This is a genomic window from Segeticoccus rhizosphaerae, assembly GCF_005222685.1.
In the GTDB taxonomy this organism is placed as follows: Bacteria; Actinomycetota; Actinomycetes; order Actinomycetales; family Dermatophilaceae; genus Segeticoccus; species Segeticoccus rhizosphaerae.
In genome coordinates, this window is sequence record NZ_SWMA01000005.1 from 1 (window position 1) to 54,326 (window position 54,326).

General features: G+C 69.0%; 66 protein-coding genes (1 of these 66 running past the window's edge). 17 read left to right on the forward strand and 49 right to left on the reverse strand.

Features of this window, described 5'->3' with window-relative positions:
- The coding region (locus FCN22_RS22115) for a hypothetical protein (protein ID WP_238384543.1) at window positions 1–282 on the forward strand (282 nt) is incomplete at its 5' end.
- Window position 283: 1 nt separating this feature from the next.
- On the opposite strand, the gene FCN22_RS05385 is transcribed toward FCN22_RS22115, so the two are convergent.
- From FCN22_RS05385 to FCN22_RS05400, 4 genes are all read right to left on the reverse strand, one after another.
- Window positions 284–1,072 (reverse strand): GNAT family N-acetyltransferase, encoded by a 789-nt coding sequence (locus FCN22_RS05385; RefSeq protein ID WP_137120530.1) that lies wholly within the window; start codon window positions 1,070–1,072, stop codon window positions 284–286.
- Window positions 1,073–1,117: 45 nt separating this feature from the next.
- On the reverse strand, window positions 1,118–1,504 hold the full coding sequence (locus FCN22_RS05390; protein WP_137120531.1) for a VOC family protein: 387 nt from the start codon (window positions 1,502–1,504) through the stop codon (window positions 1,118–1,120).
- A 419-nt stretch (window positions 1,505–1,923) separates the two neighbouring features.
- The gene (locus FCN22_RS05395) at window positions 1,924–2,619 is read right to left on the reverse strand and encodes a nucleotidyl transferase AbiEii/AbiGii toxin family protein (protein ID WP_202911423.1); all 696 of its coding nucleotides are present in this window, start codon (window positions 2,617–2,619) and stop codon (window positions 1,924–1,926) included.
- 19 nt (window positions 2,620–2,638) lie between these two features.
- Window positions 2,639–3,100 carry a helix-turn-helix domain-containing protein gene (locus tag FCN22_RS05400; RefSeq protein ID WP_202911424.1) on the reverse strand — a complete coding sequence of 154 codons (462 nt, stop codon included), beginning with the start codon at window positions 3,098–3,100 and terminating at the stop codon, window positions 2,639–2,641.
- Window positions 3,101–3,406: 306 nt separating this feature from the next.
- Here FCN22_RS05400 and FCN22_RS05405 point away from each other — a divergent pair, with 306 nt between their 5' ends.
- The 5 genes from FCN22_RS05405 to FCN22_RS05425 all read left to right on the forward strand — a co-directional run bounded on the left by FCN22_RS05405 (window position 3,407) and on the right by FCN22_RS05425 (window position 8,631).
- The gene (locus FCN22_RS05405; RefSeq protein ID WP_202911425.1) at window positions 3,407–4,048 is read left to right on the forward strand and encodes a site-specific integrase; all 642 of its coding nucleotides are present in this window, start codon (window positions 3,407–3,409) and stop codon (window positions 4,046–4,048) included.
- Between the two features lie 577 nt (window positions 4,049–4,625).
- On the forward strand, window positions 4,626–5,627 hold the full coding sequence (locus FCN22_RS05410) for a CBASS oligonucleotide cyclase (RefSeq protein WP_137120533.1): 1,002 nt from the start codon (window positions 4,626–4,628) through the stop codon (window positions 5,625–5,627).
- Between the two features lies 1 nt (window position 5,628).
- On the forward strand, window positions 5,629–6,132 hold the full coding sequence (locus tag FCN22_RS05415) for an HORMA-1 domain-containing protein (protein ID WP_137120534.1): 504 nt from the start codon (window positions 5,629–5,631) through the stop codon (window positions 6,130–6,132).
- Between the two features lie 53 nt (window positions 6,133–6,185).
- Window positions 6,186–7,124 carry an AAA family ATPase gene (locus tag FCN22_RS05420; RefSeq protein ID WP_137120535.1) on the forward strand — a complete coding sequence of 313 codons (939 nt, stop codon included), beginning with the start codon at window positions 6,186–6,188 and terminating at the stop codon, window positions 7,122–7,124.
- A 16-nt stretch (window positions 7,125–7,140) separates the two neighbouring features.
- Window positions 7,141–8,631 carry an SAVED domain-containing protein gene (locus FCN22_RS05425; protein ID WP_137120536.1) on the forward strand — a complete coding sequence of 497 codons (1,491 nt, stop codon included), beginning with the start codon at window positions 7,141–7,143 and terminating at the stop codon, window positions 8,629–8,631.
- 150 nt (window positions 8,632–8,781) lie between these two features.
- On the opposite strand, the gene ychF is transcribed toward FCN22_RS05425, so the two are convergent.
- Window positions 8,782–9,867, reverse strand: a complete 1,086-nt coding sequence (ychF, locus tag FCN22_RS05430) for a redox-regulated ATPase YchF (protein ID WP_137120537.1) — start codon at window positions 9,865–9,867, stop codon at window positions 8,782–8,784.
- Window positions 9,868–10,270: 403 nt separating this feature from the next.
- On the opposite strand from ychF, the gene aspS reads away from it, so the two are divergent.
- Both aspS and FCN22_RS05440 read left to right on the forward strand, forming a co-directional pair.
- Window positions 10,271–11,575 (forward strand): aspartate--tRNA(Asn) ligase, encoded by a 1,305-nt coding sequence (aspS, locus tag FCN22_RS05435; RefSeq protein ID WP_137120538.1) that lies wholly within the window; start codon window positions 10,271–10,273, stop codon window positions 11,573–11,575.
- A 311-nt stretch (window positions 11,576–11,886) separates the two neighbouring features.
- Window positions 11,887–13,749, forward strand: a complete 1,863-nt coding sequence (locus FCN22_RS05440; protein WP_137120539.1) for a peptidoglycan-binding protein — start codon at window positions 11,887–11,889, stop codon at window positions 13,747–13,749.
- 45 nt (window positions 13,750–13,794) lie between these two features.
- Here FCN22_RS05440 and FCN22_RS05445 read toward each other — a convergent pair whose 3' ends face one another.
- Entirely contained in the window at window positions 13,795–14,676 is an 882-nt protein-coding gene (locus FCN22_RS05445) for a thioesterase family protein (RefSeq protein WP_137120540.1), read from the reverse strand.
- Window positions 14,677–14,745: 69 nt separating this feature from the next.
- Here FCN22_RS05445 and FCN22_RS05450 point away from each other — a divergent pair, with 69 nt between their 5' ends.
- Entirely contained in the window at window positions 14,746–15,954 is a 1,209-nt protein-coding gene (locus FCN22_RS05450) for a DNA recombination protein RmuC (protein ID WP_137120541.1), read from the forward strand.
- A 76-nt stretch (window positions 15,955–16,030) separates the two neighbouring features.
- On the opposite strand, the gene FCN22_RS05455 is transcribed toward FCN22_RS05450, so the two are convergent.
- Complete coding sequence (locus tag FCN22_RS05455; RefSeq protein ID WP_137120542.1) at window positions 16,031–17,728, reverse strand: FAD-binding oxidoreductase; 1,698 nt, start codon at window positions 17,726–17,728, stop codon at window positions 16,031–16,033.
- Window positions 17,729–17,812: 84 nt separating this feature from the next.
- The gene (locus FCN22_RS05460) at window positions 17,813–18,817 is read right to left on the reverse strand and encodes a 4-hydroxy-3-methylbut-2-enyl diphosphate reductase (RefSeq protein WP_137120543.1); all 1,005 of its coding nucleotides are present in this window, start codon (window positions 18,815–18,817) and stop codon (window positions 17,813–17,815) included.
- Between the two features lie 99 nt (window positions 18,818–18,916).
- On the opposite strand from FCN22_RS05460, the gene xseA reads away from it, so the two are divergent.
- Entirely contained in the window at window positions 18,917–20,161 is a 1,245-nt protein-coding gene (xseA, locus tag FCN22_RS05465; protein ID WP_137120544.1) for an exodeoxyribonuclease VII large subunit, read from the forward strand.
- A gap of 10 nt (window positions 20,162–20,171) precedes the next feature.
- Window positions 20,172–20,444, forward strand: coding sequence for an exodeoxyribonuclease VII small subunit (locus FCN22_RS05470; RefSeq protein WP_137120545.1), 273 nt, complete (start codon window positions 20,172–20,174; stop codon window positions 20,442–20,444).
- A gap of 71 nt (window positions 20,445–20,515) precedes the next feature.
- Here FCN22_RS05470 and FCN22_RS05475 read toward each other — a convergent pair whose 3' ends face one another.
- Window positions 20,516–21,118: a DUF4245 domain-containing protein gene (locus FCN22_RS05475; protein WP_137120546.1), complete on the reverse strand. Its 603-nt coding sequence runs from the start codon at window positions 21,116–21,118 to the stop codon at window positions 20,516–20,518.
- 131 nt (window positions 21,119–21,249) lie between these two features.
- On the opposite strand from FCN22_RS05475, the gene glpX reads away from it, so the two are divergent.
- Together glpX and FCN22_RS05485 are read left to right on the forward strand one after the other, a co-directional pair.
- Window positions 21,250–22,287, forward strand: a complete 1,038-nt coding sequence (gene glpX / locus FCN22_RS05480) for a class II fructose-bisphosphatase (protein WP_137120547.1) — start codon at window positions 21,250–21,252, stop codon at window positions 22,285–22,287.
- A gap of 6 nt (window positions 22,288–22,293) precedes the next feature.
- Window positions 22,294–23,208, forward strand: coding sequence for a PfkB family carbohydrate kinase (locus FCN22_RS05485; protein WP_137120548.1), 915 nt, complete (start codon window positions 22,294–22,296; stop codon window positions 23,206–23,208).
- A 3-nt stretch (window positions 23,209–23,211) separates the two neighbouring features.
- Here the strand turns inward: FCN22_RS05485 and FCN22_RS05490 are convergent, their stop codons facing one another.
- From FCN22_RS05490 to FCN22_RS05505, 4 genes are read right to left on the reverse strand one after another with little or no spacing between them, the layout of a single operon-like run.
- Window positions 23,212–24,495 carry an ABC transporter ATP-binding protein gene (locus FCN22_RS05490; protein WP_137120549.1) on the reverse strand — a complete coding sequence of 428 codons (1,284 nt, stop codon included), beginning with the start codon at window positions 24,493–24,495 and terminating at the stop codon, window positions 23,212–23,214.
- A gap of 36 nt (window positions 24,496–24,531) precedes the next feature.
- Window positions 24,532–25,392 (reverse strand): carbohydrate ABC transporter permease, encoded by an 861-nt coding sequence (locus FCN22_RS05495; protein WP_137120550.1) that lies wholly within the window; start codon window positions 25,390–25,392, stop codon window positions 24,532–24,534.
- Window positions 25,393–25,394: 2 nt separating this feature from the next.
- Window positions 25,395–26,351: a carbohydrate ABC transporter permease gene (locus FCN22_RS05500; RefSeq protein ID WP_137120551.1), complete on the reverse strand. Its 957-nt coding sequence runs from the start codon at window positions 26,349–26,351 to the stop codon at window positions 25,395–25,397.
- Window positions 26,348–27,667, reverse strand: a complete 1,320-nt coding sequence (locus FCN22_RS05505) for an extracellular solute-binding protein (protein ID WP_137120552.1) — start codon at window positions 27,665–27,667, stop codon at window positions 26,348–26,350. Before FCN22_RS05505 ends, FCN22_RS05500 begins: the two co-directional genes overlap by 4 nt.
- A 154-nt stretch (window positions 27,668–27,821) precedes the next feature.
- On the opposite strand from FCN22_RS05505, the gene FCN22_RS05510 reads away from it, so the two are divergent.
- Window positions 27,822–29,540: a fumarate hydratase gene (locus FCN22_RS05510; protein ID WP_137120553.1), complete on the forward strand. Its 1,719-nt coding sequence runs from the start codon at window positions 27,822–27,824 to the stop codon at window positions 29,538–29,540.
- Complete coding sequence (locus FCN22_RS05515; protein WP_238384544.1) at window positions 29,537–30,052, forward strand: beta-class carbonic anhydrase; 516 nt, start codon at window positions 29,537–29,539, stop codon at window positions 30,050–30,052. The genes FCN22_RS05510 and FCN22_RS05515 overlap by 4 nt, the downstream gene beginning before the upstream one ends.
- A 73-nt stretch (window positions 30,053–30,125) precedes the next feature.
- Here FCN22_RS05515 and glmM read toward each other — a convergent pair whose 3' ends face one another.
- The 3 genes from glmM to rplM form a co-directional block, all read right to left on the reverse strand.
- Entirely contained in the window at window positions 30,126–31,472 is a 1,347-nt protein-coding gene (gene glmM, locus FCN22_RS05520; protein ID WP_137120554.1) for a phosphoglucosamine mutase, read from the reverse strand.
- Between the two features lie 310 nt (window positions 31,473–31,782).
- Window positions 31,783–32,283 (reverse strand): 30S ribosomal protein S9, encoded by a 501-nt coding sequence (gene rpsI, locus FCN22_RS05525; RefSeq protein ID WP_137120555.1) that lies wholly within the window; start codon window positions 32,281–32,283, stop codon window positions 31,783–31,785.
- Window positions 32,284–32,340: 57 nt separating this feature from the next.
- Window positions 32,341–32,787, reverse strand: coding sequence for a 50S ribosomal protein L13 (gene rplM / locus FCN22_RS05530; RefSeq protein WP_137120556.1), 447 nt, complete (start codon window positions 32,785–32,787; stop codon window positions 32,341–32,343).
- Between the two features lie 242 nt (window positions 32,788–33,029).
- Between rplM and FCN22_RS05535 the strand changes: the two genes are divergently transcribed.
- Both FCN22_RS05535 and FCN22_RS05540 read left to right on the forward strand, forming a co-directional pair.
- Window positions 33,030–33,680: a winged helix-turn-helix domain-containing protein gene (locus FCN22_RS05535; protein WP_137120557.1), complete on the forward strand. Its 651-nt coding sequence runs from the start codon at window positions 33,030–33,032 to the stop codon at window positions 33,678–33,680.
- A 94-nt stretch (window positions 33,681–33,774) separates the two neighbouring features.
- Window positions 33,775–34,011, forward strand: a complete 237-nt coding sequence (locus tag FCN22_RS05540; RefSeq protein ID WP_137120558.1) for a hypothetical protein — start codon at window positions 33,775–33,777, stop codon at window positions 34,009–34,011.
- Between the two features lie 21 nt (window positions 34,012–34,032).
- On the opposite strand, the gene FCN22_RS05545 is transcribed toward FCN22_RS05540, so the two are convergent.
- The 33 genes from FCN22_RS05545 to rplC all read right to left on the reverse strand — a co-directional run.
- On the reverse strand, window positions 34,033–35,763 hold the full coding sequence (locus tag FCN22_RS05545) for an ABC-F family ATP-binding cassette domain-containing protein (protein ID WP_137120724.1): 1,731 nt from the start codon (window positions 35,761–35,763) through the stop codon (window positions 34,033–34,035).
- 92 nt (window positions 35,764–35,855) lie between these two features.
- A complete protein-coding gene (gene truA / locus FCN22_RS05550; RefSeq protein ID WP_202911435.1) occupies window positions 35,856–36,737 on the reverse strand; it encodes a tRNA pseudouridine(38-40) synthase TruA in 882 nt (293 codons plus the stop codon).
- A gap of 113 nt (window positions 36,738–36,850) precedes the next feature.
- Entirely contained in the window at window positions 36,851–37,459 is a 609-nt protein-coding gene (gene rpsD, locus FCN22_RS05555) for a 30S ribosomal protein S4 (RefSeq protein ID WP_137120560.1), read from the reverse strand.
- Window positions 37,460–37,792: 333 nt separating this feature from the next.
- Complete coding sequence (rplQ, locus tag FCN22_RS05560) at window positions 37,793–38,569, reverse strand: 50S ribosomal protein L17, sunset domain variant (protein WP_137120561.1); 777 nt, start codon at window positions 38,567–38,569, stop codon at window positions 37,793–37,795.
- A gap of 62 nt (window positions 38,570–38,631) precedes the next feature.
- A complete protein-coding gene (locus tag FCN22_RS05565; protein WP_137120562.1) occupies window positions 38,632–39,657 on the reverse strand; it encodes a DNA-directed RNA polymerase subunit alpha in 1,026 nt (341 codons plus the stop codon).
- A gap of 153 nt (window positions 39,658–39,810) precedes the next feature.
- Complete coding sequence (gene rpsD, locus FCN22_RS05570) at window positions 39,811–40,440, reverse strand: 30S ribosomal protein S4 (protein WP_137120563.1); 630 nt, start codon at window positions 40,438–40,440, stop codon at window positions 39,811–39,813.
- A gap of 29 nt (window positions 40,441–40,469) precedes the next feature.
- Window positions 40,470–40,877, reverse strand: coding sequence for a 30S ribosomal protein S11 (rpsK, locus tag FCN22_RS05575; RefSeq protein ID WP_137120564.1), 408 nt, complete (start codon window positions 40,875–40,877; stop codon window positions 40,470–40,472).
- A 115-nt stretch (window positions 40,878–40,992) separates the two neighbouring features.
- Window positions 40,993–41,370 (reverse strand): 30S ribosomal protein S13, encoded by a 378-nt coding sequence (rpsM, locus tag FCN22_RS05580; RefSeq protein WP_137120565.1) that lies wholly within the window; start codon window positions 41,368–41,370, stop codon window positions 40,993–40,995.
- Between the two features lie 210 nt (window positions 41,371–41,580).
- Window positions 41,581–41,694, reverse strand: coding sequence for a 50S ribosomal protein L36 (rpmJ, locus tag FCN22_RS05585; RefSeq protein ID WP_006592630.1), 114 nt, complete (start codon window positions 41,692–41,694; stop codon window positions 41,581–41,583).
- A gap of 126 nt (window positions 41,695–41,820) precedes the next feature.
- Window positions 41,821–42,042: a translation initiation factor IF-1 gene (infA, locus tag FCN22_RS05590; RefSeq protein WP_137120566.1), complete on the reverse strand. Its 222-nt coding sequence runs from the start codon at window positions 42,040–42,042 to the stop codon at window positions 41,821–41,823.
- A gap of 199 nt (window positions 42,043–42,241) precedes the next feature.
- Entirely contained in the window at window positions 42,242–43,072 is an 831-nt protein-coding gene (gene map, locus FCN22_RS05595) for a type I methionyl aminopeptidase (protein WP_137120567.1), read from the reverse strand.
- Between the two features lies 1 nt (window position 43,073).
- Window positions 43,074–43,655, reverse strand: coding sequence for an adenylate kinase (locus tag FCN22_RS05600; protein WP_137120568.1), 582 nt, complete (start codon window positions 43,653–43,655; stop codon window positions 43,074–43,076).
- Between the two features lie 45 nt (window positions 43,656–43,700).
- A complete protein-coding gene (secY, locus tag FCN22_RS05605; protein ID WP_137120569.1) occupies window positions 43,701–45,011 on the reverse strand; it encodes a preprotein translocase subunit SecY in 1,311 nt (436 codons plus the stop codon).
- Window positions 45,012–45,208: 197 nt separating this feature from the next.
- A complete protein-coding gene (gene rplO, locus FCN22_RS05610) occupies window positions 45,209–45,715 on the reverse strand; it encodes a 50S ribosomal protein L15 (protein WP_137120570.1) in 507 nt (168 codons plus the stop codon).
- Window position 45,716: 1 nt separating this feature from the next.
- Window positions 45,717–45,899 (reverse strand): 50S ribosomal protein L30, encoded by a 183-nt coding sequence (rpmD, locus tag FCN22_RS05615; protein WP_137120725.1) that lies wholly within the window; start codon window positions 45,897–45,899, stop codon window positions 45,717–45,719.
- Complete coding sequence (rpsE, locus tag FCN22_RS05620; protein ID WP_137120571.1) at window positions 45,899–46,531, reverse strand: 30S ribosomal protein S5; 633 nt, start codon at window positions 46,529–46,531, stop codon at window positions 45,899–45,901. Before rpsE ends, rpmD begins: the two co-directional genes overlap by 1 nt.
- 64 nt (window positions 46,532–46,595) lie before the next feature.
- The gene (rplR, locus tag FCN22_RS05625) at window positions 46,596–46,970 is read right to left on the reverse strand and encodes a 50S ribosomal protein L18 (RefSeq protein WP_137120572.1); all 375 of its coding nucleotides are present in this window, start codon (window positions 46,968–46,970) and stop codon (window positions 46,596–46,598) included.
- A gap of 2 nt (window positions 46,971–46,972) precedes the next feature.
- Window positions 46,973–47,512 carry a 50S ribosomal protein L6 gene (gene rplF, locus FCN22_RS05630; RefSeq protein WP_137120573.1) on the reverse strand — a complete coding sequence of 180 codons (540 nt, stop codon included), beginning with the start codon at window positions 47,510–47,512 and terminating at the stop codon, window positions 46,973–46,975.
- A gap of 24 nt (window positions 47,513–47,536) precedes the next feature.
- Window positions 47,537–47,935, reverse strand: a complete 399-nt coding sequence (gene rpsH / locus FCN22_RS05635; RefSeq protein ID WP_137120574.1) for a 30S ribosomal protein S8 — start codon at window positions 47,933–47,935, stop codon at window positions 47,537–47,539.
- A gap of 82 nt (window positions 47,936–48,017) precedes the next feature.
- Window positions 48,018–48,203, reverse strand: a complete 186-nt coding sequence (locus FCN22_RS05640) for a type Z 30S ribosomal protein S14 (protein ID WP_137120575.1) — start codon at window positions 48,201–48,203, stop codon at window positions 48,018–48,020.
- Between the two features lie 2 nt (window positions 48,204–48,205).
- On the reverse strand, window positions 48,206–48,778 hold the full coding sequence (gene rplE, locus FCN22_RS05645) for a 50S ribosomal protein L5 (RefSeq protein WP_137120576.1): 573 nt from the start codon (window positions 48,776–48,778) through the stop codon (window positions 48,206–48,208).
- Window positions 48,778–49,143, reverse strand: a complete 366-nt coding sequence (gene rplX / locus FCN22_RS05650; RefSeq protein WP_238384545.1) for a 50S ribosomal protein L24 — start codon at window positions 49,141–49,143, stop codon at window positions 48,778–48,780. Before rplX ends, rplE begins: the two co-directional genes overlap by 1 nt.
- Window positions 49,144–49,146: 3 nt before the next feature.
- Entirely contained in the window at window positions 49,147–49,515 is a 369-nt protein-coding gene (rplN, locus tag FCN22_RS05655) for a 50S ribosomal protein L14 (RefSeq protein WP_137120577.1), read from the reverse strand.
- Window positions 49,516–49,646: 131 nt separating this feature from the next.
- Window positions 49,647–49,973: a 30S ribosomal protein S17 gene (gene rpsQ, locus FCN22_RS22505; protein ID WP_137120578.1), complete on the reverse strand. Its 327-nt coding sequence runs from the start codon at window positions 49,971–49,973 to the stop codon at window positions 49,647–49,649.
- Entirely contained in the window at window positions 49,970–50,221 is a 252-nt protein-coding gene (gene rpmC, locus FCN22_RS05665) for a 50S ribosomal protein L29 (RefSeq protein ID WP_137120579.1), read from the reverse strand. Before rpmC ends, rpsQ begins: the two co-directional genes overlap by 4 nt.
- Window positions 50,221–50,640 carry a 50S ribosomal protein L16 gene (gene rplP / locus FCN22_RS05670; RefSeq protein ID WP_137120580.1) on the reverse strand — a complete coding sequence of 140 codons (420 nt, stop codon included), beginning with the start codon at window positions 50,638–50,640 and terminating at the stop codon, window positions 50,221–50,223. Before rplP ends, rpmC begins: the two co-directional genes overlap by 1 nt.
- Entirely contained in the window at window positions 50,640–51,491 is an 852-nt protein-coding gene (rpsC, locus tag FCN22_RS05675; RefSeq protein WP_137120581.1) for a 30S ribosomal protein S3, read from the reverse strand. Before rpsC ends, rplP begins: the two co-directional genes overlap by 1 nt.
- The gene (rplV, locus tag FCN22_RS05680) at window positions 51,491–51,880 is read right to left on the reverse strand and encodes a 50S ribosomal protein L22 (RefSeq protein ID WP_137120727.1); all 390 of its coding nucleotides are present in this window, start codon (window positions 51,878–51,880) and stop codon (window positions 51,491–51,493) included. Before rplV ends, rpsC begins: the two co-directional genes overlap by 1 nt.
- A gap of 53 nt (window positions 51,881–51,933) precedes the next feature.
- Window positions 51,934–52,215: a 30S ribosomal protein S19 gene (rpsS, locus tag FCN22_RS05685; RefSeq protein ID WP_137120582.1), complete on the reverse strand. Its 282-nt coding sequence runs from the start codon at window positions 52,213–52,215 to the stop codon at window positions 51,934–51,936.
- Window positions 52,216–52,294: 79 nt separating this feature from the next.
- Window positions 52,295–53,134, reverse strand: coding sequence for a 50S ribosomal protein L2 (gene rplB / locus FCN22_RS05690; RefSeq protein ID WP_137120583.1), 840 nt, complete (start codon window positions 53,132–53,134; stop codon window positions 52,295–52,297).
- A 61-nt stretch (window positions 53,135–53,195) separates the two neighbouring features.
- Complete coding sequence (gene rplW / locus FCN22_RS05695) at window positions 53,196–53,495, reverse strand: 50S ribosomal protein L23 (protein WP_137120584.1); 300 nt, start codon at window positions 53,493–53,495, stop codon at window positions 53,196–53,198.
- Window positions 53,492–54,151 (reverse strand): 50S ribosomal protein L4, encoded by a 660-nt coding sequence (rplD, locus tag FCN22_RS05700; RefSeq protein ID WP_137120585.1) that lies wholly within the window; start codon window positions 54,149–54,151, stop codon window positions 53,492–53,494. Before rplD ends, rplW begins: the two co-directional genes overlap by 4 nt.
- Before the next feature lie 4 nt (window positions 54,152–54,155).
- Window positions 54,156–54,326 carry the 3' portion of a 50S ribosomal protein L3 gene (gene rplC, locus FCN22_RS05705; RefSeq protein ID WP_202911426.1) on the reverse strand. 495 nt of this gene lie beyond the right edge of the window, so 171 of the gene's 666 nt are visible here — the last part of the coding sequence; its start codon lies off the right edge, out of view — the gene reads right to left on this strand; its stop codon occupies window positions 54,156–54,158.

The following is a 54,326-nucleotide window of genomic DNA, read 5'->3' on the forward strand; positions in this document are numbered from 1 at the left end:
AACATGCCGGTGAATTCCCAGTCTCACACAGTCGACACGCGGGACCAGCAAAAACTAAGTGCGGCTGTAGTACTAGGGGCGACCACCGACAGCCCCTCCGTTTCGCGACGCCTGCGCCGGTCCACCAGCGCCGCCGAACTGGTGCGATCGAACATGCACCTGGTGCGCGAACTCAACGAACGCTGCCGGCGACATCATGCGAGCCATGCGCTCAGCGGCCCACAGCGAACCGGAGCTGGCTGTGGTCGCCGAGGCGTGACCCGGCTGCTGTTGGTGCCGTGAGTCAGCGGCTCCACTGGTATGGGGTCGTGGTCGAGACCTTCGCCAGACCAGAGCGCTCGAGGATCGGCCGGGAGAACTCCGTCGAGTCGCTGTTGATGAAAGTCTTGCCGAGCCGAAGCGCCGATCTGGCCCGCGCCGCGGTGAGGGCGCGGTAGATCCCCCGACCCCGCCAGTGCCGCAAGGTGGCCCCGCCCCAGATCCCGGCGAAGTCCGTGTCAGGCACGGGATCCAGTCGTCCGGCACAGACGACGCGGCCCTCGGCCTCGGCGACCCACAGCTCCATCCCGTCACCACGCTCCAGCCTGCGGATCGCCGCATCGGACCGCTCGCGCCAGTGTGGGTCCTCGAAAACCTCGCCCTGCATGGCGCCCATCGCGAGCACGTCGCCCTCACTGGTGACCTGGCGCAACCGCACCCCGTCCGGCAGCGGCACGTCGACGGCGAGCATCCGGGCCTCGCCGATCATGATGGATTCCGGCTCCTCCGGGACGAATCGGTGGGCCAGGAGCGCCTCGTGCAGCCCCGGCGCGCGGTCGTGTCCGCGTGACTTCCACTCGACCCGGGTGATCAAGGGGTCGGCGGCAAAGTGGGCGAGCGCCTCGGCCACGAGCTGCCTGACCTGCTCGGCATGGGCTCCGCCCAGGTCGCGGTAGGTGATGAATCCCCTACCCCCGTCGAAGGTGACCAGCCACAACGGGCCGTGCCGGGTCACCGACAGGGCGCCGACGGTCTCTGCGTCGGTCCGGAGCTGCGCGTCATACGCGGCGAGCAGGGCGGTGTGGCCAGTCATGGCCGCCAGCGTGCCGGGCTGCCCGATGCGGCAGCAACAGGTTTGTCAGAGCTGGGCCATGCCGAAGACGTTGCCGTCGGGGTCCTTGAACCAGGCCATCCGGTCCTCGCCCAACTCGGCAATTCCCTTCTCATTCGTCTTGATCCGGTCACCGTCGACCTGCTCGAAGCTGACGCCGTTGGCGGTGAGCTCATCCACCGTCTTCTCGAGGTCCTCCACCTCCCATGCGGCGATCGTGCCGCCCGACTTCCCCGCGTTGGCGGGCGAGGGGTAGATGTGGATCTCACGGCCCGCGCCGCACGGGTACGTGATCCCGCCGTCGCCGATCTCCCTGCCTCCCGATAGGCCGAGCTTGTCCTCGTAGAACTCCCTGGCCCTCGCGAGGTCAGACACGGGTACCGCCGGCTCGACCTTGGCGTTAGAAAGACCCATCTCGCTTCTCCGCTCTGTTCGCGCCCAATGGCTGACCAGTGGGTCACCAAGAGTCTGTTTCCCGGCCGCGGTTCGGTCAACAACTCGCCCAGCTCGGCGGCGCGCGCCATCTTCGTCAAGCGGTGGCCGAGTGAAGATCCACCGTGGTGCCGCCCCCGGCGACCGAACTGGCCCTGAACTGCGCGACGAGCAGACTCACACGTTGAAGCGGAACGAAAACCGGGTGTTTCAGCTACCTTCGATCATCGTTGAAAACAGCCGGAGAAGGGTCTCTGACCTGGGCAAACGCCGTCCACGAGTCGTTGGCAGCCGTTGGTCAGAAATGGGCTCCGCGTGACTTCTTGCGGACTGTTTGCGGACCGCTGGACGGTCGGAGACCCTGAGGTCATTCGTCGCGGACTCACCGACATGACGTCAGGCTAGTTCGAGCCCCGACCTAGACCTTCGATCTTCGCGGATCTTGCGGACAGGTCGCGGATGCTCTGCCAGACAGCCGCTCGGGGCGCGTCGATTTTGAGTGCTCGGATGTATTCGTCGAGACGTTGCGGGCGATCTTGGAGGTAGGTGACTGCTTTGTTGAGGCTCTCGCCAACCGTCTTGCCGTATGCATCGACCGCCTTGCGCGCGCCGGCCTTCAGGGCGAACGTGTCGGGTTTCATCATGGCCAGGTCGATGAGGTCGCGGCTGAACGTCGACGTGTCTGCCCAGCGGTCGTCATTGGCGAGCAGCTTGCTTGCGACCTGGTCGGTTCGCGTCAGGATCCGTACGCCGCAGATTTCATCCTCTGGCGAGGGAGTGTCGAGGTCGAGCCGTCCTTCGTGGATGATCTCGAACTTGATCGCAACCCCTGCTACGAGCACCGACGTCCGGATCCCGTAGCCGTCGACAGAAGGTGTTCGACCCACGTCCAGTTCGCGTGTAGCCAGAGCGTCGAGCCCATGGTCCCTGACGATCTGGCGCAGCTGTCTGTACGACTGCTGGTCGGAGACCAGGAAGTCGATGTCGACCGATTCGCGGAACTCATCGTTGGCGAGGACGATCGCGGTGCCGCCTCCGAACCAGCAGTTGTGCTCGGCCAGGAGCGGTGCGTCGAGCATCGACAGCACCTCGGCCACCCGTTGGTGGTGCAGTCGCCTAAACAAGGAGCCTCCCGTTGCTGTAGGTGTCCGCGAGGTGCTGGATGAACGCCTTCTCGTGATCGGTGAGGGCTTCCTGGTTCAGGTGTCGCCAACCGCGTTCGTAGAGGTTGAGTGCCTCCGTCTCGGTGATGGTGGTGCCGGCGTCGGTCTGCCAGGCCAGCGTGCGCAGGCCGGGGTAGTCGCCGACCGTGATCGTCGCCGGTTCTGCTGCTGGAGCGTCGAGGATCGGGACGACGAGGTGGAGTCCGAGTGCGGCTGCAACGTTGATGTAGGCGCCGATCGTGACCGAGGGGTTGCCGGCCTCGATCCTGTGCAGGGTGACACGCGAAACGCCAGCAGCTTCGGCACAGGCAACTACCGTGACACCGAGGGCCTTTCGGCGTTCGCGCAGCCGGGCGCCTAGGCGTTCGAGGTCCGCCTGTTGCTCGGGGCTCGTGTACGGGCTAGGGGCTGGCATGTTTCTCATTTTAGTCATCCAACCTTTTAAGTCAATAATGAGAAACATCTGAATGCCCCTCTCGATCCGACGGACTAGCCCCAGCGCGAAACCAGCCGTGCGTCCAGTTCGTCCAGGTCAGACCGATCGACGGGTCCGCCTCCAACTCGGCCGCGCGCGACCGCCGCCCGGCTCGCCCCCGGCACCATCCAGACGCGGTACGTCAACGTCAGATCGGTATTCCGCGCCGCAGTGAAGGACCGGGTGATCGGCACAGACCCGACCGACGGCGTACGCCTCCCCCGCGGCCGTCGCGCGGACGTAGCCATGTCGATCCCCACTCCGGAGGACGTCGGGCAGCTCATGGCCGTAGCTGACGAACGGTTCCAGCCCTTCATCGCCCTCTACGCCTTCGCCGGCCTGCGGTTGGGGGAGGCGGCCGGGGTCCAGCTCGGCGACGTCGACTTCCTCCGCAGGTCGCTGAAGGTCTCCCGCCAGGTGCAACGCGTCAACGGTGGGGCGATCGACGTACGGGCACCGAAGTACGGCTCAGAGCGCGTCGTCTACCTCGCCGACACTCTCGTCAGCGTGCTCGCCGAGCACGTCACCGCTCACGGCACCACCGGCAAGGATCGGTGGCTCTTCGCCGGGGACGGCGACGACCCACCGCACCAGAACACCGTCGGCTACTGGTGGCGCAAGACGCTGCGCGATGCCGCCCTGTCCGGCATCAAGCTCCACGACCTGCGGCACTTCTACGCCACCGGCCTCATCGCGGCCGGGTGCGACGTCGTGACCGTCCAACGTTCGCTCGGCCACGCCAAGGCAACAACGACCCTCAACACCTACGCGCATCTCTGGCCGACGGCCGAGGACCGCACGAGGAAGGCAGCGGAGTCGATCATCTCCGCGTCGCTCGGCCAGCCTGCCGCGGCCCGGGCCGAACGGGGGCGAGGCCAGGCTGAGTGAGCCGCTGCCCTGGATCCGCCCCCACTCTCCCGGGTGAGCGGGTTGCGCCTCACAGCGCCGGTACTGAGCGGGCCCCTCGATTCTGATCACCAACTCGTTAGGTAACAATTAGATAACAGAATTGTCCACAGGCGCTGTCACGCATGTGGCCACTGAGACCGGTGAGTCGAGGCTGAGCGGAGATGCCCAGCGCAGACGCCCTCACTGCATCAAGCACGCCCACATCTAGTGCTCGAAACGAGATGGGACCACGACATCTTGGTTCCTGACGTCCGCGTGTTGTTATGCTGTGGATAACTACATCGCTGTCATTATCCCGCCCCGACCTGTCGGTGCGCACCGCTAGCCTGTAGAAGCCCGCCTGCGGGTACAAAACCGAAGAGTGCTCTGACAAGACGAAGGCCCTGGCGGTCGACGTGATGTCTGATCCAGGGCCTACGTGGACTTGCTTGGTCGCTTTCCACTGTAGGGCACCCCGTGCAGTTACGCACGCGTACGACGCGAGTTCCCCGCGAGATCAGCATCACGCCCCTCGGGCCCCGTCTTGAGTACCACTCATGACACCCGGGAGGAACCCGTGCACGACCATGTCGACCACGACGCCCTCTCGACGTACGCCGTCGAGAAGGTCAACGTCCCCAAGGAGAAGGCCAAGGCGCGCCGCGACCAGGTAGCCCACCTCCGCACCCGCCTCGAGACCTATATCGCCAGCCATCCCGACTACGACCTGGTCAAGATGCGTGGCTCCGGCAGCGTCGCCAAGCACACCGCCATCAAGACCAGTTCCGACACCGACGTCGCGGCCTACGTGCGGGCGTCCGCCGTCGGCGGTCTCCAGGTCAACGAGGCGCAGTTGCTCAACTGGCTGCTCGAGCGGTGCAAGGAGGTTTACGGCAAGACCAAGGACGCCGAGGACTTCAAGATCTCCCACCACGCCGTCGGCATCACCATGCACGGCACCGGGCTCAAGATCGACGTCGCCCCTGTGCTCTACGAGGGCCAGCCTGACGACCGCGGCCACCTGGTGACCCAATCCGGCGACAGGGTCCTGACCTCGGTCACCCAGCACCTGGAGTTCCTCAACAGCCGCGGTCGCGTGGCCGGCCCCGAGCTCAAGGAGCTCATCCGGCTCTTCAAGCAGTTCATCCGCCGGATCAAGGACGAGTCCGCCGCCACCGGGCAGGAGCTCCGCTTCAAGAGCTTCCTCGTCGAGCTCCTCGTCGCCCAGCTCCACGACCACGGCTGGAACGGCGAACCGCTGGCGACCAAGAACTACCCCCGCGCGTTCGAGCAGATCCTCGGCTACATCGTCACCACCGGGCTGAAGCAGCCGATCATGTTCACCGACTTCTACGCCACTTCGCAGGTGCAGCACAGCTACGACGCGATGCAGGTCTGGGACCCGGTGAACCCCGACAACAACGTCGTCCGCGCCTACACCGACTACGACCGGCAGCGCATCGTGGACCGCTGCAGCCAGGCCCTCGACCAGGTCTCCTGGGCCAGCACCACCGCCAGCAAGGGAAGCGCCGTCGATGCATGGCGCACCCTGTTCGGCCCGACCTTCTCGGTGGCCTGATATGACCTACTCGCTGACCCGCACCGCCACCTTCACCATCACCGAGGCCCGCTACATCGCCAGCAAGCTCGGCGCCGACCTGCGTAACCTCAACGCCCGCTACGGCCGTCCGCGCCTGGACTGGATCCCCAACTACGTCGAGGAGACTGCCCAGTACCTCAAGTCCGGCTACCTCAACTACGTCGACTTCGGGTTCAAGGACGGCGGGGAGTGGAAGTTGCGGCTGCGCTACACCGCCGTCGCGGGCGGCCAGCTCCGCGACGACGTGCCCGGCGGTCTCCCCAGCGCCCTCGATACCGCGCCCTACGAGTTCCACAGCTTCCTGAGCCACAACAGCGCGTTCGATGCCCTGACCGACGCCGAGCGCGTCAGCTTCAAGGCAGCCCTGCCCATCGACCGCACGCCCGGCACCGAGCCCACGGCCTACGCCGGCTCGTACGGAAACACCTCCCAGTACTCCCGTGGCGGTCACGGCCTCGACCGCAGCCTCTACAGCGCGATTTGACTCACCGGGAGGGCCAGCACCTCGCTCGCACTCCCACGACCCCCGGAGCAACCATGAGCGACACCGACCTCTTCCACCCCGTGATCGAGCTCCCCGACGACGTCCGCTACGACAGGTATCGCCGCCTCGTCGGCCTCGACGACGTCAAGATCCGCCTGCGAAAGGAGGCCGCAGTCCTCGCCAACCCCGACGTCCTGACCCGGTGGGCCGCGACCCACCACCGCGGCCTGACCGGCGACCACCAGGCCTTCACCCTCCTCCGCGATCGCGCCCCCCTGCTCGTCTTCGCCGGCGACGTCGGCTCCGGCAAGTCCGCGCTCGCGGAGAGCTTTGGCTGTGACCTCGGCGACCACCTCGACGTTCCGGTGACTCTGTACCGGCTCAAGCTGTCGGCGCGAGGGACCGGGCACGTGGGCGAGATGACCACGCTGATCGCCGAGGCCTTCGCGACCGTTACACGCGAGGCCAAGCTCGGCCGCGGCGCCGACGGACGCCTCCGCGGCGTCACCATCCTGGTCATCGACGAGGCTGACGCGCTGGTGCAGTCCCGCGAGGCCAGCCAGATGCACCACGAAGACCGTGCAGGCGTGGACGCGTTTCTTGCGGGGATCGACGACTTCGCAGGCTCCGGCATTCCGCTGCTGGTGGTCATGTGCACCAACCGCCTCGCCGCGCTCGACCCTGCCGTCCGACGTCGGGCGGCCGCGGTCTTCGAGTTCCACCGGCCCGACGCCGACCAGCGCCGCGCGGTCCTCACCGATGCCCTCACTGGCTTCGACCTCGACAACGACGCGATCGACAAGCTCGTCCTGGTGACCGGCGAACGAGCAGCCGGACAGTCCGGCTTCACCTACTCCGACCTCACCCAGCGCCTCGTCCCGACTGCGATTCTCGAGGCCTATCCCGACACAGCGCTATCCGCCGACCACATCCTCGCCATTGCCGAGGACATGACCCCCACCCCGCCCTTCCAGGACCGGCCCGCAACCTGAGCCCAAGGCACCCACAATGACGACATCCCTCCGCCGGACCCCCGCATCACTGCCAGCCCGCGCCGCCGCAATCAGGGGCGACAATCTGCAGCATGCGGTCGGCCTGCACACAGTTCTTCAGGCCCTTCAGGACGAGCACGCCGAGAGCGTAAGCATCGAGGACCCCGACGGCGGCGCGTTCGACGACGTCGTACTACGGCGCGCCGAGGGACTGCCGGGGACCTGGATGCAGGTGAAGTCCAGCAACTACGGCGGCGAGGTCATCGACGACCAGTGGCTGACAACGCCCAGGGCGAAGCAGGGCGTCTCTCCACTCCAGGCCTTCCACACCACCTGGCGCAAGCTGACCGATGGTGGAGAACCGTTCAACCTGGAGCTGGTGACCAACCGCAACTTCGACCACGGTTCCGCCCTGTTCAAGGCACTTGACAAGAAGTCCGATCACCTCGACCCGACCAAGCTTCACGACGCTCTGGATCGACCACAGACCACCCTCGGACGGCTCCTCACGACCTTCGCGACCCACCTAGGCACGGAGCGTACTGAGGTCCTCGAGTTTCTCTCCAGCGTGACCTTCCGCAACGAGGGCTCCGAGAACGCTTGGCGCGAGCGGATCTCCGACCTGATGCGGCTCAACGGGTTCCGCGGGGACGACGAGGCCGTCACCAGCGCCCTGCGCATGGTCAGCGACTGGGTCACCGACGGCGTCGGAGAAGTCACCGTCGCCGAGGCCCGACGGCGCCTTGAGGACCGCGACCTCCTGGCCCAGGACGGGACCCTGGTCCTGGCCGTGCACGGCATCGACCGCGAGGAGTCCCGGCAGCTCCCGAACGCCCGCGTCGACTTCACCGACCTCTACCCCGACGGCGACGCCTTCGAGCGGCGGACCATCACCGACCCCACCGCCTGGGACGCGATCGTGCGCCCACGGCTCGCGTCTGCAGCTCGGACGCTTGAGGCGTTCACCTCCCGCCGGGTCCACGTCGTCGCGTCCGTCCGTCTCCCGGTCTGGTTCGCGATCGGCCGGACCCTCCCCGGGGTGCGGCGCTGGATCATCTCGCTGAACCAGGACGGCGTCGAGTGGGCCAGCGACGCTAGGGGCGGATCCGCCGGGCTGGTGGTCCTCACCGACGAACTGATCCCCGGCAACGGCGAGGATCTCGTCGTCTGCGTCGCCCTCCGCCACGATCCCACAGCCGACGTCCGCGACTACGTCACTGCGTCCGGCATTCCAGCCGGACGCCTGTACACCGTCACCGGCGAGACCGGCGTCGGCCCGGTGTCGGTTGTCGACGCCGCCTGGGCCACGTCCTGGGTCACCGCGCTCCAGGACGCTCTGATCGCCAAGGTCAGGGAGACCGACGCGACGAGAATCCACCTATTCATGGCCGGACCGGCCGGCGTCGCCCTGCTGCTGGGGCACCGGTGGAACGTTCTCCCCCCGGTGACCGTCTACGAGCACCAGGGCGGAGTGAACTACGCGCCGACGTTCCACTTCCCCGCCTAATCGGCCGGGTGGAGAGGGCAACTGGCAGGGCCCGGGGTCCGGAGATGCACTTCCGAGCGGCCACATCGAGCCCATCACGCTAATCACCCTGCGGACTGTGTGCGGACTGGGAGGGGCCACGCCCACTCTGAGCTGCGCAAACGCGCGGATTCACACGTTGAAGCGGAACTCCACCACGTCGCCGTCGGCCATGACGTAGTCCTTGCCCTCCATCCGGACCTTGCCGGCCGCCTTGGCCGCGTTCATCGACCCCGCCTCGACCAGGTCCTCGAAGGAGACGATCTCGGCCTTGATGAAGCCCTTCTGGAAGTCGGTGTGGATGACGCCGGCCGCCTGGGGCGCGGTCCAGCCCTTGCCGATCGTCCACGCGCGTGACTCCTTCGGCCCGGCAGTGAGGTAGGTCTGCAAGCCGAGGGTGTGGAATCCCTTGTGCGCCAACTGGTTCAGGCCCGACTCCTTGGCGCCGAAGGACTGCAGCAGCTCGAGCGCCTCCTCCTCGTCCATCTCCGCGAGGTCCATCTCGAGCTTCGCGTTGAGCAGGATCGCGTCGGCCGGCGCGACCATCGCGGACAGCTCGGCCTGGAGCGCGTCGTCGGAGAGCTGGTCCTCGTCGACGTTGAAGACGTAGAGGAACGGCTTGACGGTCAGCAGCGACAGCTCGCGGATCGCGGCGACGTCGATGCCCGCCGCAGCGGCGCCGGCGTACAGCGTCGTGCCCTGCTCGAGCAGCTTCTGGGCGGCCTGCGCGTTGCTGAGCAAGGCGGGATCCGACTTCTTGCCCTTGACCTCCTTCTCGATCCTCGGCAGTGCCCGCTCCAGTGTCTGCAGGTCGGCGAGGATGAGCTCGGTCTCGATCGTCTCGATGTCGCCTGACGGGCTGACCTTGCCGTCGACGTGCACGACGTCGTCGTCCCGGAAGACCCGGATCACCTGGCAGATCGCGTCGGCCTCGCGGATGTTGGCCAGGAACTTGTTGCCCAGCCCCTCGCCCTCGGAGGCACCGCGCACGATGCCGGCGATGTCGACGAACGACACCGTCGCCGGCAGGATCTTCTCGCTACCGAAGATCCTGGCGAGCGTCTGCAGCCGAGGATCGGGCAGCGGGACGACGCCGACGTTGGGCTCGATGGTCGCGAACGGGTAGTTCGCCGCGAGGACGTTGTTCTTGGTCAGGGCGTTGAACATCGTGCTCTTGCCGACGTTGGGGAGCCCGACGATGCCGATAGTGAGTGCCACGGGGACAGGAGTCTAGTCGCCGCCGAAGCGTATGCCGTCCGCGCACCAGCGTCCGCCACGTGCCGACCACTCGTCCCCGGTTGTTGCTGCGACGAGGCGTCACCGATGACGCCCTTCCCCAGCAACATCGATGTGACGGCGCGGGAGAGCGGCGGCTACGCTGTGCGAGTCAGCGCGACGAGGGAGACCGAGTAGTCGCGGGACGTCGTCGCACAGAGAGCCACCGGTAGCTGGGAAGGTGGCCGGCGAGCCCGCGGTCGAAGACAGCTCCCGAGCGGTGACCGGGTGGCCGTCGCATCGGCCGAGCGAGGCCGGCGCACTTCCGCGGCGGCGAAGGTGTGGTGGCACCGCGAGCTTGCCCTCCGCCCACACCTCCAGGGCCTGGAAACTTTCTGGAGGTGACATGAGCAACACATCCGTATGCCGCACGCTGGCTTCCGAGCTCCCCTCGGCGCCGCCCGGCTCCCCCGTCCGCGTCAGCGGCTGGATCCACCGGCGTCGACGCCTCGCGTCGGTGACCTTCCTGGTGATTCGCGACCGCAGCGGGCTCGCCCAGGTCGTCGTGCGCGACCCCGACGTGGTCGCGCAGGTCGAGTCGCTCGGCGAGGAGACCGTGGTCGAGGTGAGCGGCGTCGCGACGGCGAACGCCAGCGCACCGGGCGGAAGGGAGATCGCCGAGCCGGCGCTGGTGGCCCTGTCGGAGCCGGCAGCAACGCCACCGGTCGAGCTGTGGCGGCCGACGCTGAGCGCCGGCCTGCCCACGCTGCTGGACCACGGGGCCGTCACCTGGCGCCACCCGACGCAGAAGGCCAAGTGGCAGCTCGCCGCCGCCTCGGTGGCCGGATTCCGCCACGCTCTGGATGCCCTCGACTTCACCGAGGTGACGAGTCCCAAGTTCGTCGCGTCGGCGACGGAGTCGGGCGCGAACGTCTTCGAGGTCGACTACTTCGGCCGGCCGGCCTATCTCGCCCAGTCGCCACAGTTCTACAAGCAGATGCTGGTCGGGGTGTTCGAGCGGGTCTACGAAGTCGGGCCGGTGTTCCGGGCGGAGCCGCACGACACGGTGCGGCACCTGGCCGAGTACGTCTCCCTCGACGTGGAGCTCGGCTTCATCCGAGACCACCGTGACGTGCTGGCCGTGCTGCGTGAGGTGCTCGCGGGCATGGTCATCTCGGTGCACGAACGAGCTGCCGCCGCAGTGGAGCTGCTCGACATCGAGGTCCCCGAGGTCCCGGCGGAGATCCCTGTCATCCACTTCGCGGAGGCCCTGCGCATCGTGGGCGCGCCCGACGACGAGCCCGACCTCGCCCCCGCCCACGAGCGGGCCCTCGGAGAGTGGGCGCTACGCGAGCACGGGTCCGACTTCCTGGCGGTCGAGGGATACCCGCTCGCCAAGCGGGCCTTCTACACGCATCCACAGCCGGGTGACACCCGGTGGAGCAACAGCTTCGACCTGCTCTTCCGCGGGCTCGAGCTGGTGACCGGTGGCCAGCGGCTGCATCGTCACTCGGACTACCTGCGGGCACTCGAGGAACGCGGCGAACCGTTGGAGCCCTACGCGTCATACGTCGAGACGTTCCGGCACGGCATGCCGCCGCACGGCGGCTTCGCGATCGGTCTCGAACGGTGGACCGGGCGTTTGGTCCGGGCGGACAACATCCGCGAGGTCACGCTTTTCCCGCGGGACCTGCGCCGCCTCACCCCTTGACCGGACGGATGGCCGCGGGGCAGGCTCGCGGCCATCCTCCGGGCCGGCACACCGGGTGGACCGGCACCACGTCGGCAGCCGAGGTGGGTTCCGGGCGGAACGCCCGTTAGCGGCCGACCGCACAGGACTGCCCGCGACACGCCGACAGTGTCCGAACTGTGACCAAAGCGATATCGACACGGCGTGAGCACCTCCGTCATAGTGTGACCGCCGGGTCACTCCAGTCACTGGCACCTCACTGGTCCCGGCGGTTCCCAAGCCGTCGTCGGCCGTCGAAGTCACCCCCTCCATGCCCCCAAGGAGCTCCGCTGATGCCGCCTGCCCTGACCGGTCCCGCCCGGCGCCGGATCGCCGCCGGATGTGTGGCCGTGCTGACCACCGCGGCACTCGCCGTCGCGTCGGCACCGGCCACGAGTGCCGCGACGACGGACACCAGACCGCTCGGCATCGACGTGTCGGTGTGGCAGCGGCCCTACGGTGCCGGGATCGACTGGAACGCCGTGCGATCCAGCGGGCGCTCCTTCGTCTTCATCCGCGCCACCTATGGCACGACGGTCGACCGCTACCTGGCCTCCAACTGGGCAGGCGCGGAGCGGGCGGGGCTCTACCGGGCGGCATACCACTTTGCCCTGCCCAGCCGGCGCAGTGGCTCGGCGCAGGAGCAGGCCAGGGCGTTCGTGGCCGCCGCCGGCCGGCACCAGGACGTGGGAGACCTCGCGCCGGTGCTCGACCTCGAGACCGACGGTGGCCTGAGCGCGAGCGAGCTGCGCACCTGGGCCCAGACCTGGCTGACCACGGTGGAGTCCCTGACCGGACGCATCCCCGTGATCTACACCTCGCCGTACTTCTGGGGCCAGGAGATCGGCTCGGACGCGTTCAGCCTGATCACCTTCCCGTTCTGGGTCGCGCACTGGACCAGCAAGCAGAATCCCGACATGTTCGCCGGGGCCACCTGGCTGTTCTGGCAGTACTCCTCGACGGGGCGCGTGGCCGGCATCAAGTCGGCCGTCGACCTCAACCGGTTCAACGGCACCGCCGCAGAGCTGAGGGCGGTGGCGCACCCGGGGACCCATCCGACGTTCACGGCGCCGTCATCGCTCGCCAAGGGCAGTGCCGGGCGCTTCAGCGGACACCTGCGGTCGTTGACCGGACAGCCGGTCACCAGGGCTCGGGTCACGCTCTACCAGCGGACCGAGGGATCGAGCACATGGGCCAAGGTGGCGACCACCACCACCAGCTCCGTCGCGGCCTCCTACCGGTTCACGTATGCCCAGAGCAACGCCGCCGCCTACCAGGTGCGCTATCTGGGCGGCAACGACTTCGCCCAGTCCGTGTCGGCCACCCGGTCGGTGCGACTCGCCACCGCGACGACTCCCCAGGCCACGCCCGCACCGGCTCCACCGGTTGCCACGAGTTCGAATCCGTATGCGTGGTACTCGAAGACGACGCTCCGGCAGGGGTCCACCGGCGCCGCCGTCACGGCGCTCCAGAAGGCCTTGCGCCTGACCGCCGACGGCTACTTCGGCCCCAGGACCAAGGCGGCCGTCATCGCCTACCAGCGCTCCCACCGGCTCACCGCCGACGGCATCGTCGGCCCCGTCACCTGGCGCACCCTGGCAGGACAACCGGCCAAGCCGACCATCAACAGCACGCCGAAACCGAAGCCCGCACCGAAACCCAAACCGCAGGCTCCGGCGCTGAACCCCTACACGAGGACAACGCTGCTGCAGGGCTCGAAGGGCGCCGCAGTCACGGCGCTCCAGAAGGCCCTGCGCCTGACCGCCGACGGCTACTTCGGCCCCAGGACCAAGGCGGCCGTCATCGCCTACCAGCGCTCCCACCGGCTCACCGCCGACGGCATCGTCGGCCCCGTCACCTGGCGCACTCTGGCAGCACAACCGGCCAAGCCGACCATCAACAGCACGCCGAAACCGAAGCCCGCACCGAAACCCAAACCGCAGGCTCCGGCGCTGAACCCCTACACGAGGACAACGCTGCTGCAGGGCTCGAAGGGCGCCGCGGTCACGGCGCTCCAGAAGGCCCTGCGCCTGACCGCGGACGGCTACTTCGGCCCCAGGACCAGGGCCGCCGTCATCGCCTACCAGCGCTCCCACCGGCTCACCGCCGACGGGATCGTCGGCCCCGTCACCTGGCGCTCACTCGCCCGACGGTGAGCTCGTCGCCCCGCCACCGGTGAGCGGTCCTCGGCGCCCTCGGCGTCAGCGGCTGGGAACGGTGGTCCGCACCAGCTGGCGCGACTGGGCGACCAGCCGGCCGGTGGAGTCCCAGGCCTCGGCGTCCTCCTCGAGGAAACCACCCGCGTGGTACCGGCTGGTCAGAGCCAGCTGCAGCCAACCCGGCGCCGGACGGGCCCGCACGTAGGTGGTCAGCTCGAGGGTCGGCATCCAGCCGGCCAGGCCGAGGTCGAACCCCACGGGCGGCAGGGCATCCACGGCGAGCAGCAGGAGAAGCGGGTCCGGCTCGCGACCGTCCGGCATCCGCAGCCAGCCGCGGATCTGCCCCCGACGCGACGGCCGCCCGGTCGCCCACCCGGCGGTCGCCGGGTCCAGTCGCACGTCCACGCGTTCCAGGAAGTCTGCGTGCTTGAGGAGGCCGGCCGGCGCCTCCGAGGCCCGGACGCACGCCTCGGGAGGAGGTATCTCGGGTGCCGTCCAACTCGGCGGTGCGTCACCGGCCGGCGGCAGGTCGCCGAACGTCGCCAGGGCGCGCAGCCGCTCCACCCGCGTGCCGCCGACGTCCTGGCTGATCGACACCTGCCCGGTCGACATCTGCCGGCCCGCGCGCAGGGTCTCCGTCGACAGCCTTGCCGCGCCCGGCTCCGCCGCCGAAAGATAGTAGGCGCTGATCGACAACGGGTCGCCGTGCCCCCGGTCGCCGTCAAGCTCGTGCCGCAGCGCATTCCCCGCCAACGCCAGCAACAGGCCACCGTTGACGGCGTTGGCGATCCGCCAACCGGCGCCGAGCTGCGCGGTCCACGAACTGAGGCTCCCCACGGGGTCCGGCCGGAGCTCGATCGAACGGTCGAACTCAAAGGCGCTCGCCCGGATCTCACTGACGCGCTCGTGGTTGTTGCTGCTCACCCGGCCCAGTCTGCCCGTGGCACCGCGTGGGTCAAGCAGGTTGTCAGTGGCGTCTGCCACGGTGTCGGCATGGACCTCATCCTCGCGGCACTCCTCGGCCTGGCCCTCGGTGTGGCCGCCACCTGGCTGGCCCTGCGCGCCTGGCACGTCGCCCGGTCGGCCGCCATCGCAGCCGAACGAGACCTCCTGCGTGAGCGCGTGGTCGACCTCGAGGCCGCCCTGCGCGACGACATGCAGACTGCGTCGGTCCTCGCCCCACTGCGCGAGGCCCTCACCCGCGTCGAGCGCCAGGTCGGCAGCCTCGAGCGCGACCGGCAGCTGCAGTTCGGCGAGCTGGGAGCCCGGCTGACCGAGGTCACCGGCACCACCGAGCAGCTGCGGGCCGCGACAAGCAGCCTCGCCGGGTCGCTCAACGCCTCCACCACCCGCGGCACGTGGGGCGAGGTGCAGCTGCGCCGTGTCCTGGAGCACGCCGGCATGCTGGCCCGCTGCGACTTCGACGAGCAGGTCAGCGCGGTCAGCAGGCACGAGCGCGGGGTGCGACCCGACGTGCTGGTGCACCTGCCCGGCGACAAGTGCCTGGTGGTCGACGCCAAGGCCCCGATGACCGCCTTCCTGGCCGCGCAGGCGGAGGGCCTCGACCCCGCCGAGCGCCAGCGACTGCGGGCTGCGCACGCCACCGCCCTACGCGGTCACGTCACCGCGTTGGCGGCCAAGGCCTACTGGACCGCCTTCCGGACCACGCCGCAGATGGTCGTCTGCTTCGTGCCCGGAGACGCCGTGCTGGCCGCTGCCCTGGCGGCCGACCCGGGGTTGTTCGAGGAGGCGATGGCCAAGAAGGTCGTGCTCGCCTCCCCCGGCACCCTGCTCGCGCTGCTGCGCACGGTGGCGTTCACCTGGCAGCAGGATGCCCTGACCACCAGCGCCCGCGAGCTGCTCGCCCTCGGCAATGAGCTGTATGCGCGGCTGGGCAGCTTGGGCAGCCACGCCACCAAGATGGGCACTGCCCTGCGCAGGTCGGTCGAGTCCTACAACGCGATGGTCGGCGCCCTCGAGAGCCGGGTGCTGGTGACGGCCCGCAAGATGCACCAGCTCGACCTGGAGCCCGAGCCGCTCGCCGACCTCCTGCCCGTGGAGGACTCCCCGCGCCCTCTGACCGCCTCTGAGCTGCTCGACGCGGTGGCGGACGAAGGGTGCCGACCCGAGCTCGACCTCGATCTGGAACTGGACCGGGTCACCGCCGACCGGACTCGGGCCCAGGGGCGCGACTCCGCCTGAGACGCCTCCCGAGGCTCGCCTCGGCAGCTGTGGCCCGGGCCGGCCCGCACCGGACGCGGCGTCGCGGTGGAGGGCCTCAGGGGCGGACGGCTTGGGGAAACGTGAAGTGCTCGCGCGGGTCCACACGCCGCTTGACCTCGCGCAGACGCCGGTAGTTCCTGCCCCAGTAGGCCTGGCCGTAGTCGCGGATCGCCGCGTCCTGGTAGTTCACGTAGGCCGCCTCACCGCACCACGGCTTGAGGGCGGCACGGAAGCCCCGGACGTAGTCGTCCATGGGCCGTGGGTCCTTCAGGGCATGCCGCTCGCTCCATGTCGCGGTGTACTGCAGACTGGCGATCGCACCCCGGTGCCCGTATGCCGTGCCGGTCGCCGACACGTCGTCGACGGCACCGCCGAGGCTGTCGAAGGCCACGGCGGTGGCGCCGGCCGCGGTCACTCCCAACCCCGCGTCGATCCGGTCGAGCACCGTCGCGATCCCCTTGCTGTCCAACGGTTTCGGTAACATCGAGGAGGTGGCCGACATCGGCTCCCGGCCGAGCGAGCCCTGCGGCGCCAGGTGGCACGGCGCGTAGGCGTCGCAGCCCGCCTCGAGCAGCATCGCGGACTCGTAGGAGTGCGGCGTGGCCGACCGATAGCCCGGTTGCGTGCCGCAGCGGCGCACGAAGGTGTCGAGCAGCGTGCCCAGCGTGCTGGACGGGCCGATCCAGGTGCCCGCCACCGAGATCGAACGACTCCCCGAAGAGGGCACTGCCGCCAGGTGGCAGGTGCCCCAGAGCCTCCGGTCCGCCCGTGGCGCCCAGCGCTGCCACGCGTCCAGCACGTCCGCGGCCGCGGCATACGGGAAGGTGAGGTAGAAGGTCTGCACCCGCGGTGCCGGGCGCAGCGCGAGGTCGAACGAGGTGACCGCGCCGAACGAGCCGCCGCCACCACCGCGCAGGGCCCAGAGCAGGTCCGGCTGGTGGTCGCGGTCGACGCGGTGCGACCTGGCGTCGGCGAGCACGACCGACGCTCCGTCGAGGGAGTCGCAGGTCAGGCCCCACGCCCGCGAGAGCACGCCGATGCCGCCGCCGAGGGTCAGTCCCGCGACCCCGACCGACGGGCACGAGCCGGCCGCGACGCCGAACCCCTGCGCGGCGAGCGCGTGGTAGACGTCGATCAACCGGGCGCCGGCGCCGATCCGGGCGGTGCGCGCTCCCCGGTCCACCGTCACCTGGTCCAACGCCGAGACGTCGATGACCAGATCGGTGGAGGTCGACCAGCCCGTGTAGGAGTGCCCGCCGGAACGCACCGAGAAGGGCGTCCCGGACGCGATGGCCCACTCCACGGCCGTGCGGACGTCCTGCGCGCCCGCGCAGCGGGCGACAGCGGCGGGTGAGCGGTCGTCATACCGGGGGTTGTAGCCGTGTGCCACCGAACCGAACCCGGGCGTCCGGGGCCGGTAGAGCTTGCCCTCGAGCCGACCTGCGAGGCCGGCCCAGCCGCCGGGGCGGGAGCTTGCGGAGGGCCCGGTGGTGGCAGCACTCGAAGTCGCCGTGGCAGGAGGAACACTCGAGGTCGCACCGTTGGTGGAGGGAGTCGCCGTCGTCGAGGTGGGCGAGGCCGGACTCGTGCTGCCCCCCGCCGTGCTGGCGCCGCGCCCGGCGGCACCACTGGTCGGCGGAGAGGATGAGCTGCCCGGGCTGCTCTGGCACGCGGAGGCGAGGCCGAGCGCGGCTCCCCCGGCGGCCAGACCAACGGCCCGCAGCACCGTCCTGCGAGACAGCTCGGATGCCATGGTGGTGCTCCTCACCGGGTCGTCGGGTTCCTCCGGTGAGACGTCTCGGCCGCTGGCCCGGTTGGGTGCTTCAGGACCCGGGTGTCAGTGCAACGAACCGGCGTCGTGCCGGACCGTGACCGCGTCCTGGCCGCCCCGGGCCTTGAGGTCTCGACGCAGCTCCTTGGGCAGCGCGAAGAGCAGGCTCTCCTCCGCGGCGACGACCGGAGTGACGTCGCTGTAGCCCCGGTCGGCGAGGTAGGCCAGCACCTCACGGACGAGGATCTCGGGCACGCTGGCGCCGCTGGTGACCCCGACCGTCGAGACACCGTCGAGCCATGCCTCGTCGATCTCGTCGGCGTAGTCGACGAGATGGCCGGCCCCTGCGCCGTGCTCGAGCGCCACCTCGACCAGCCGCACCGAGTTGGACGAGTTGCGTGAGCCGACCACGATCATCAGGTCGGTGTCGGGCGCCATCTGCTTGACTGCGAGCTGACGGTTCTGGGTCGCGTAGCAGATGTCGTCCGAGGGCGGGTCCTGCAGCGCCGGGAAGCGCTCGCGCAGGCGGCGCACCGTCTCCATCGTCTCGTCGACCGACAGCGTGGTCTGCGAGAGCCAGACGACCTTGTCCGGGTTGCGCACCTCGACCCGGTCGGCCTCCTCCGGGCTCTGCACGAGGGTGATGTGGTCAGGCGCCTCGCCGGAGGTGCCGACGACCTCCTCGTGGCCCTCGTGGCCGATCAGCAGGATGTCGTAGTCGTCATCGGCGAAGCGGACCGCCTCGCGGTGCACCTTGGTCACCAGTGGGCAGGTCGCGTCGATGGTCTTGAGCGACAGGGCCTTGGCCTCGTCGTGCACGACCGGTGCGATCCCGTGGGCGGAGAAGACCACCGTGGCGCCCTCGGGCACCTCGTCGGTCTCGTCCACGAAGACGGCACCCCGCTTGCGCAGGGTGGTGACCACGTGCTTGTTGTGCACGATCTCCTTGCGGACGTAGACCGGTGGTCCGTAGAGATCGAGGGCCTTCTCGACCGTCACCACGGCTCGGTCGACGCCGGCGCAGTACCCGCGCGGGGCGGCCAGCAGGACACGTTTCGAGGCGGTAGTCACGGCTCCATCGTAGGTGGCCGCGCCACGGAAGCCGATTCGTGGGCAGGAGGGCGGCCACGCCACCCTGCCGCGTCGGAGGGCCCCACTAGGGTGACCAGCGTGAGCAGCCCCGCGCCTCTGCCGGAGAAGGCGGCCGACACCACCGCCGAGCGGCCGTGGCCGGTGCGCACCCTGAGCATGAAGATCGCCGACTACGTCGACCGCATGTCGCCGTTGTGGGTCGAGGGTCAGGTGGTCCAGCTCAACCGCCGACCGGGACAGCAGATGTGCTACCTGACGCTGCGCGACACCGACGTCGACATGTCGCTGTCCATCACCGTGCGAGCCAACACGCTGGACGCAATGGCCGGCCACGTGGGCGAGGGTGCCCGAGTCGTGGTGCACGCCAAGCCGACGTTCTGGACCAAGCGCGGCACGCTCAACCTCGACGCACGCCAGGTTCGTCAGGTGGGGGTCGGTGAGCTGCTGGCCCGGCTGGAGCACCTCAAGCGGCTGCTGCACGCGGAGGGGCTGTTCGACGAGGACCGCAAACGACCGCTGCCCTTCCTCCCTCGCCGGGTGGGTCTGGTCTGCGGCCGGGCGAGCGCGGCGGAGAAGGACGTCGTCGAGAACGCCCGACGCCGATGGCCCCGCGTCGAGTTCGTCATCCAGCAGGTCTCGGTGCAAGGACCCAACACGGTCACCGAGGTCGGCGCCGCCCTGCGCGAGCTCGACCTCGACCCCACCGTCGACGTCATCGTGATCACCCGCGGGGGTGGTGCCTTCGAGGACCTGCTGCCGTTCAGCAACGAGGCGCTCGTGCGAGCCGTGGCCGCGGCCCGCACCCCTGTCGTGAGCGCGATCGGACACGACGTCGACACCCCACTGCTCGACCTCGTGGCAGACGTGCGCGCCTCCACCCCCACCGACGCGGCCAAGCGGATCGTCCCTGACGTCGGCGAGCAGCTGGCCGGCGTGGCGGCCACCCGCGAGCGGGGCCGTCGCGCCCTGCAGACACGGGTCGGCCACGAGCGGCACCAGCTGGCGGCCCTGCGGAGCAGACCGGTGATGGCCGAACCCGCCACCATGATCGCCACGCGTCGTGACGAGCTCGACCGGCTCACCGCGCGGGCCACCTCCCGCGTCCGTGCCGCCGTGGACCGCGCCGCCGACCAGGTCGGCCACCTGAGGGCCCAGGTGCGTGCGCTTTCCCCGTTGTCCACCCTCGAGCGCGGCTACGCGGTCGTCCAGCACGCAGACGGCCGGGTCGTCTCCGACCGCGCCGAGGTCGAGGTGGATGAGCTGCTGCGCGTGCGGGTGGCCCGAGGAGACTTCGCGGTGCGTCCTGTCGCCGGCCCCCTCTAGGCTGTCTGCCATGTCAGCAGGCAAGGACGCGACCGACGGGCACGAGCCGGCACCGGCCCCCGCCCCCACCCCCGAGCTGGAGGACATCAAGGACCTCGGCTACGAGCAGGCCCGCGACGAGCTGATCACGATCGTGGCTCGCCTCGAGGGCGGCCAGCTGGGGCTCGAGGAGAGCATGGCCCTGTGGCAACGCGGTGAGGCGTTGGCCGAGCACTGCAGCACCTGGCTGGACGCCGCCGCGGCCAAGCTGGAGGACCAGACGGCGGTCCAGCGGGCCGACTGAGTCAGCGCAGGGGCGAGGTCGGTGGGCCGACCCGCCCCGTCCCTCCCCTGGGAGGGGTGGCTGCCGACCGGTCAGCCCCGGCCGGCGCGCACCGGCTGGAGCCGGCCGGCGAAGGTGGCCAGGTCGTCATACGACGACGTGCCCCACACCACGGTGGTGAGCGGCCGTCCCCGACCCGCCCGGAGCACGAGGGCGTGGCTCTTTCCGTCCGGCGAGCGCATCGTGCGCCAGGTCCGCCCGTCGACGTCCCTGGTGCCGCTGGCGGCGGCGTCCTTGGTGTTGGCTGCCACCCACCGGTCGGTGGCGTTCCGGGTCTGGTCGATCGACACGTACTGCTTGTCCGGGGTCAGGTAGCCCGCGTGCCAGGTCCGGAGCTGCTCGACCGTGGTGAACCTGACGTTGGTCGGCTTCCAACCCTCGGGAAGGCCCTGCGGTGCGGAGATCGGCCAGCCGGTCTCGTCGACCACCTGCGCGGCGACCGGGGCGACGTCGACCGTCGCCGGGTCGGCGCCCTTGCCCCGCGGGACGAGCGCGAAGAGCACCAGGGCCATGAGCACGACCACCACCGTCGAGATGATCATGTTCCGGGCCGTCTCCCCGCCACGACGACGTGTCGGCCCGGGGGGTGCCGGTTCGGCACCGGTGCCGGCGGGACGGTTCTGCGGTGTGCTCACCCCCCTATGGTCGCCGAGGACGGTCGGTGCGACGAACCCGGGCCGCCCACCCGCGTGGTCGTGCGTCCGGAGCGAGGCACCGGCCCGCTAGAGTCATAGCGCCACGTCGTGCCCATCGGGAGGAACTCGAGATGTCGCCGGACTCGCCGCACGCCAGCACGTCCGCCACGGAGGCGCCCGACCGAAACCTGGCGCTCGAGCTGGTGCGGGTCACCGAGGCCGCCGCGATGGCCGGCGGCCGCTGGGTGGGCAGGGGGGACAAGAACGGTGCCGACGGCGCCGCCGTCGCGGCGATGCGATCGCTCATCTCCACCGTGAGCATGAAGGGCGTCGTGGTCATCGGGGAGGGCGAGAAGGACGACGCGCCGATGCTGTTCAACGGTGAGGCGGTCGGTGACGGCACCGGCCCCGACGTGGACGTCGCCGTCGACCCGATCGACGGCACGACGCTGACCGCCAAGGGGCAGAGCAACGCCGTGTCCGTGCTCGCAGTCGCCGAGCGCGGCACGATGTATGACCCGAGCGCCGTCTTCTACATGGACAAGCTGGCCACCGGTCCGGAGGCCGCCGACGTCGTGGACATCCGGCTCCCGGTCGCCGAGAACATCCGGCGGGTCGCCAAGGCCAAGAACGAGCGGCCCGAGGACGTCACGGTGGTCATCCTCGACCGGCCTCGCCACGAGGCCCTCGCCGCCGAGGTCCGCGACGCGGGTGCCCGGCTGCGGTTCATCTCCGACGGCGACGTGGCCGGCGCGATCATGGCCGCACGCCCCGACACCGGTGTCGACCTGCTGCTCGGTGTCGGAGGCACTCCCGAGGGCATCATCGCCGCCTGCGCCATCAAGTGCCTCGGCGGCGTCCTGCAGGGCAAACTGTGGCCCACCGATGACGACGAGCGGGCCAAGGCCCTCGACGCCGGCCTCGACCTCGACGCCGTGCTGTCCACCGACGACCTCGTCCGCGGCGACGACTGCTTCTTCGTCGCGACCGGGATCACCGACGGCGAGTTGCTGCGCGGCGTGCGCTACCGGGCCGGCGGCGCCACCACCCACTCGCTGGTCATGCGGTCCAAGAGCGGCACGATCCGGGTGATCGAGGCGCACCACCAGCTCGCCAAGCTCCGCGGCTACAGCGCCATCAACTTCGACCACGCGCAGCCGCGCGGCTGAGCTCCGATGGCACAACCGACCCTCGTCATCGGTGAGGCGCTCATCGACATCGTGCACCGCACCGGTCGCCCGCCGGTCGAGCACGTCGGCGGCAGCCCTGCCAACGTCGCGATCGGCCTCTCCCGGCTGGGACACCCCGTCGAGCTCGCCACCCACATCGCCACTGACCCGCACGGACGGATGATCGCCGACCTGCTCGCCGCCGAGGGGGTGCCGCTCACACCGGGCAGCGACACCGCGACGCGCACGCCGACGGCGACCGCCCTGCTCGACGACCAGGGCGTGGCCGCCTACGAGTTCGACCTGGAGTGGCAGATGCCGCCCGTGCCGACCGAGGTGACCCACCTGCACACCGGCTCCATCGCCGCGACCCTCGAACCGGGCGCCTCCGCCGTCCTGGCCGCGGTCGAGGACGCGCGCCCGAGGGCCACGATCTCCTTCGACCCCAACCTGCGACCCACCCTGATGGGCAGCGCCCACGACGTGCGCGCCAAGGTCGAGCAGCTCATCGGGCTGTGCGACGTCGTCAAGGCCAGCGAGGAGGACGTCGAGTGGCTGTATGACGGCACACCGGTCGCGGAGATCCTGCGCCTGTGGAGTCGCCTGGGTCCGGGTCTGATCGTCATCACTCGCGGGGGCGAGGGCGCCGTGGTCACCCTGCCCGGCACCTCGGAGGCCACCAGCGTCGACGCGAAGGTGGTCGACGTGGTCGACACCGTGGGCGCCGGCGACTCGTTCATGTCCGGGCTGGTGTCAGGGCTGCTCGACGCCAGTCTGCTCGGTGGCCGGTCGGCGCGCGAGCGCATGCGCGAGAGCAACCTGCCCGACATACGACCAGCGGTCGCACGAGCCGTGGCGGCGTCGGCGGTGACGGTCTCCCGGGCCGGTGCCAATCCGCCGACCCGGGCCGAGCTCCTCTGAGACTCAGCTGGCCTCGGCGTCCTCCGGCACGTCCCCGGTGACCTTGCCCTCGCGCTGACGGGCCCGCTCGAGCGCCCGCTTGCGGTCGGCCTCGCTCTCCTCCACGATCCGGGCCGCCTCCTCCTCGTCCCGGGTGAGGCACTCGCCCGACTCCGGGTCGAAGACGTGCATCAGCGCCGGGTCGAAGAACAGCTCGGCGTCATCGCCCTCCCGGATCCGGGAGCGGGCGTCCAGGTTGACCACCAGCTGGGTGCGCATGCCCTCGCCGTCGAGGTCACGGTCGAGCTCGTCCAGCTTGTTCTTCACCGACGGGTCGGCCTCGAAGGGGATGTAGGCGTACTGCTCATTGCCCAGCCACTCCGTGACGTCCACCGGCGCGGTGAAACGGACGGCTCCCTGCGCCTGGGTGTCACCGAGCGAGGCGTCCTTGAAGGTCTCCGGGCGGATGCCGACGATCACCAGCTCCTTGCCCTTGATCTTCTCGGCCAGCTCGCCCGACACCGGGACGTCCGCGACCGGCGTCTTGAGCGTCGACCCCTCCACCCGGGCCGGCAGGAAGTTCATCGGGGGCGAGCCGATGAACCCCGCGACGAAGAGGTTGACCGGCTGCTCGTAGAGCTCTCGCGGCGGCGCGCACTGCTGCAGGACACCCTTCTTGAGCACGGAGACCCGGTCGCCCAGCGTCATGGCCTCGGTCTGGTCGTGGGTGACGTAGACCGTGGTGATGCCGAGTCGCCGCTGCATCCGCGCGATCTCGGTGCGCATCTGCCCGCGGAGCTTGGCGTCGAGGTTGGACAGCGGCTCGTCGAAGAGGAACGCCTCCGCGTCGCGGACGATGGCCCGGCCCATGGCCACCCGCTGGCGCTGGCCACCGGAGAGATTGCCGGGCTTGCGTTCCAGGTGCTCGTCCAGGTCGAGCATCGCCGATGCGGCGTTGACCTTCTTCTTGATGTCGCTCTCGTCGTGGTGGCCCTTGGCGAGGCGCAGCGGGAACGCGATGTTCTCGAACACCGTCAGGTGCGGGTAGAGCGCATAGTTCTGGAACACCATGGCCAGGTTGCGGTCGCGCGGCGCAAGGTCGTTGACCCGCTTGTCCCCGATCAGCAGGTCACCTGAGGTGATGTCCTCGAGTCCGACGATCATCCGCAGGAGGGTGGACTTCCCGCAGCCGGACGGACCGACCAGGATCATGAACTCGCCGTCGGCGATGTCGAGCGATACGTCGTTGACCGCCGGGAAGCCGTCGCCGTACTTCTTGACGAGGTTCTTGAGCGTGATGTTGGACATTCGATGGCTCCTTAGTGCGTATGCCGGGTGGCCGGCTCAGCCCTTGACGGCACCGGAGGTCAGGCCGGAGACGATGCGCTTCTGGAAGAGCAGGACGAGGATGACGACGGGGATGGTCACGACGACGGCTGCGGCGCAGATCGCGCCGGTGGGTTGGGTGAACTGGCTCGCGCCCGTGAAGAAAGCCAGCGCCGCCGGGACCGTCCGGGCGTGCTCGGAGGTGAGGTTCAGCGAGAAGACGAAGTCGTTCCAGGCGGTGAAGAAGGCGATGATCGCCGTGGTGAACACACCGGGTGCCGCGAGCGGCACGATCACCTTGCGGAATGCCTGCCACGACGTGGCGCCGTCGACCTGGGCCGCCTGCTCCATCTCCCACGGGATCTGCTGGAAGAACGCTGCGAGGATCCAGATGGACAACGGCACCGTCAGGGCAAGGTAGGGGATGATCAGCCCGGGAATGGTGTCGAACAGTCCGACCGATCGCCAGAGGTTGAAGATCGGGGTGACCATCGCGATGACCGGGAAGAAGGACACGCCGAGCGCGGTGGTCAGGATGAGCTTCTTGCCCGGGAAGGTCAGCCGTGCGATCGCGTAGGCGCAGAACGTGGCCAGCACGACGCTGATGACCGTCGCCGAGAGGCAGACCACGATCGAGTGCCACAGGGCCGGGAGGAACAGGTCCTTGGCGCCGCCGGTGAAGATCAGCTTGTAGTTGTCCCAGCTGATGTCCTTGGGCCAGAAGTTGCCCAGGACGTTCTGGCTGGAGTCGGCCAGCGCGGCGTCGGACTTCAGCGACGTGGCCAGGATCCAGAGCAGGGGGATCACGGTCCAGATGATGATCGGGACCGAGGCGGCAGCCAGCCAGTTGCGGACCTTGTTGCTGACGTTGGTCTCCATGGCTACTTGTTACCTCCCGTCAGGTCGACCTTGAATCCTCTGACGAAGATCGCCGCCACGATGAGCACGATGATGAACAGGATCACGGACAGGGCTGACCCCATGCCGATCTCGACCCGCGTGATCGTCTCGTTGGACACCAGCATCGACAGGCTCATCGTCTCGTTGGCACCTCCGGTCATGACGTAGGGGTTGTCGTAGATCCGAATGGCGTCAAGGGTGCGGAAGAGGACTGCCACCATCAGGGCCGCCTTCATGTTGGGCAGCACCACCTTGTAGAGCCGCTGCCACCAGGTCGCGCCGTCGACCTGTGCTGCCTCCTCCATGGAACTGTCCACCTGGGCCAGACCGGCGAGGAGCAGCAACGACATGAACGGTGTGGTTTTCCAGATCTCCGACATGCTGATGATGAACAGTGAGCTCCAGCGTCCACCGAACCAGTTGTAGTCCAGGGGGAACCCGCCGACGGTGATCCAGTTGAGCCAGTGGTTGAAGAACCCGGTGTCGATCTCCGCGGCGTAGCGCCAGGAGAACGCCGAGACGACGGTGATGATCGCGTAGGGAATCAGCACGATCGTGCGCAGGGTCTTGCGCGGGACCACGATCTTGTTCATCACCAGGGCGATGGCGAAGCCGAAGATCAGCTCGAAGATCAGGGTGAAGATGACGATCGCGAACGTCGTGACGAACGTCTGCCAGAACAACGGGTCGGACAGGGCCGTCACGTAGTTCTGGAACCAGACGAACTTGCGGCCCGCCGGGTCGGTCAGACGGTAGTTGAACAGCGACAACCAGATGGCGTCCCCGATCGGCCACAGTGTCACGAAGAGCATGACGAAGAACGCCGGCCCGGCCAGCCTCCAGCCGAGAGCCCGCTCCGAACGTGCCCGGTCGGACAGCACCGCCTTGGGCTTCTTCCGGGCCGGGGTCTCCTTCGCGTTCTCGACCACCGAGGTCATAGCAGGGCCTTTCCGTTCAGCACGTCGAGGATGAACTTCTGCGCTGCGGCGGGGGTGTTCGGCCCGACGGCGTCGGGTGGGCTGAACCTCTGTTGCAGTGCGGTCGACATGTCACCCCAGTACGGGGAGAGCGGCCGCGTCGCCGCCTTGTCCAGGGAGTCGCGGATCAGCGCGGCCAGCCCGCCGGGGAAGGCCTTGGTCACCTTGGGGTCGCTGAACGCCTGCTTGCGGCTGGCCGGGTTGCCGGTCGAGACCATGTAGAGGACCTGGTGCTCCTCGTTGGTGATGCACGAGGCGGCGTCGTAGGCGAGATCGGGGTGGTTGCTGTCCTTGCCGACCGCGATCTCGATGCCGCCGAAGGGCGGCGTGGAAGGCTTGCCGTCCACCGTGCGCGGATACATCGTCCAGCCCACGTCGTCCAGCCACGGCACCTTGGCCGACTTCAGCGCGGCATACACGTAGGGCCAGTTGACCAGGAAGCCGCTGGTCTTCTTGCCCTGGAAGAGGTTGAGCGACTGGGTCTCCTGCGAGGAGCCCACCGCCGGACCGCCGGTGCCCGTCTTGGCGACCTTGGCGATGACGGCGGCCGCCGCCTTGCCCGCCGGGCTGTCCAGCCCGAGCTGGATGCTCTCGTAGGTCGCGTTCGGGTTCTTGACGATGTGGCCGCCGGCGCCCTCGATGAGCGCGTTGATCCACACCGAGTAGCCCTCGTAGAGGGCGGCCTGCACACCGATGTCGGTCTTGCTCTTCTGCGCCGCGGCGATCAGCTGGTCCCAGGTGACCGGCTTCGTCATGTCGAGGCCGGCCTGCTTGGCCACGCTCTTGCGATACCAGAGCACCTGCGTGTTGGCCCAGAAGGGAACCGAGATCAGCTTGCCCTTGTACTTGGACGCGTCGATCGAGGACTGCACCCGGTCCTGCGTGAACTGCTTGACCATCTTCTGCGGCACCGGGGCGTAGTAGCCGGCCGCCGCGAACTCGGTGTTGAACGCCGGGTCGACACTCATCAGGTCCATGTTGGAGTCGCCGGCGGCCAGGCGTCGGAGCAGCTGGGTCCGCTGGTCGCTGGCGCTGTTGGGCAGCTGCTGGAAGTTGATCCGGTAACGCCCCTGCGCGGCCTTGGTGCACTCGAGGGCGATCTGTGCCTGACCGCCCTTGGTCGGGTCGGATCCGCCGCCGTCCGGGTTGATGTACCAGGTCAGGGTGGGCGTGCCGGCCGCGCTGCTGGAACCACCGCACGCGGCGAGTGCACCCGATGCGACCAGCGCCAGCACCGCTGCGCCCGCCACAGACCTCGGGCTCTTGCGTCGTTGCACGGAGACTCCTCTCGGCGATACAGCGTGGAGTAGGTCTACCACCTCTACGTGACCGACGCCACAGCCTACGCACCTCTAGTCTGGAACCGGTACGGCCTCGTTATCACCCGAAAGCGCGCCGCCGTACGGTCCACGCACGACGAAGGAGCCGCGAGTGCCCGAGTTCACCTACGCAGACCTGCTTCCGACGGGAGCCGACGACACGGCATACCGGCTCGTGACCACCGAGGGTGTCCGCGCCGTGGCGGGCCCCGGGGGCCGGACGTTCCTCGAGGTCGCGCCGGAGGCACTGCGGTTGCTCACCGAGACGGCGATGCACGACATCGCGCACTACCTGCGTCCGGCCCACCTGGCGCAGCTGCGGCGGATCCTGGACGATCCCGAGGCCAGCAACAACGACAAGTTCGTGGCGCTCGACCTGCTCAAGAACGCGAACATCGCGGCCGGCGGGGTGCTGCCGATGTGCCAGGACACCGGCACCGCCATCGTGATGGGCAAGCGCGGCCAGCACGTGCTCACCGACGGCCATGACGTCTCGGACGAAGAGTCAATAGCTCGTGGGGTCTTCGACGCCTACACCCGGCTCAACCTGCGCTACAGCCAGATGGCACCGCTGTCCATGTGGGAGGAGCAGAACACCGGCAGCAACCTGCCCGCCCAGATCGAGCTGTATGCCGACACCTCGCCCGGTCACGAGGCCTCCTACTCGTTCCTGTTCATGGCCAAGGGCGGAGGCTCGGCGAACAAGTCGTTCCTCTATCAGGAGACCAAGGCGATCCTGAACCCGGACGCGATGATGGCGTTCCTGGACGAGAAGCTGCGCTCCCTTGGCACCGCGGCGTGTCCGCCCTACCACCTGGCCATCGTCATCGGTGGCACGTCGGCCGAGTTCGCCCTCAAGACGGCGAAGTACGCGAGCGCCAAGTACCTCGACGGGATGCCCACGGCGGGCTCCCCCATCCCGCAAGGCTTCCGCGACACCGAGCTCGAGGAGCGGGTGCTCGAGCTGACGCGGCAGTTCGGCATCGGGGCGCAGTTCGGCGGCAAGTACTTCTGCCACGACGTGCGAGTCGTGCGGCTGCCGCGGCACGGCGCCTCGCTGCCGGTGGCGATCGCCGTCTCCTGCTCGGCCGACCGCCAGGCCAGGGGCAAGATCACCGCGGACGGCGTCTTCCTCGAACAGCTCGAGACCGACCCGGCCCGGTTCCTGCCGGACGAGACCCACGAGGACCTGGGCGAGCACGCCGACGAGGCGGTGGGGGTCAGCTCGACCGGCAAGAACGCCGTGGTCAGGATCGACCTCACCCGCCCCATGGACGAGGTGCTCGCCGAGCTGTCCCGGCACCCGGTCAAGACCCGGCTGTCCCTGACCGGGCCGCTCGTGGTGGCGCGGGACATCGCGCACGCCAAGATCAAGGAGCGGCTCGACGCGGGGGAGCAGATGCCGCAGTACCTCCGGGACCACCCCGTCTACTACGCCGGGCCCGCCAAGACGCCGGAGGGTATGCCGTCCGGTTCCTTCGGGCCCACCACGGCCGGCCGGATGGACTCCTACGTCGAGCAGTTCCAGGCCGCAGGCGGCTCGAAGGTCATGCTGGCCAAGGGCAACCGTAGCAAGCAGGTCACCGACGCCTGCGCGTCGCACGGGGGGTTCTACCTCGGGTCGATCGGCGGTCCTGCCGCTCGCCTCGCCCAGGACTGCATCAAGCACGTCGAGGTCCTCGAGTACGAAGAGCTCGGCATGGAGGCGGTGTGGAAGATCGACGTGGAGAACTTCCCGGCCTTCATCGTCGTCGACGACAAGGGCAACGACTTCTTCGAGGCGACCGCCAAACCGGTCGCCATGACCATCACCAGGAGGCCAGGACTGTGACCACATCGACCAAGGACAAGGGCCGTTTCGACGACCTGCTCGAGGCCAACCGCAGATATGCCGAGCACTTCGACATGGGCGGGTTCGACGGCATCGCGCGCGCGGGCGTCGCGCTGGTGACGTGCATGGACTCTCGGATCGACCCGCTCGGCCTGCTGGGCCTGAAGGCCGGCGACGCCAAGATCTTCCGCAACCCGGGCGGCAGGGTCACCGAGTCGGCCCTCGAGGCGCTCGTGCTCGCCACTCACCTTCTCAACGTCGACCGCATCCTGGTCGCCCCGCACACTCGCTGCGCCATGTCCTCCGCCACCGAGGAGGAGTTCCGCACCAAGGTCGGTGAGTCGGCCGGGCTCGACGCCCACTGGCAGTTCTTCCACGTCGTCGACGACCAGGAGAAGGCGCTGCGCGAGGACCTGGCGATCGTGCGCTCGCACCCGCTGATCCCCGACACCGTTGCGGTGGGCGGGTTCATCTACGACGTGGACACCGGCCTGCTGCGCCAGATCGACTGACCCCCCGTGAGGGATCATCGTGTGGTTCGGTGCCCTCTTGAGGGCCGAAACCTCACGATGATTCCTCGCGGGGTCAGATGGACAGGTGCAGCCGGACGACGTCGGCGAGCTGCTCGGCCTTGGCCCGCGCGAGCTCGCTCGAGGCGGCCTCGACCATGACCCGGACGACCGGTTCGGTGCCCGACTTGCGCAGCAGCACCCGGCCCGAGTCGGCCAGCTCCTCCTCGACGGCCCGGACCGCGGCCTGCACCTCGGGGTCCTCGTCGACCCGGAACTTGTCGACGTCCTTGACGTTGATCATCACCTGCGGCAGCCGGTGCATGACCGCGGTGAGCTCCTCCAGCGACGACCCGGTCTCGGCCACCCGCGCGGCCAGCATCAGCCCGGTGAGGATGCCGTCGCCGGTCGTGCCGTGGTCGAGGAAGATCACGTGGCCGGACTGCTCACCGCCCAGTGAGAAGGAGCCCTTGCGCATGCCCTCGAGCACGTAGCGGTCCCCCACCGCCGTCTGCTTGACCTGCACGCCCTCGCGCTCCATCGCCTGCAGCAGCCCGAGGTTGCTCATCACCGTCGCCACCAGCGTGTCGTCGGCCAACGTGCCGCGATCGCGCATCGCCAGGGCGAGCACGGCCATGATCTGGTCGCCGTCCACGACGTCGCCCGCCGAGTCCACCGCCAGGCACCGGTCGGCGTCTCCGTCGAACGCCAGCCCCAGATCGGCGCCGTGCACGACCACGGCCTTGCGCAGGTTCTCCAGATGGGTGGAGCCGTAGCCGTCGTTGATGTTGAAGCCGTCCGGCTCCGCGCCGATGACCGAGACCCGCGCCCCGGCCGACTGGAAGGCCTCAGGACCGACCGTGCTGGCCGCCCCGTGTGCCGTGTCGAGCACGACGTGCAGACCGTCCAGACGATGGGGTATGACGCTCAGCAGGTGCTCGACGTAGGCCGCCTGTCCGCCCGCGAGGGGTTGGATGTGGCCGACCGACTCGCCGACCGGCCGTTCCCACGGTTCGCCCATCCGCGCCTCGATCGCGTCCTCGAGCGCGTCGGCCAGCTTGTGGCCGCCGCGGGCGAAGAACTTGATGCCGTTGTCGGGCATCGCGTTGTGGGATGCCGAGAGCATGGCGCCCAGGTCGGCGCCGGTGTGGTCGGTGAGGAAGGCGATGGCCGGGGTGGGCAGGACGCCCGCATCGAGCACGTCGACCCCGGCGGAGGCCAGACCTGCGGTGACGGCCGCCGAGAGGAACTCCCCGGAGATCCGTGGATCCCGGCCCACGACAGCGATGGGGCGGTGACCCGCGAACTCACCCTTCTCGGCCAGCACGTGTGCCGCCGCGACGGACAGGTCGAGCGCGAGCTCGGCGGTCACCTCGCGGTTGGCCAGGCCACGGACGCCGTCCGTGCCGAAGAGTCGAGCCATGAATCAACCTCTCGATCAGTCGGGGGGGTGCGTGCCGGCAGCACGACGTCGGTCCGGGCGGGGCACTCCCTGCACGGTATACCTGCACACGCGCGAAGGCGGCCCCGGACACCCGGGACCGCCTTCGTCGGCGCTCGCAAGCTCGCTCGATCGTCAACGCTGCCGCCTTCTCGCGCTTCCTCAGCGCTCGCAAGCTCGCTCGATCGTCAACGCTGCCGCCTTCTCGCGCTTCCTCAGCGCTCGCAAGCTCGCGATCGTCAACGCTGCCGCCTTCTCGCGCTTCCTCAGCGCTCGCAAGCTCGCTCGATCGTCAGCGCTTGCTGTACTGCGGTGCCTTGCGCGCCTTCTTCAGCCCGGCCTTCTTGCGCTCGATGACCCGCGGGTCGCGCTTGAGGAAGCCGGCCTTCTTCAGCGCCGGGCGGTTGAGCTCCGCGTCGACCTGGTTGAGTGACCGCGCCACGCCGAGGCGCACCGCACCGGCCTGCCCGGACGGGCCACCACCGTGGACGCGCACCAGCACGTCATACGAGCCGTCGAGCTCGAGCACGGTGAGCGGCTCGTTCACGATCTGCTGGTGGACCTTGTTGGGGAAGTAGTCCTCGAGGCTGCGCCCGTTGATCTTCCACTCGCCCGAACCGGGGACGATCCGCACGCGGGCGATGGCCTGCTTGCGGCGGCCGGTGCCGGCGCCGGGGCCGGACGCAGCCGGCTTGCGCTCCTCGACCACGGGGGTCTCGGACTCGCTGGTGTACTCGGTGAGCTCTTGCTCTTCGTTCTCGACGGGGGTGTCCGTCGTAGTGGTGTCAGCCACGGTTCTCCTCGTGTGCGTGTTCTGCTTCGTTTGACGACAGCCTGGGGAGGCCGTGGATTACTGCTGCGGGACCTGGGTGATCTCGAACGGCACCGGCTTCTGCGCCGTGTGCGGGTGGTTCTCGCCCGGGTAGACCTTGAGCTTGGTCAGCATCTGGCGGCCCAGAGAGTTCTTCGGGAGCATGCCGGCAACGGCCTTCTCCACGGCCTTGGCCGGGTTCTTGGCGAGCAGCTCCTGGTAGCTCGTGGCCCTCAGGCCACCCGGGAAGCCGGAGTGGTGGTAGTGCATCTTCTTCTCGAGCTTGGCGCCGGTCAGCGCCACCTTCTCGGCGTTGACGATGATGACGAAGTCACCGGTGTCGACGTGCGGCGCGAAGACCGTCTTGTGCTTGCCGCGCAGCAGGATCGCGGTCTGGCTCGCGAGGCGACCCAGGACGACGTCGGTCGCGTCGATGACGTGCCACGCGCGAGTGACCTCGGCGGGCTTCGGGGTAAACGTACGCACGGTCGTAGCCTTCGTTCGTGTCGGTTCTGGTGGGCCCTTGCGCGACGCCCCCGGTCACTCAGAACTCGGTGGAGGCTGTCCGGGGGCCTTCACCCACCGTTCGCACAACGGATACCTACTTTACCGGCCGTCCCGTGGCGCCTCAAAATCGGCGCGAACCGGCTCTGCTGAGCACGAAACCGGCTCCCGAGGGTGATCCACACCGATTGTGCAGAGGAAGTGTGCACAACTATTGTGCAGGTATGCCGTCCGCTCGCCGCTCCCCGGCCCCGTCGCCTCCCCTCGACCGCGCCGCCCTGCGGGTGCTCGCCCACCCCCTGCGGTCACGGCTGCTGGCTCAGTTGCGGGTGCACGGTCGTGCCACCGCCACGGAGCTGGCCCAGGCGCTCTCGACCAACACCGGCGCGACCAGCTACCACCTGCGCCGCCTCGAGGAGGTCGGCCTGGTCTCCGACTCCGGCACCGGGGCCGGACGGCGGCGGGTCTGGGAGGCCGGGGCCGCGCAGCGTCCTGCGACGATGGCCGGGTCGGACGAGCCCGACGAGTCGCCGGGTGACACCGATGAGGACGAGGCCGCGGCGGCGCAGTGGCTGGCCCGTGACTACGTGGCGCACTTCGGCGAGAAGGCCCAACAGTGGGTGGGCTCCGCCGCCGACTGGCCCGAACCGTGGCGCGAGGCGTGCGGCCTGGACGACCACCTGGTGCTCGTGACCGCCGAGCAGCTCACCGCCTTGCAGGCTGAGCTGCTCGAAGTGCTCGAGCGCTATCGCCGGGTCGGGCAGGGCACGCCGGGCGCAAAAAGGGTGTCGGTCTACACCTGCGCGCTGCCGGTGGACCCGCCGTCCCGCACGACGCCGGGCCGGACCTCCGTGCCGGGCGGCGACCGACGATAACGACTGCATGACGAATGGCTCGCGAGAGGTGGGTTCCGGGAAATCGGGGGTAGGTTCCCGACATCGGTGACCGCAGAAGGGCAGGGGGTCCGGCATGGAACCGGTTGGGCTTGCACCGAAGTCGGTGCGTGAGCTGATCGTGGAGCTGTCGTCCGTCGAGGACGGCCTCCGGCTGGCGCGCCAAGCGCGCTCGGCTCAAGGGCAGGAGTCGGCGCAGGAGCCCGACGTGCCCGCGCTCGTGCACCAGGAGCAGCTCATCGTGCACGAGCTGCGTCGTCGGGCTCGGTCCCGCCGATCGCGGCAACCGGCCCGGGTCTGCCGACAGTTCTAGGGCCCGGCCGCCGGCCGCCGGTCATCGGGCGCGGGCGACCCGGCCCTCATCCCAGACCGGCGCGTCGGCCTCGTAGACCCGTCCGTCCGCGCCGAAGACCAGGTAGCGGTCGAAGCCGCGCGCGAACCAGCGGTCGTGGGTGACCGCGAGCACCGTGCCCTCGAAGGCCTCCAACCCGTCCTCGAGCGCTTCGGCGGAGTGCAGGTCGAGGTTGTCCGTCGGCTCGTCCAGCAGCAGCAGGGTCGCGCCGGACAGCTCGAGCAGCAGGATCTGGAACCGCGCCTGCTGACCGCCCGACAGTGAGTCGAAGGTCTGCTCGGACGCCCGGGCCAGCTCATAGCGGTCCAGCGCCCGGGCCGCCTCGTCCCTCGGTTTCCCGGCCCGGTGCTCGTCGCCGCGGTGCAGGACCTCCAGCAGGGTGCGGCCGGCCAGGGAGGCGTGCTCGTGGGTCTGCGCGAACCAGCCCGGCCGCACCCTCGAACCCAGCCGGGCCACACCCGTGTGGGCGACGGCCGGCGGAGAGACGTCGCCCACCGGCCGGTGCTCGGGACCGGGGTCGCTGCCGCCGCCGGCCAGCAGCCGCAGGAAGTGCGACTTGCCCGAGCCGTTGCTGCCGAGGACCGCCACCCGCTCGCCGTACCAGACCTCGAGGTCGAACGGCTTCATCAGCACGCCGGGCTCGGCGCCGTCGGCTCCGATGCCGTCGGCGAGCGTCCCTCCGCGCAGCTCGAGGCGCTCGCAGATCACGGACCGCTTGGCCGTGCGGCCGCCCCGCAGCCGCATCCGCACGTTCTGCTCCCTGGCGACCACCTCGGGCGGTCCGGCGTCCTCGAACCGCTTCAACCGGGTCTGCGCGGCGTGGTAGCGCGCCGCCATGTCGGAGTTGTAGGCCGCCTTCTGCTTGTACATCAGCACGAGGGCCCTGAGCTTGGCGTGCTCCTCGTCCCACCGCTTGCGCAGCTCCTCCAACCTGGCGTTGCGGTCGATCCGGGCCTGGTGGTAGGTCGCGAAGCGTCCGGCGTGCACCCAGCACGTGCTGCCTGCGGCGCTCGGCTCGAGGGTCGCGATCCGGGTCGCGACGCGGTCGAGCAGCTCGCGGTCGTGGCTGACGAACAGCACCGTCTTGGGCGAGGCGACGATCTGCTCCTCGAGCCAGCGCTTGGTCGGCACGTCGAGGTAGTTGTCCGGCTCGTCGAGCAGCAGCACGTCCTCGGGTCCGCGCAGCAGCGCCTCGAGGACGAGCCGCTTCTGCTCGCCGCCGGAGAGCGTGTTGACCTTGCGCCACTGCGCCTGCTCGAAGGGGACCCCGATGGCCGCCACCGTGCAGACGTCCCAGAGCGTCTCGTGCTCATAGCCCCCGACGTCGCCCCAGTCGGCGAGCGCCTGGGCGTAGGCGAGCTGGGCCGGCTCGTCGTCGACCTCCATGATCGCCAGTTCACTGTCGTCGACCGCCTTGGCCGCCTTGCGGATCGGCTCGGGGGCGACCCCGACCAGCAGGTCCCGCACGGTCGTGTTGTCGCGCACCTGGCCGATGAACTGGCGCATCACGCCGAGTCCCCCACTGCGGGTGACCGCCCCGTCGAAGTGAGTCAGGTCGCCCGCGATGATGCGCAACAGTGTGGTCTTGCCGGTGCCGTTGGGGCCGACCAGCGCCACCTTCGCGCCCTCACCGACGCGCAGGCTCACCTCCCCGAGGAGCGGCCGCCCATCGGGGAGCTGGTAGCTGACGGCATTGACGTCGACGTGTCCCACAAGGGTCAACTGTGACGTATGGGCCGGTGCCGCGTCATACCGATATCCCTCGTCGAGCGACGAGGGCACCGTTGCCGCCAGCTCGCGCACGTCTACGTTGCTGGTCCCTCGTCCGGAACGGTGCCGCTCGCCCCGGCCACCTGGTCCAGGCGTCGTATGGCGCGTGCTCGCCCGGCCTGCGGGGCCAGCTGGTCGTCGCTCGGGTAGGTGACCTCCTCCAGGCACAGGCCGTGGGGCGGCATGACGACGACGGCAGGGTCGCGGTGGCCGGCGGAGAGCACCTGCGCCGGCCAGTCCGGCTCCCGGCGTCCCTCACCGACCGGCACCACGGCCCCGACGAGGGAACGGACCATCGAGTGGCAGAACGCGTCGGCCCCGACGGTGCCGACCACGATGCCGTCGGCATCGCGTTCCCAGTCGAAACGTCGCAGGGTCCGGATCGTGGTCGCTCCCTCGCGGCGCTTGCAGAAGGCGGCGAACTCCCGCAGCCCGAGCAGCCGCTGGGCCGCGGCGTGCATCGCCGAGACCTCGAGCGGCCGCTTGTGCAGCACCGTGTCGTGGCGACGGAGCGGATCCAGCAGGTGCGGCCGGTCGCAGATCCGGTAGCGGTACCAACGGCCGGTGGCCGAGAACCGGGCGTCGAACCCGTCCGGCGCCACCGTGACCCGCCGGACCACGATGTCCGGCGGCAGCACCCCGGCGAGCCGGGTCACCGCAGCCGCACCGGGTGCGCGGTCGGACCGACCGGGCAGGCGCGACCAGTCGTGCGGGGCGACGTCGGCGTGGGCCACGGCGCCGCGGGCGTGCACCCCGGCGTCGGTGCGGCCGGCCACCGTGAGCCGCACCGGGTCGGCGGCCCGAAGGATGCGGGCCAGACCGGCACCGAGTTCCTCCTCGACGGTCCGCAGCCCGGGCTGGCGAGCCCACCCCGAGAATCGGGTCCCGTCATACGCGAAGTCCAGCCGGACCCGCAGCAGGCCGCCCTCCGTGAGCGAGGGCACCCCCCCCGCGCGGGAGGGCCTCGCGATGTCGTCGCCACTCATGGGCTCAGGCTAACGAGGGACGCGCACGGCCGGATCGGTCGCCGCTAGTTCTTGGAGTAGAGCTCCACGATCAGCTGCTCGCTCAGCGGGGTGTCGATCTGCGCGCGCCCCGGGAGCTGGTGGATGAGGATCTGCAGGGAGCCCTCGACGACCTGCAACCAGCCCGGCACGGGACGCTCGCCGTAGCTCTGGCGGGCCAGCTCGAAAGGGAACGTCTCGCGCGACTGCTCCCGGATCGTGATGATGTCGTACTGCTCGACGCGGTAGGACGGAACGTCGACGCGGACCCCGCCCACCTCGAAGTGCCCGTGGCTCACGAGCTGACGGGCCTGCCGACGGGTCCGTGCCAGGCCGGCGCGGTAGACCACGTTGTCGAGGCGCGACTCGAGCAGGGTCAGCAGGTTCTCGCCGGTCTTGCCGGGCCTGCGGGCCGCTTCCTTGTAGTAGCGGACGAACTGCTTCTCCATGACGCCGTAGCCGAAGCGGGCCTTCTGCTTCTCCTGTAGCTGGAGCAGGTACTCCTTCTCCTGGACGCGGCGCCGTCCGTGCTGGCCGGGTGGGAAGGGGCGCAACTCGAAACTCGCGTCGCCGCCGACCAGGTCGACCTTGAGACGACGTGACTTCTTGGTGATGGGGCCGGTGTACCGGGCCATGGTCTATCGACCGTCCTTCTGGGACATGTCCTCCGTCTATCTGTTTGTGCTGGTCCGTGAGGACCGCGGGTCTGCCGCGCTCGGGCACGACCTTCCCAGCGTCCATTCTTTTTCACGACGATTCAAGGGAAAAATAGCGCCGGGCAGTGTGATGCTCGCCTCCCGCGGCCACGCCGCACCGCTTCGCACCACAGGTCCGCACCTCGTCGGGGTATGCCGGGTGGTCCCGTCGTGCGTCGCACGTCCCCGGGTGGCGCGGCTTGCCGACAACGGCAGCGGCCCGCCCTCCCGGTTCGGGGAGGGCGGGCCGCGTGGTGTCAGACGCTGTGCCGCTCAGGACTTGTCGTCGTCCTTGCTGGCACCGCCGGGGGCGACAAAGCCGGCCGCCTCGGCCGCCTCGGCCGTGCGGAACCAGACCTCGGCATCGGTCTGGTCGTACCACTGCGACTCGGTCGTGTGGTACTTCATCGAGCCGGCGTTGCCCTTGACCGTGAAGCCCTCGGGCGCCGAACCGTCCTCGAGCGGAGCGGCGGAGTCGGGGCCGTAGCCGCCGTCGGCCGTCTCGTCCGACTCAGGGGCCGCCTCGGTGGTCTCGGGAGCCGCCTCGGTGGTCTCCGCCTCGACGACCTCTGTCTCCTCCTCCGGAGCCTCAGCAGCATCGACGACCTCGGTCTCCTCGACGGCCTGCTGCTCCTTCACGGAACGACGGGTGGCGGCCTCGGCCTCCTTCACCGTCGCCTTCTTCGGCGAGTAGGGCTCGCGGATGAGCTCGATCACGGCCATCGGTGCGTTGTCGCCCTTGCGGGCCGCGATCTTGGTGATCCGGGTGTAGCCGCCGGGACGCTCGGCCATGTCCGGCGCCACCTCGGTGAAGAGGCGGTGCACGACGCCCTTGTCGCGGATGACGGTCATGACCCGACGACGGGCGTGCAGGTCACCCCGCTTGGCGAAGGTGATCAGCCGCTCGGCGTAGGGACGCAGCCGCTTGGCCTTGGCCTCCGTCGTGGTGATCTGGTCGTGCTCGAACAGCGCCGTCGCCAGGTTGGCCAGGATCAGCCGCTCGTGCGCCGGACCGCCGCCGAGGCGGGGACCCTTGGTGGGGGTAGGCATGGGGTGTTCTCCTTGAGATCGATCTGACCCTGACCGCAGTCAGCGGGTCGACGGGGTGGGGGTCAGTACTGCTCGTCCTCGGCGAACGACGCGTCGGCGTCGTCGTCGGACTCGTCGTAGCGGTCCGCGATGGCGCTCGGGTCGAACCCGGGAGGGCTGTCCTTGAGCTGCAGGCCCATGTCGACCAGCTTGGCCTTGACCTCGTCGATCGACTTGGCGCCGAAGTTGCGGATGTCGAGCAGGTCGGCCTCGCTGCGGCCCACGAGCTCGCCCACGGTGTGGATGCCCTCACGCTTCAGGCAGTTGTAGGACCGGACGGTCAGGTCGAGGTCCTCGATCGGCAGGGCCAGGTCGGCGGCCAGGGCGGCGTCGGTCGGCGAGGGGCCCATGTCGATGCCCTCGGCCTCGACGTTGAGCTCACGGGCCAGGCCGAACAGCTCGACCAGCGTCTTGCCGGCGGATGCCAGCGCGTCGCGCGGGCTCATCGAGTTCTTGGTCTCGACGTCCACAATGAGCTTGTCGAAGTCGGTCCGCTGCTCGACACGGGTGGCCTCGACCTTGTAGGTGACGGTCAGCACGGGGCTGTAGATCGAGTCGACCGGGATCCGGCCGATCTCCGCGTCGCCCGACTTGTTCTGGTTGGCCGAGACGTAGCCGCGACCACGCTCGACGGTCAGCTCCATCTCGACCTTGCCCTTGCTGTTGATCGTGGCGATGTGCAGGTCGGGGTTGTGCACCTCGACGCCCGCGGGCGGGGCGATGTCGGCGGCGGTGACCGCGCCGGGGCCCTGCTTGCGCAGGTACATCACGACCGGCTCGTCGTGCTCGCTGGAGACGACCAGGCCCTTGATGTTGAGGATCAGCTCGGTGACGTCCTCCTTGACACCCGGGATGGTCGAGAACTCGTGCAGCACGCCGTCGATGCGGATGCTCGTCACGGCCGCGCCGGGGATGCTCGAGAGCAGGGTCCGGCGCAGGGAGTTGCCGAGGGTGTAGCCGAAGCCCGGCTCGAGCGGCTCGATGACGAACCGCGAGCGGGCGTCGGAGACGACGTCCTCGCTGAGGGTGGGACGCTGTGCGATCAGCACGGTGATTCTTCCTTCCCACGGGCGACCGCTATATGACGCCTCGTGATGCTGCGGCCCCACGACGGGCCGCGATCCGGATCGGCTCTGTCCCCGACCCGGATCCGCCGGTATGCCGGGTGCCCTGATGGGCACCCGGCATACCGGTGGGTGGTGCTAGTTCTTGCTGTACAGCTCGACGATGAGCTGCTCCTGGACCTGCGTGTCGATGACGCCGCGGGCCGGGAGGGAGTGCACGAGGATCCGCATCTGGGTGGGGATCGCCTCGAGCCACGCCGGGACGGTGCGGTCACCGTGCGTCTCGCGCGCCACGATGAACGGGGTCATCTCGTGCGACTTCTGCCGCACCTCGATGATGTCGTTCTCGGACACCCGGAAGCTCGGGATGTCGACCTTGTGCCCGTTGACCAGGAAGTGGCCGTGACGGACCAGCTGGCGCGCCATGTCACGCGACGCGGCGAAGCCGGCGCGGTAGACGACGTTGTCCAGACGGGTCTCGAGGATGCGCAGCAGGTTCTCACCGGTCTTGCCAGGGCGACGGTGCGCCTCCTGGTAGTACCCACGGAACTGCTTCTCCAGGACGCCGTAGATGCGGGCGGCCTTCTGCTTCTCCCGCATCTGCAGGAGGTACTCGCTGTCCTTGGTCCGCGCGCGGCCGTGCATGCCCGGGGGATACGGGCGGAGCTCGATCGGGCACTTCGGGGAGTCGCACTTGGCTCCCTTGAGGTACAGCTTGGTCTTCTCGCGACGGCAGCGCTTGCAGTCAGCGCCGGTGTAACGCGCCATAAGTTCTTATCTCCTTGAGCAGCCGGCGGTCAGACGCGGCGACGCTTGGGCGGGCGGACGCCGTTGTGCGGCGTGGGGGTGACGTCACTGATCGCGCCGACCTCGAGGCCGGTGGCGGTGAGCGAACGGATCGCGGTCTCGCGGCCCGAACCCGGGCCCTTGACGAAGACGTCGACCTTGCGCATACCGTGCTCCATCGCACGACGGGCGGCGGCCTCGGCGGCCATCTGCGCCGCGAACGGCGTGGACTTGCGCGAGCCCTTGAAGCCGACCTGGCCGGCCGAGGCCCACGAGATCACGGCCCCGTGCGGGTCGGTGATGGACACGATGGTGTTGTTGAACGTGCTCTTGATGTGAGCGTGCCCGTGGGCAACGTTCTTCTTCTCCTTGCGGCGCACCTTCTTGGCGCCCGCAGCCGTACGGCTCTTCGGAGGCATTGGCTGGTTTCTCCTGGTTACTGAAGACGATGTGACAAGGGGTCGTGGTCCGGCTCGGTCACGAGTGCGCTGCGGCGCGCTCCTGCTGTCGGATCACAGGTGACGATCGAGCGGATCAGCGGGTGGCCTTCTTCTTGCCGGCCACGGTGCGCTTGGGACCCTTGCGGGTGCGGGCGTTGGTCTTGGTGCGCTGTCCACGAACGGGCAGACCGCGACGGTGCCGCAGGCCCTGGTAGCTGCCGATCTCGACCTTGCGGCGGATGTCGGCGGCCACCTCGCGACGAAGGTCACCCTCGAGCTTGTAGTTGCCCTCGAGGTAGTCGCGGAGCCCCACCAGCTCCTCATCGCCGAGGTCGCGCACCCGGACGTCCGGGCTGACGCCCGTGGCTTCCAGAGCGGCCGCGGCGCGGGTACGACCCACACCGAAGATGTAGGTGAGTGCCACCTCGATGCGCTTGTCGCGCGGGAGGTCGACACCGACGAGACGTGCCATGCGTAGTTCTCCTGATCAGTGCGGAGGTCTGGGGCAGTGCCGTTCCCGTCGGGCGACACCCTGGGTGCTGGTGCCTGTCGGCGGGTCCCCGGCCTCCGTGCCGGGGGTGACATCGCGGCCTGCCTGCGGGTGCAGGTCTCGCGCGGGTCGGGCGCTGCTGTCGTGCTGGATGAGTCGTGGAAGTCCGGGGACTCGTGCGGTGGTGGCTGCTCAGCCCTGGCGCTGCTTGTGGCGCAGGTTCTCGCAGATCACCATGACCCGCCCGTTGCGGCGGATCACCTTGCACTTGTCACAGATCTTCTTGACGCTCGGCTGAACCTTCATCTGCCTGCTGTCTGTGTTCGGGCCACCGCGCCAGCGCCACGCGGGGCGTGTGCCGTCTGGAAGCCGGTCGGATCGGGAACTGGTCGAGACTGCGGCTCCCTGAGGTGAGAAGCCGCCGAGTGTGCTCTAGCGGTAGCGGAAGACGATGCGGCCGCGGGTCAGGTCGTAGGGCGAGAGCTCCACCACCACACGGTCCTCGGGGAGGATCCGGATGTAGTGCTGACGCATCTTGCCCGAGATGTGGGCGAGAACCTTGTGACCGTTGGAGAGCTCCACGCGAAAGGTCGCGTTGGGGAGCGCTTCGACGATCGTGCCCTCGATCTCGATGACACCGTCCTTCTTGGCCATGTCCTCCGCATTCCCTAGAGCGGCCCGGCTCGGGTGAGCCAGGTCCGCACTGCTGTGACTACTCGTTGTCTCTTGGCACGCGTGTGACGACGTCCTGACACCACCACAACCAGCCGCGGGGATGGCATCGGGACAAGAGGCACGTGAGCCGACACGTCAGGATACGGCATCAGCGCACCGCGAGTGAAATCGAGCGAGATCAGGAGAGGGGCGCGTATGGCGCGCCGAGCGCCTTCAGCTGCTGCTCGCCGCCGTCGAGGGCGGTGAGCACCCACAGGCCCTCGTCGGTGACGGCGACCGAGTTCTCCCAGTGGCTCGCCCGTGAGCCGTCCACCGTGACCACGGTCCAGTCGTCCGCGAGCACCCTCGTCGCGGCCGACCCGCCGGTCACCATCGGTTCGATGGCCACCGTCACGCCGGATCTCACGATCGGGCCGCGGTCGCGCACGCGGTAGTTGGGGACCTGGGGGTCCTGGTGCATCTCGGTGCCGATGCCGTGCCCGACGTACTCCTCCACGATGCCGTAGGGCACCGGCGCGGCCTCGACACGGTCCTGCACCGCCGCGCCCACGTCATACAGCGGCCGGCCGACCGCGAGCGCCGCGATGCCGGCCCACATCGACGCCTCGGTGACGTCCATCAGCGCGAGGTCCTGCTCGGAGCCCTGCTCGCGGCCCCCGACGATCAGCGAGATCGCCGCGTCGCCGTGCCATCCCTGCAGGATCGCGCCGCAGTCGATGGACACCAGGTCACCGTCGGCGAGCCGCCTGGACCCCGGTATGCCGTGCACCACCTCGTCGTTGACGCTCACGCAGAGCGATCCGGTGAAGCCGTGGTAGCCGAGGAAGGACGGCACCGCGCCCTGCGCGCGGATGTGCTCCTCGGCGATCGCGTCGAGGTCACCGGTCGTCATACCGGCGCGGACGCGCTCCCGCAACAGGGCGAGGGTCTCTGCCACGACCAGGCCCGCCCCACGCATCAGCCGGATCTGCTCGGGGGTCTTGGTGTCGAGCCGGGAACGGCCGAACACGTCAGCGAGCCTGCTCGGTCAGGTCCTCGAGGCACTGCCCGATGCGCGCGGTCACCTCGCCCGCGTCGCCCATGCCGTCGACCTGGCGCAGCAGCCCGTGCTCGCGGTAGATCGCGGCCAGCGGCGCCGTCTCCTGCGTGTAGACCAGCTGGCGGTGCCGGATGACCTCCTCGGTGTCATCTGCGCGGCCCTCCACCTGCGCCCGTTTGAGCAGCCGCCGGACGACCTCGTCGGTGTCGACGGTCAGCTCGAGGACGGCGTCGAGCTGGTGGCCGGCCTCCCCCAGCATGCTGTCGAGCTCGGCCACCTGCGCCGCCGTCCGCGGGTAGCCGTCGAGCAGGAACCCCTGCTCGGCGTCGGGCTGCTCGAGCCGGTCGCGCACGATCGCGTTGGTGACCTCGTCGGGCACGTAGGCGCCCGAGGCCAGGATCTCCTGCACCTGCTTGCCGAGCTCGGTGCCGTTCTTGATGTTGCTGCGGAAGATGTCGCCCGTGGAGACCGCCGGGATGCCGTAGGTCTCGGCGATCCTGGCCGCCTGGGTGCCCTTGCCGGCCCCCGGCGGCCCCAGGATGATCAGACGCACGTCGCCATCTCCTTCACAGAGTCTTGGTCAGCCCTCGGTGAGAGATCACCGCAGGAACCCTTCGTAGTGGTGCTGCTGCAGCTGGGACTCGATCTGCTTCACGGTCTGCAGCCCGACGCCCACGATGATAATGACGGACGCGCCACCGAAGGGGAAGTTCTGGTCCGCCTTGAGCAGGACGAAGGCGATCAGCGGGATCATCGAGATGACCGCGAGGTAGATGGCTCCCGGCACGGTGATGCGGGTCAGCACGTAGTCGAGGTACTCCGCCGTGGGCCGGCCGGCCCGGATGCCGGGGATGAACCCGCCGTACTTCTTCATGTTGTCGGCCACCTCGGTCGGCTGGAAGGTGATCGAGACGTAGAAGAAGGTGAAGAAGAGGATCAGGACGAAGTAGATCACCATGTAGATGGGATGGTCCCCCCGGGCGAGGTAGGTGTCGATCCAGTTGACCCACCCCGGCGTGTTGACGCCGTTGGCGGGCCGGTTGAACTGGGCCACCAGGGTCGGCAGGGCCAGCATCGACGAGGCGAAGATGATCGGGATGACGTTGGCCATGTTCAGCTTGAGCGGGATGTAGGTGGAGGTGCCGCCATACATCCGTCGGCCGACCATCCGCTTCGCGTACTGGACGGGTACCCGTCTGGTGCACTCCTCCACGAAGACCACGAGGGCGATGATGACCAGCCCGACGATGATCACCAGGATGAACTTGTCCCAGCCCTGGTCCTTGATGGCCCACAGCGACTCCGGGAAGCGGGCCGCGATGGCGATGAAGATCAGCAGCGACATGCCGTTGCCGATGCCCTTGTCCGTGATCAGCTCACCCATCCACATGATCAGGCCGCTGCCTGCGGTCATGGTGAGGACCATGATCAGCACGACCTTGATGCTGTCGTCCGGCATGATGGTCTGGCAGCTGCCGCCGAACAGGGAGGACGGGTTGCGCGCGAAGGTGATCAGTGTCGAGGACTGCAGCAGGGACAGACCGATGGTCAGATAACGCGTGTACTGCGTCATCTTGGTCTGGCCGGCCTGCCCCTCCTTCTTCAGCTCTTCGAACTTGGGGATCACGACCGTGAGCAGCTGCACGATGATGCTCGCCGTGATGTAGGGCATGACCCCGAGGGCGAAGATCGACAGCTGCAGCAGCGCTCCACCGCTGAACAGGTTGGCCAGGCCGAGGACCCCGTTGGTCTGGCCGGCGACCGCCTGGCACTGCTGGACCAGCGTGTAGCTGATTCCGGGGGTGGGCACGTGGGACCCGAGTCGGAACAGCGCCAGGATCGCCAGTGTGAACAGCAGCTTCTTGCGCAGGTCCGGCGTCTTGAACGCGCGGGTGAAAGCGGTGAGCACTGATCCTCCTGGGAGCCGCCCCTCGGGGCGGCCGGGTTTGCACCAAAAGTACCCGGGGCACGAAGCCGTCCGAGCAGCTGGGTTCGACGATACCTGCGATGACAGCGCCCCGAGCTCGCGGACCGCGTGGTCCGGGCGCTCGGGGCGCTGCCCAAGGTTACTTGCTCATGACGTGCTGGTTGCCGAGGCCGACGAGCTCAGCGCTCGGTGGCCGAGCCCCCTGCCGCCTCGATCTTCTCCTTGGCGGTGGCCGAGAACTTGTCGACCGTGACGGTGACCGCGCTGGTGATCTCGCCGGTGCCGAGCACCTTGACGGGAGCACCGTCGCGGACCGCACCCTTGCGGACGAGGTCATCGACGGTGACCTCACCACCCTCGGGGTAGAGGGCGGAGAGCTTGTCGAGGTTCACGACCTGGTGCTGCACGCGCGCCGGGTTCTTGAAGCCACGCAGCTTCGGCAGCCGCATGTGCAGGGGCAGGTTGCCACCCTCGAACGACGCGGGCACCTGGTAGCGGGCCTTGGTGCCCTTCGTGCCACGTCCGGCGGTCTTGCCCTTGCTGCCCTCCCCACGGCCCACGCGGGTGCGCGGGGTCTTGGCTCCGGGGGCGGGGCGCAGGTGGTGCACCTTCAGCGCGGACGCGCCCTTGACGGCACCGTCCTCGCCGTTGCCGGCCCTGGCAGCCTTGTCAGCGGTGTCAGCCATGTCAGTCCACCTCCTCGACGGTCACGAGGTGCGCGACCGTCTGGACCATCCCACGGAACTCGGGACGGTCCTCCTTGACGACGGAGTCGCCGATGTGCTTCAGACCGAGGGAGCGCAGCGTGTCCCGCTGGTTCTGCTTCCCACCGATCTCTGAACGGGTCTGGGTCACCTTGAGCTGGGCCATCACGCACCCATCCCTGCGGCCCGGGCACGCAGCATCGCTGCCGGCGCCACGTCCTCGAGGGCGAGTCCACGGCGGGCCGCGACCTCCTCGGGACGCTCGAGGCCACGCAGGGCCGCGACCGTGGCGTGCACGATGTTGATCGCGTTGTCCGAGCCGAGCGACTTGCTCAGCACGTCGTGGATGCCGGCGCACTCGAGCACGGCACGCACCGGGCCACCGGCGATGACACCGGTACCGGGAGAGGCCGGGCGCAGCAGGACGACGCCTGCCGCCGCCTCACCCTGGACCGGGTGCGGGATGGTGCCCTGGATGCGGGGGACCTTGAAGAACTCCTTCTTGGCCTCCTCGACACCCTTGGCGATCGCCGCGGGCACCTCCTTGGCCTTGCCGTAGCCGACGCCCACGGTGCCGTCGCCGTCGCCCACCACGACGAGCGCGGTGAAGCTGAAGCGGCGACCGCCCTTGACGACCTTGGAGACGCGGTTGATGGTGACCACGCGCTCGAGGTACTGGTTCTTGTCGGCGTGGTCGCCGCGACGGTTGTCACGGCCCCGGCGGTCACCAGAGCCGCTGCTGCGGTCGTTCGTCGAACCGGTGCCGCCGGTGGCACCGCGACGCTGGGGTCCAGCCATCAGAGGTTCCTCATCTCAAGATTCTGGTCGGTCATGATTGCGGCCTTCACAGCCTTCGGCGCGATCACAGGGTCAGCCCACCTTCGCGGGCGCCCTCGGCGATGGCGGCGACCCGCCCCTGGTAGCGGTTGCCGCCACGATCGAAGACGACCGCCTCGACACCGGCACCCTTGGCGCGCTCGGCGAGCAGCTCGCCGACCTTGCGCGCCTTGGCGGTCTTGTCGCCCTCGAAGGTGCGCAGGTCGGGCTCCATGGTGGAGGCCGACGCGAGGGTGCGTCCCTGCGAGTCGTCGACGACCTGCACGAAGACGTGGCGGCTCGAGCGGGAGACCACGAGTCGGGGACGCGCGGCGGTGCCGGCGACCTTCTTGCGGACCCGCAGGTGGCGGCGGCCACGGGCCGCGCTCTTGCCGTGGGCGCGCTTGACGATCATTGCCATGGCTACTTACCAGCCTTTCCGACCTTGCGGCGGATCTGCTCGCCTGCGTACCGCACGCCCTTGCCCTTGTACGGGTCGGGCTTGCGCAGCTTGCGGATGTTTGCGGCGACCTCACCGACCTGCTGCTTGTCGATGCCCGTCACCGCGAATCGGGTGGGGTTCTCGACGGTGAAGGAGATGCCCTCCGGCGCCTTGACCAGGACCGGGTGGCTGTAGCCGAGCGCGAACTCGAGGTCGCTGCCCTTGGCCACGACGCGGTAACCCGTGCCGTGGATCTCCATCTTCTTCTCGTAGCCCTGGGTGACACCCAGGACCATGTTGTTGATCAGGCTCCGCGTCAGGCCGTGCAGCGACCGGGACTCGCGCTGGTCGTCGGGCCGGCTGACCTCGACGACACCCTCGTCGCCGCGCGCCACCGTGATCGGTGCCGCGACGTCGTGGTGCAGCTCGCCCTTCGGGCCCTTGACCGTGACGGCCTGACCCTCGATGGTCACGTCGACACCGGTCGGGACGGGAACAGGAAGTCGTCCGATTCGGGACATGGTGGTTCTCCTCCTCTTCCTTCGCTACCAGACGTAGGCGAGGACTTCTCCGCCTACACCCTTGGTCGCCGCCTGCTTGTCGGTCAACAAGCCGGAGGACGTGGAAATGATGGCCACACCGAGGCCGCCGAGCACCCGCGGCAGGTTGGTCGACTTCGCGTAGACCCGCAGGCCCGGCTTGGACACGCGGCGCACTCCGGCGATGGAGCGCTCCCGTGCGGGGCCGTACTTGAGGTCGATGGTCAGCGTCTTGCCGACCTCGGCGTCCTCGACCTTCCAGCCGGCGATGTAGCCCTCGGCCTGGAGGATCTCAGCGATGTGGGACTTGAGCTTGGAGTACGGCATGGAGACGTCGTCGTGGTGCGCCGAGTTGGCGTTCCTGACGCGGGTCAACATGTCCGCAATCGGGTCGGTCATGGTCATTGGGCTTCTCCGCCCTTCCTCACCGGGGTTTCCTCCGCACGCGTGGCGCGGCGGACCTGCGGTGTAGAAGTCTGTTTGATGGTTACCAGCTGCTCTTCGTCACGCCCGGGAGCTGACCCGCGTGGGCCATTTCCCGAAGGCAGACGCGGCAGAGGCCGAACTTGCGATAGACCGAGTGGGGGCGGCCACACCGCTGGCAGCGGGTGTAGCCACGGACCTTGAACTTCGGCTTGGCGTTGGCCTTGTTGATCAGCGCGGTCTTGGCCACGGTCAGTTCTCCTTGAACGGGAAGCCGAGGCGACGCAGCAGCGCCCGACCCTCGTCGTCAGTGGTCGCCGTCGTGACGACGGTGATGTCCATGCCCCGGACGCGGTCGATCTTGTCCTGGTCGATCTCGTGGAACATCGACTGCTCGGTCAGGCCGAACGTGTAGTTGCCGCGGCCGTCGAACTGCTTCGGCGACAGACCCCGGAAGTCACGGATGCGCGGCAGCGCGATCGACAGCAGGCGATCGAGGAACTCCCACATCCGGTCGCCACGCAGCGTCGTGTGGGCACCGATCGGCATACCCTCGCGCAGCTTGAACTGGGCGATGGACTTGCGCGCCTTGGTGACGGTCGGCTTCTGGCCGGTGATCGCCGACAGGTCGCGCACGGCGCCGTCGATGAGCTTGGAATCACGGGCGGCGTCGCCGACACCCATGTTGACGATCACCTTGGTGACGCCCGGCACCTGCATGAGGTTCTCGAACGAGAACTCCTCGCGCAGAGCCGGCTTGATCTCGTCGAGGTAGCGCTGCTTGAGCCGGGGCACGGCGCGCTCCACGGTCGTGGTGTCAGTCATCACAGGTCCTTACCCGAGCGCACGGCGACGCGGGTGCGTGCAGCCTTGCTGCGACCGTCGCGCTCAGTGGTCTCGACACGGGTGCGAACCCGGGTCGGCTTCTTGGTCTCCGGGTCCACGATCGCCACGTTGCTCACGTGGATCGGCGACTCCGTGGTGATGATGCCGCCGGTGCTCGCGCCCTGGCTGGTCTGGCCCGCCTTGGTGTGCTTGGTCACCCGGCCGATGCCCTCGACCAGCACCCGCTGGCGCTCGGGGTAGACCGCGATGACCTTGCCCTGCTTGCCCCGGTCGCCGCCGTTCTTCTGCGAGCGACCGCTGATGACCTGCACGAGGTCACCCTTCTTGATCTTCATCTTTGCCATGGCTCAGAGCACCTCCGGCGCCAGTGAGATGATCTTCATGAACTTCTTCTCGCGCAGCTCGCGACCCACGGGGCCGAAGATGCGCGTGCCGCGCGGGTCGCCATCCGTCTTGAGGATGACTGCGGCGTTCTCGTCGAACTTGATGTACGAGCCGTCGGCACGGCGGCGCTCCTTGACGGTGCGCACGATGACTGCCTTGACGACGTCGCCCTTCTTGACGTTGCCGCCGGGGATGGCGTCCTTCACGGTGGCGACGATGACGTCACCGATGCCGGCATACCGACGACCCGAGCCACCGAGCACACGGATGCAAAGGATCTCCTTGGCACCGGTGTTGTCGGCGACGCGCAGTCGCGACTCCTGCTGGATCACTGTCGAACTCCTGTCGTCACGCTGGTTCTCCCCCGGTCACCCGGGAGGGCCTTGCGGAACATGGTGGTCTGGACGATGTATGGCGACCGGTTGCCTCGAGGCTCCGGCCCCGGCCACATCGGACTGGGTGGTTACTTGGCCTTCTCGAGGACCGTCATCACGCGGAAGCGCTTGGTCGCCGAGTAGGGCCGGGTCTCCATGATCTGGACGCGGTCCCCGACGCCGACCTCATTGGTCTCGTCGTGGGCCTTGACCTTGGTCGTGCGGCGGATGACCTTGCCGTAGAGCGCGTGCTTGACGCGGTCCTCGACCTCGACCACCACGGTCTTGTCCATCTTGTCGCTGACGACGTAGCCCTGGCGGACCTTGCGGTCGTTGCGCTGCGTCCCGGCAGTGGTGTCGGTCTGCGTCTCTACGTTGGCCACGGTGTTCCCTTGCTCGTTCCTGGTGTCGCTCATACGGCCTTCTCCGGGGTCTGGGCGGCGGGCTGGCCGATTCCCAGCTCACGCTCGCGCATCTCGGTGTAGACCCGAGCGATGTCCTTGCGGACCGCGCGCAGCCGGCCGTGGCTCTCCAGCTGGCCGGTGGCCGACTGGAACCGGAGGTTGAACAGCTCCTCCTTGGCCTTGCGCAGCTCGTCGACCAGACGGTCGTCGTCGAGCTCGCGCAGCTTCTCGCTCGTCAGGTCCTTCGATCCGACTGCCATCAGTTCTCACCACCCTCACGCTGGATGAAGCGGCACTTCATGGGGAGCTTGTGGATGGCCAGGCGCATCGCCTCACGGGCGACCTCCTCGGACACACCGGACAACTCGAACATGACACGGCCGGGCTTGACGTTGGCGATCCACCACTCGGGCGAACCCTTACCGGAACCCATGCGGGTCTCAGCCGGCTTCTTGGTCAGCGGGCGGTCGGGGTAGATGTTGATCCACACCTTGCCGCCACGCTTGATGTAGCGCGTCATCGCGATACGTGCGGACTCGATCTGACGGTTGGTGACGTAGGCCGGCTCGAGAGCCTGGATGCCGTAGTCACCGAACGCGATCGTCGTGCCGCCCTTGGCAGCGCCCGAGCGTCCCGGGTGGTGCTGCTTGCGGTGCTTGACTCGACGGGGAATCAACATCAGGACTCAGCTCCCTCACTGCTTGGCGCAGCGGTGTCCGTGGTGGGCGCCGCGTCCGTGGCGGGCGCCGGGGTCTCGGCGGCGGCCCGCGGCGCGCCGCTGTCCTGGCGGCCACCGGGACGGCGACCGCGGCCGGGGCGGTCGCCACCGTCACGGCGGGGACCACGGCTCGGACGGGACGGAGCAGCCGCCTGCTCGCGGGCGAGCTCCTTGGCGGTCAGGTCGCCCTTGTAGATCCAGACCTTCACGCCGATCCGGCCGAACGTCGTCTTGGCCTCGTAGAAGCCGTAGTCGATGTTGGCGCGCAGCGTGTGCAGCGGAACTCGTCCCTCGCGGTAGAACTCGTTGCGGGACATCTCCGCGCCGCCGAGGCGGCCGGAGCACTGCACCCGGATGCCCTTGGCGCCGGCGCGCAGCGAGGACTGCATGCCCTTGCGCATGGCACGGCGGAAGGACACTCGGGCCGAGAGCTGCTCGGCGATGCCCTGGGCCACCAGCTGCGAGTCGAGCTCGGGGTTCTTCACCTCGAGGATGTTGAGCTGGACCTGCTTGCCGGTCAGCTTCTCGAGCTCGCCGCGGATGCGGTCGGCCTCGGCGCCGCGGCGGCCGATGACGATGCCCGGACGTGCCGTGTGGATGTCGACGCGGACGCGGTCACGGGTGCGCTCGATCTCGACCTTGGCGATGCCGGCCCGCTCCATGCCCGTGGACATCAGCTTGCGGATCGCGACGTCTTCCTTGACGTAGTCGCGGTAACGCTGGCCGTCCTTGGTGCTGTCGGCGAACCAACGGCTGGTGTGGTCGGTCGTGATGCCGAGACGGAAACCGTTCGGGTTGACCTTCTGACCCATTAGCGAGTCCCTCCCGTCGCACGCGCGGACGTGGCCGCTGTGCTGTTGTCAGTCACGTGCACCGTGATGTGGCTCGTGCGCTTGAGAATCCGGCTGGCCCGGCCCTGTGCACGCGGGCGGAACCGCTTCATGGTCGGTCCTTCGTCCACGTATGCCCCGCTCACCACCAGTGCGCGCTCGTCGAAACTCTCGGAGGCGGCCTCGGCGTGGACCCGGGCGTTGGCAATGGCGCTCTCGAGCACCTTGCGCACCGGCTCGCTCGCGGCCTGCGGTGCGAACTGCAGCACCGCGAGCGCCTCGCTCGCCTGCTTGCCCCTGATGAGGTCCACGACGCGGCGGGCCTTCATGGGCGTGACACGGACGTGCCGCGCCTGCGCCTTGGCTTCCATCGCTGTCCCTTTGCTTTCGTTCGAAGTCATTCGAGTGTGTGTGGGTCCACCGCTCAGCGGCGGCGGCCCTTGCGATCGTCCTTCTCGTGACCCTTGAACGTGCGGGTCGGAGCGAACTCGCCGAGCTTGTGGCCGACCATCGACTCGGTCACGAAGACCGGGACGTGCTTGCGGCCGTCGTGCACGGCCAGCGTGTGGCCGAGCATGTCGGGGCTGATCATGGAGCGACGCGACCAGGTCTTGATGACGGTCTTGGTGCCCGCTTCGTTCTGGGCGTCCACCTTCTTGGCGAGGTGGTCGTCGATGAACGGGCCCTTCTTCAGACTGCGTGGCATGTTTCCTAGACCTCGGTTTCCATTGTTCGGCTCCACACTCGCGTCGCTCCTGCGATGCTCGTTCGCTGTCGCCTCACGATTAGCGCTTCTTCTTGCCGGTACGACGGCGACGCACGATGAGCTTGTCGCTCTCCTTGCCGGGCCGACGGGTGCGGCCCTCGGCCTGGCCCCACGGGCTGACCGGGTGACGTCCACCGGACGTCTTGCCCTCGCCACCACCGTGCGGGTGGTCCACCGGGTTCATCACGACACCGCGGACGCTGGGGCGCTTGCCCTTCCAGCGCATCCGGCCGGCCTTGCCCCAGTTGATGTTGCTCTGCTCGGAGTTGCCGACCTCACCGACCGTGGCGCGGCAGCGCGCGTCCACGTTGCGGATCTCGCCGGACGGCATACGCAGCTGGGCGAAGCGACCCTCCTTGGCGACGAGCTGCACGCGGGTACCGGCCGAGCGCGCGATCTTGGCGCCGCCGCCGGGACGGAGCTCGATCGCGTGGATGACCGTACCGGTGGGGATGTTGCGCAGCGGCAGGTTGTTGCCCGGCTTGATGTCGGCACCGGCGCCGTTCTCGACCGCGTCGCCCTGACGCAGGCGGCTCGGAGCCAGGATGTAGCGCTTCTCGCCGTCCGCGTAGTGCAGCAGCGCGATCCGCGCCGTGCGGTTGGGGTCGTACTCGATGTGCGCGACCGTGGCCGGCACGCCGTCCTTGTCGTGGCGACGGAAGTCGATCACCCGGTAGGCGCGCTTGTGTCCGCCACCGATGTGGCGCGTGGTGATGCGCCCGGCGTTGTTGCGGCCACCGGTCTTGCTGATCGGCCGCACCAGCGACTTCTCCGGCGTCGAGCGCGTCACCTCGACGAAGTCGGCGACGCTGGAGCCGCGACGGCCTGGCGTCGTGGGCTTGTACTTACGGATACCCATGCTGTGGAGTCCTCAGTCTTCTCTGATCGGTCTCTCGGATGTCTCTCTCGGATCCCGGCGGTCAGGCGACCGTGCCGAAGATGTCGATCGAGCCTTCCTTGAGCGTGACGATCGCGCGCTTGGTGTCCTTGCGCTTGCCGACACCGAATCGCGTACGACGGGCCTTGCCCTTGCGGTTCATCGTGTTGACCGACTCGACCTTGACGCCGAAGATCTCCTCGACGGCGATCTTGATCTCGGTCTTGTTGGCACGCGGGTCGACGACGAACGTGTACTTGCCCTCGTCGAGCAGCCCGTAGGACTTCTCCGAGACGACCGGGGCGAACAGGATGTCGCGCGGGTTCTTGGCGAGCGTGCTCACTTGGTGTCCTCCTCGTCGGACGTCGCCTTCTTGGCCGGCCCGGCCAGGAAGGACTCGAGCGCCGTCTGGGTGAAGACGACGTCGTCGGCGCACAGCACGTCATACGTGTTGAGCTGGTCGGCGACGAGCACGTGCACGCTGTCCAGGTTGCGCAGGCTCTTGCGGCCGATCTCGTCGGCGCGGTCGACCACCACGAGCAGGTTCTGGCGCTCGGTGAGGCCCTCGAGCACGGCCCAGGCGGCCTTGGTCGACGGTGTGTCGCCGTCCACCAGCGCGCTGAGCACGTGGACCCGGCCGTGCCGGGCCCGGTCGGACAGGGCACCGCGCAGGGCGGCGGCCTTCATCTTCTTGGGCGTCCGCTGCGCGTAGTCACGCGGCTGCGGGCCGTGCACCGTGCCACCGCCGGCGAACTGCGGTGCACGCACCGAACCCTGCCGGGCGCGGCCGGTCCCCTTCTGGCGGTAGGGCTTGCGGCCACCGCCGCGGACCTCGCCGCGGGTCTTGGTGGAGTGCGTGCCCTGGCGCGCCGCGGCGAGCTGGGCGACGACCACCTGGTGGATCAGCGGCACGTTGGTCTGCACGTCGAAGACCTCGGCGGGCAGCTCGACCGTGCCGGCGGCCTGGCCCAACGGGTTGATGATGTCGATGGTTGGCATGACGTCAGGCTCCCTTGGCAGCCGAGCGCACCAGGACGATGCCGCCGCGGGGACCGGGAACGGCACCCTTGATCAGCAGCAGGCCCTTGTCAGCGTCCACGGCGTGGATCGTGAGGTTCTGGGTGGTCTGGCGCACGCCGCCCATGCGACCGGCCATCCGCATGCCCTTGAACAC

What these genes read in the sequence shown, in the direction of transcription:
- FCN22_RS05385 (WP_137120530.1), bottom strand. Translation starts at nt 1,072, where the DNA reads ATGACTGGCCACACCGCCCTGCTCGCCGCGTATGACGCGCAGCTCCGG.
- FCN22_RS05390 (WP_137120531.1), bottom strand. Translation starts at nt 1,504, where the DNA reads ATGGGTCTTTCTAACGCCAAGGTCGAGCCGGCGGTACCCGTGTCTGAC.
- FCN22_RS05400 (WP_202911424.1), bottom strand. Translation starts at nt 3,100, where the DNA reads ATGCCAGCCCCTAGCCCGTACACGAGCCCCGAGCAACAGGCGGACCTC.
- FCN22_RS05405 (WP_202911425.1), top strand. Translation starts at nt 3,407, where the DNA reads ATGTCGATCCCCACTCCGGAGGACGTCGGGCAGCTCATGGCCGTAGCT.
- FCN22_RS05415 (WP_137120534.1), top strand. Translation starts at nt 5,629, where the DNA reads ATGACCTACTCGCTGACCCGCACCGCCACCTTCACCATCACCGAGGCC.
- FCN22_RS05420 (WP_137120535.1), top strand. Translation starts at nt 6,186, where the DNA reads ATGAGCGACACCGACCTCTTCCACCCCGTGATCGAGCTCCCCGACGAC.
- FCN22_RS05425 (WP_137120536.1), top strand. Translation starts at nt 7,141, where the DNA reads ATGACGACATCCCTCCGCCGGACCCCCGCATCACTGCCAGCCCGCGCC.
- aspS (WP_137120538.1), top strand. Translation starts at nt 10,271, where the DNA reads ATGAGCAACACATCCGTATGCCGCACGCTGGCTTCCGAGCTCCCCTCG.
- FCN22_RS05440 (WP_137120539.1), top strand. Translation starts at nt 11,887, where the DNA reads ATGCCGCCTGCCCTGACCGGTCCCGCCCGGCGCCGGATCGCCGCCGGA.
- FCN22_RS05450 (WP_137120541.1), top strand. Translation starts at nt 14,746, where the DNA reads ATGGACCTCATCCTCGCGGCACTCCTCGGCCTGGCCCTCGGTGTGGCC.
- FCN22_RS05455 (WP_137120542.1), bottom strand. Translation starts at nt 17,728, where the DNA reads ATGGCATCCGAGCTGTCTCGCAGGACGGTGCTGCGGGCCGTTGGTCTG.
- FCN22_RS05470 (WP_137120545.1), top strand. Translation starts at nt 20,172, where the DNA reads ATGTCAGCAGGCAAGGACGCGACCGACGGGCACGAGCCGGCACCGGCC.
- glpX (WP_137120547.1), top strand. Translation starts at nt 21,250, where the DNA reads ATGTCGCCGGACTCGCCGCACGCCAGCACGTCCGCCACGGAGGCGCCC.
- FCN22_RS05485 (WP_137120548.1), top strand. Translation starts at nt 22,294, where the DNA reads ATGGCACAACCGACCCTCGTCATCGGTGAGGCGCTCATCGACATCGTG.
- FCN22_RS05490 (WP_137120549.1), bottom strand. Translation starts at nt 24,495, where the DNA reads ATGTCCAACATCACGCTCAAGAACCTCGTCAAGAAGTACGGCGACGGC.
- FCN22_RS05495 (WP_137120550.1), bottom strand. Translation starts at nt 25,392, where the DNA reads ATGGAGACCAACGTCAGCAACAAGGTCCGCAACTGGCTGGCTGCCGCC.
- FCN22_RS05500 (WP_137120551.1), bottom strand. Translation starts at nt 26,351, where the DNA reads ATGACCTCGGTGGTCGAGAACGCGAAGGAGACCCCGGCCCGGAAGAAG.
- glmM (WP_137120554.1), bottom strand. Translation starts at nt 31,472, where the DNA reads ATGGCTCGACTCTTCGGCACGGACGGCGTCCGTGGCCTGGCCAACCGC.
- FCN22_RS05535 (WP_137120557.1), top strand. Translation starts at nt 33,030, where the DNA reads ATGCCGTCCGCTCGCCGCTCCCCGGCCCCGTCGCCTCCCCTCGACCGC.
- FCN22_RS05540 (WP_137120558.1), top strand. Translation starts at nt 33,775, where the DNA reads ATGGAACCGGTTGGGCTTGCACCGAAGTCGGTGCGTGAGCTGATCGTG.
- rpsD (WP_137120560.1), bottom strand. Translation starts at nt 37,459, where the DNA reads ATGGCCCGGTACACCGGCCCCATCACCAAGAAGTCACGTCGTCTCAAG.
- rplQ (WP_137120561.1), bottom strand. Translation starts at nt 38,569, where the DNA reads ATGCCTACCCCCACCAAGGGTCCCCGCCTCGGCGGCGGTCCGGCGCAC.
- rpsD (WP_137120563.1), bottom strand. Translation starts at nt 40,440, where the DNA reads ATGGCGCGTTACACCGGCGCTGACTGCAAGCGCTGCCGTCGCGAGAAG.
- rpsK (WP_137120564.1), bottom strand. Translation starts at nt 40,877, where the DNA reads ATGCCTCCGAAGAGCCGTACGGCTGCGGGCGCCAAGAAGGTGCGCCGC.
- rpsM (WP_137120565.1), bottom strand. Translation starts at nt 41,370, where the DNA reads ATGGCACGTCTCGTCGGTGTCGACCTCCCGCGCGACAAGCGCATCGAG.
- rpmJ (WP_006592630.1), bottom strand. Translation starts at nt 41,694, where the DNA reads ATGAAGGTTCAGCCGAGCGTCAAGAAGATCTGTGACAAGTGCAAGGTG.
- infA (WP_137120566.1), bottom strand. Translation starts at nt 42,042, where the DNA reads ATGGCCAAGAAGGACGGTGTCATCGAGATCGAGGGCACGATCGTCGAA.
- rplO (WP_137120570.1), bottom strand. Translation starts at nt 45,715, where the DNA reads ATGGCTGACACCGCTGACAAGGCTGCCAGGGCCGGCAACGGCGAGGAC.
- rpmD (WP_137120725.1), bottom strand. Translation starts at nt 45,899, where the DNA reads ATGGCCCAGCTCAAGGTGACCCAGACCCGTTCAGAGATCGGTGGGAAG.
- rpsE (WP_137120571.1), bottom strand. Translation starts at nt 46,531, where the DNA reads ATGGCTGGACCCCAGCGTCGCGGTGCCACCGGCGGCACCGGTTCGACG.
- rplR (WP_137120572.1), bottom strand. Translation starts at nt 46,970, where the DNA reads ATGGCAATGATCGTCAAGCGCGCCCACGGCAAGAGCGCGGCCCGTGGC.
- rplF (WP_137120573.1), bottom strand. Translation starts at nt 47,512, where the DNA reads ATGTCCCGAATCGGACGACTTCCTGTTCCCGTCCCGACCGGTGTCGAC.
- rpsH (WP_137120574.1), bottom strand. Translation starts at nt 47,935, where the DNA reads ATGACCATGACCGACCCGATTGCGGACATGTTGACCCGCGTCAGGAAC.
- rplE (WP_137120576.1), bottom strand. Translation starts at nt 48,778, where the DNA reads ATGACTGACACCACGACCGTGGAGCGCGCCGTGCCCCGGCTCAAGCAG.
- rplX (WP_238384545.1), bottom strand. Translation starts at nt 49,143, where the DNA reads ATGGCAAAGATGAAGATCAAGAAGGGTGACCTCGTGCAGGTCATCAGC.
- rpsQ (WP_137120578.1), bottom strand. Translation starts at nt 49,973, where the DNA reads ATGAGCGACACCAGGAACGAGCAAGGGAACACCGTGGCCAACGTAGAG.
- rpmC (WP_137120579.1), bottom strand. Translation starts at nt 50,221, where the DNA reads ATGGCAGTCGGATCGAAGGACCTGACGAGCGAGAAGCTGCGCGAGCTC.
- rplP (WP_137120580.1), bottom strand. Translation starts at nt 50,640, where the DNA reads ATGTTGATTCCCCGTCGAGTCAAGCACCGCAAGCAGCACCACCCGGGA.
- rpsC (WP_137120581.1), bottom strand. Translation starts at nt 51,491, where the DNA reads ATGGGTCAGAAGGTCAACCCGAACGGTTTCCGTCTCGGCATCACGACC.
- rplV (WP_137120727.1), bottom strand. Translation starts at nt 51,880, where the DNA reads ATGGAAGCCAAGGCGCAGGCGCGGCACGTCCGTGTCACGCCCATGAAG.
- rpsS (WP_137120582.1), bottom strand. Translation starts at nt 52,215, where the DNA reads ATGCCACGCAGTCTGAAGAAGGGCCCGTTCATCGACGACCACCTCGCC.
- rplB (WP_137120583.1), bottom strand. Translation starts at nt 53,134, where the DNA reads ATGGGTATCCGTAAGTACAAGCCCACGACGCCAGGCCGTCGCGGCTCC.
- rplD (WP_137120585.1), bottom strand. Translation starts at nt 54,151, where the DNA reads ATGCCAACCATCGACATCATCAACCCGTTGGGCCAGGCCGCCGGCACG.